Source organism: Nocardia mexicana NBRC 108244, assembly GCF_001613165.1.
Classification (GTDB): Bacteria; Actinomycetota; Actinomycetes; order Mycobacteriales; family Mycobacteriaceae; genus Nocardia; species Nocardia mexicana.
Genome location: NZ_BDBV01000077.1, coordinates 1 through 47,440, shown reverse-complemented (window position 1 = coordinate 47,440; position 47,440 = coordinate 1). Strand labels below are relative to the sequence as shown.

Sequence of the window (47,440 nt, the reverse complement as noted above, 5' to 3'; positions counted from 1 at the left end):
GCTCCTTCGTCGCTTGCGCAGCGGCACCTGAAAACCGAGACGCGCCGAAAACCTCCCAGGTGTAGTCGCTTTGGCTATCGCTCCGCGGCCGGGGTTGGCAAGGTGGGCGAGCCGAGAGGGTGCGGAGACGCTCTGCTCGAGGCGGCTCCTGTTCGACTCGCTCCTGCGTCGCATTGCACTGCGGTGCAGGTTGTTTGCCGTATCGACGGCTTGTTTCCCTTTATCTGCGGAAGAGTTTGTTGCCCAGCCAGACGATCGGGTCGTACTTCTTGTCGACCACTCGCTCCTTCATCGGGATGAGGGCGTTGTCGGTGATCTTGATGTGTTCGGGGCAGACCTCGGTGCAGCACTTGGTGATGTTGCAGTAGCCGAGGCCGAAATCCTCCTGGGCCATTTCGCGGCGGTCGGCCACATCCAGGGGATGCATTTCCAGCTCGGCGACCCGCATCAGGTAGCGCGGGCCGGCGAAGGATTCCTTGTTGTCCTCGTGATCGCGGACCACGTGGCAGGTGTCCTGGCACAGGAAGCATTCGATGCACTTGCGGAATTCCTGCGAGCGCTCGACATCGACCTGCTGCATCCGGTAGTCGCCCGGCTTCAGATCCGCCGGTGGCGTGAACGACGGGATCTCGCGCGCCTTCTGATAGTTGAACGACACGTCGGTCACCAGGTCGCGGATGACCGGGAAGGTGCGCAGCGGCGTCACCGTGATCAGCTCGTCCTGCGTGAATGTCGACATCCGGGTCATGCACAGCAGTTTCGGGCGGCCGTTGACCTCCGCCGAGCAGGACCCGCACTTACCGGCCTTGCAGTTCCAGCGCACCGCCAGATCGGGCGCCTGGGTGGCCTGCAGGCGGTGGATGATGTCGAGCACGACCTCGCCCTCGTTCACCTCGACGGTGAAGTCCTGCAGGCCACCACCGTCGGTGTCGCCGCGCCATACTCGGAACCGGGCGTCGTAACCCATTGCTACGCATCCCCTTTCGCTGAGGAGCCCGATGCCGACGGATGTGCGGCGAGTTCCTCTGAGGTGTAATACTTTTCGAGCTCACTCAGGTCGAACAGGGCGAGTAGTTCGTCGCGCATCGGCACCTGCTCGGCCCGCGTCACCGTCACCGCGGGCACCGTCTGGCCCACCTCGTCCGGATCGGTGCGACACACCAGCAGGGTGTGGCGCCAGGTGGGGTCCATCCCCGGGTGGTCGTCGCGGGTGTGCCCGCCGCGGCTCTCGGTGCGCAGCAGCGCCGCCTGCGCGACGCATTCGCTGACCAGCAGCATGTTGCGCAGATCCACGGCCAGATGCCATCCGGGATTGAACTGCCGGTGGCCCTCCACGGTGACGTTGTCGTAGCGCTCGCGCAGCTCGGCGAGCCGCTCGATCGCCTGCTGCAGCTCGTGCTCCTTGCGGATGATGCCGACCAGGTCGTTCATCGCCTGCTGCATATCGGTGTGCAGGGTGTAGGGGTTCTCGCCCGGACCCTCGCTCGGCGGATCGAACGGGGCCAGCGCGGTTTTCGAGGCCTCGGCGATATCGGCGTCGGCGACGGCCGGTCGGTCGGCGCCGAGTTGCTCGACATAGGTCGCGGCACCGAGCCCCGCCCGCCGCCCGAACACCAGCAGATCCGACAGCGAGTTGCCGCCGAGCCGGTTGGAGCCGTGCATACCGCCGGAACACTCACCGGCCGCGAACAGGCCCGGAACGGTGGCGGCACCGGTATCGGGATCGACCTCCACCCCGCCCATCACGTAGTGACAGGTGGGACCGACCTCCATCGGCTCCTTCGTGATGTCCACGTCCGCAAGCTCTTTGAACTGGTGGTGCATGGACGGCAGCCGCCTCATGATCTCCGCGGCGGGCATCCGGGAGGCGATATCGAGGAAGACGCCGCCGTGCGGAGTGCCGCGGCCCGCCTTGACCTCTTCGTTGATGGCGCGGGCCACCTCGTCGCGCGGCAGCAGATCCGGCGTGCGGCGCGCGGAATCGTTGTCGCGCAACCACTGATCGGCCTCGTCCTCGGTCTCCGCGTACTGTCCCTTGAACACCGGCGGGATGTAGTCGAACATGAACCGCTTGCCGTCGGTGTTCTTCAGCACCCCGCCGTCGCCGCGAACGCCCTCGGTGACGAGGATGCCCTTCACGCTGGGCGGCCAGACCATGCCGGTCGGGTGGAACTGCAGGAACTCCATATTGATCAGCGTCGCCCCGGCCCGCAGCGCCAGCGCGTGCCCGTCGCCGGTGTACTCCCAGGAGTTCGACGTCACCTTGTAGGACTTGCCGATTCCGCCCGTGGCCAGCACCACCGCCGGGGTCTCGAACAGGACGAAACGGCCCGACTCCCGCCAGTATCCGAACGCCCCCGAGATGCGGTCGCCGTCCTTCAGCAGATCGGTGATGGTGCACTCGGCGAACACCTTGATGCGCGACTCGTAGTCGCCGGTCTCCGCGTAGTCCTCCTGCTGCAGCGAGACGATCTTCTGCTGCATGGTGCGGATGATCTCGAGGCCGGTGCGGTCGCCGACGTGCGCCAGCCGCGGATAGGTGTGACCGCCGAAGTTGCGCTGGCTGATCCGGCCGTCGGCGGTTCGATCGAACAGCGCCCCATAGGTTTCCAGCTCCCAGACCCGTTCCGGGGCCTCCTGGGCGTGCAGCTCGGCCATGCGCCAGTTGTTGAGGAACTTGCCGCCACGCATCGTGTCCTTGAAATGCGTTTGCCAGCTGTCCTTTTCGTTGGCGTTGCCCATGGACGCCGCGCAGCCGCCCTCGGCCATCACGGTGTGCGCCTTGCCGAACAGCGACTTGCACACCACCGCCACCGACAGCCCGTGCTCGCGGGCCTCGATGACCGCACGCAATCCGGCGCCGCCGGCACCGATCACGACGACGTCGTACTTGTGCCGTTCGACTTCAGGCATGGAACCGAATACTCCTGGTGGACGGGGTGTTTGGGAATCCGGGGATCAATTGACGAACCGCAGATCGGAGATGGTGTCGCTGGCGACGAGCATGACGTAGAAATCGGTGAGCATCAGCGTGCCCAGCGTCGTCCACGCCAGCGCCATGTGGCGGGTGTTCAACCGCGACACCTGGGTCCAGAACCAGTAGCGGACCGGATGCGCGGAGAAGTGCTTGAGTCGGCCGCCCGCGATGTGCCGGCAGGAATGGCACGACAGCGTGTAGGCCCACAGCAACACCACGTTCACCAGGAGCACGATGTTGCCGAGGCCGAAGCCGAAGCCGCCGGACTTGCCATGGAAGGCGACGATCGCGTCATAGGTGTTGACCACCGAGACGAGGCACGCGACATAGAAGAAGTAGCGGTGCACGTTCTGGATGATCAGCGGAAGCCGGGTCTCCCCGGTGTATTTCGCGTGCGGCTCGGCCACCGCGCAGGCCGGCGGGGAGAACCACACCGCACGGTAGTAGGCCTTGCGGTAGTAGTAGCAGGTCAGCCGGAACAGCAGCAGGAAGGGCAGCACCAGAAAGCCCAGCGGGATCCACATCGGGAGCTCGCCCACCCAGTGCCCGAAATGCGCCGCGCCCTCCACGCACGAGGTGCTGACGCACGGCGAGTAGAACGGCGTCAGATAGTGGTAGTCGGCCACCCAATATGCCGTCCGCACAAAGGCTCTCACGGTTGCGTAGATGATGAACGCGGACAGCCCCAGCACCGTGATGAGCGGCGGTAGCCACCAGCGGTCGGTGCGTAGCGTCCGCGCCGCGATGGCCGCGCGGCCGAGGCCGAATACTCCCGTACCCGAATCGGGCGTGCGTGTAGGTGCGCTCGCAAGCTCGCTCACTGCAGGATGCCTCGCTGATCTACCCCGTGGAACGTCATCGTTACCTCCGGCATCGGATGTGATGGTGAGCACCATACGGCACCCCTGCTATGACAGGTGCCCGGTCCCGGCAATATCAGCCCGCCTCGACAGCTATGATTTGCGCCACATTTTCTGATCATGTGGCGCGGCGGCCTCGACAGTGAACCGTAAGCAAACCTCACGAACTGTGCTGGACCACAGCGCCTTTCGAGCCATGTCCGGAATCGGGTTGTTTCAGACCGCATTCGCGCCGGTCGGGCCGTCACATGCCAGCAACAACGCTGTGGTGCGCTGCTCCCCCGGCGGATGACGCGGTCCCGGCGAATGCCCGAATCCGAGTGTGCCGCGGGAATGCGCGACGGTTGCGCGCCGCGTCATGGGCATGACGTTGCGGCGCCCGAGAGTTCGGGCCGCGACCGGCGGGACGCGGGGTCGGCCGCCGGGATGCGATCAGGGCCGCGGAGCGGTTGGCTGGTGGCACCCGCTGCGGGAGAAGTGAGGAGCGGTGATGAGGAGAGCGGCGATCGTGGCGCCGGTGCGGACACCGGCCGGGGTCGCCGGCGGCGCGCTGGCCGCACTGCCGCCGCAACGGCTGGCCGCCGCGGCGATCACGGGGGCCGTCCGGCAGTCCGGGGTGGACGCCGCCCGGGTCGACGAGGTGGTCCTGGCGGGTGACCACGGATTCGGCCGGTTCGCCGCGGCGGCGGCCGGACTCGAGTCCGACGTGGCCGGTTTCGATATCGAGGGGCACGGCGGCACCGGGTTACCGGCGCTGATCACCGCGGCGATGATGGTGCACACGGGCGCCGCGACGGTGGTGGTCGCGGGTGGCGTGCACACCGCCGCGCCGGTCGAGGCGCTCGTCATGCCGGACGACCCGGCGCACGTCGAGCGGCTGGCCCGCGCCTACCGCATCACGCGCGCGGAGTCCGACGAATTCGCCATGATCAGCCGCCGCCGGGCGGCGCGGGCATGGCGGCAGGGCATCTTCGACCCCGAGACGGTACCCGTCGTCGCGGCGGCGCCGGACGAGCTCCGCCACCGATCCGAAAGTGCCGTACCGCATCTGGTGGATCGCGACGAGCAGCTGCGGGCCGATGTGTCGACCCGCGCGCTGGCCGGCCTGGCCCCGCTGCTGCCCGGCGGCGTGCTCACCGCGGGTGCCGTGTGCGCGCCCGCCGCCGGGGCTGCGGCGTGTCTGGTGGTTGCCGAGGACCGGCTCGTCGATCTCGGGCTCGAGCCGATCGCCTATCTGACCGACTGGGCGGCCGCGGGAACCGACGGCAGCATCCCGGCCGCCGCCCCGGCTATCGCGAAACTGTTGTCGCGCAGCGGCGTATCCCTCGGGGAGGTCGATCTGCTGGAGGTGGCCGAGGGCTCCGCGGTCGAGGTGCTGGCGCTGGCGCGGCATTGCGGCTGGCACGACCTGGACCTGCTGGATGTCAACGGCGGCGCGATCGCACTGGGGGATCCGGGCGCCGCGGCGGGCCCGCGGATGACGACGACACTGCTGCACGAACTCGTGCGCCGCAACGGGACCTACGGCCTGCTCGCCGCCGACTCGGGCCCCGACCGCGGCACCGCCCTGCTGTTCGAATCGGCCGGTGCGGCCCCGACCTCCGTCGCGCCCCGAGGCGCCCGCTTCCACGGCATGCGAACCCGCCGCTCCGGCCGCCACCGCGCCTGACCGAACCTCACCGCCGACCGCGCGACGGCACTGCGGGCAACTCGGGCGCATCCGATTCCGCGGACGGTCACCCGGCCCGAGACGGTCATCGAGTTCGCGTGCGGGTCATCCACACTCGCTGGGCTGTTCGTGTCCATCACGTCCCCGGGCGCGCACGCCGAACCGCGAGCTGGGCGGCCCGGCTCGCGGCGAATAGAGCTGTGGGTTACTTGGTGCGGGGGCGGGAGTGGAAGCCCAGGCCCTCGTCCTGTGCGCCCATCCAGGCGGCCTCGTCGGACTTGCTGTCCGGGACGTAGATGGTGTCCTGCGCGCGGCGCGTGGCGACCTCCGGCGGGGGCGACTTCTCGAACTCGTCGGCGTCGATGGCGAGCCGCTCGAGGTCGTTCTCCAGGCGCCGCACCGAACTGGAGTCGCCGTAGTGGGACCGCAGTGCACCGATGCACTGCCGGAGCTGTCCGACCGCGAAGTGCAACTCCGCAATCTCGCTGCGTGTCATCGAAACCCTCCTCGAGCCCTGTGACTGACCACACATCGTGATCTACAACACAGTACGTGATCTTTCCCGACCTGGCTCGTCCGAATCCGAAAAAGGCACATTTACCTCGAATTCGCGGGGATGCGGAGGCGCACGGGATGCGGGTTCAGCCCGCGACCGCGTACGCTTCTCCGCCGCTCACGGCCGTGACGGCCCGGTCCACCAGCGCGGCGACCGCCGCCGCCACCTCATCGGCGCGTTCGAGGATGACGCTGTGGCCGGCGCCGTCGAGGCGGACCAGTTCGGCCCCGCCGAGCTGGGAGGCCAGCACCACCGAATGCGCGAACGGGATCATGATGTCGGCCGAACCGGCCAGCACCAGGGCGGGCAGATCGGCCAGCAGCCGCAGCGTCGCGGTCTCGTCGAAGCGGATCAGCGAGTCCAGGAAGCTGGCCATGGTCAGCAGCGGCGTGTCGTTGAGCATCGCCGTCGCGACGGCGACCATGCGCGGGCTCACCTTCCGGGTGCCGAAGCCCGCATCACGCACGATCGGTTCGAAGATGCGGCGGCTCAGCTGCTTCGACGCCTGCATCATCCGCGGTGCGCGCCGCACCGCCAGCTGCAGCGAGGACACCGCTCGCCGGTTCAGGAATCGCGCGAGGCCGACGGTGGTCAGGCCGCCGGCCGCACCGGCGAGCAGACCGATCCCGATGATCCGGGCGCCGATCGCCGCCGGGAACAGGCGGGCGTAGGCGAGCACCACCATCGCCCCCATCGAATGCCCCACGAGCACAACGGGACCCGTCGCCGCCACCGCGCGCAGCACGGAGTCGAGATCGTGCCCGAGCTGGTCGATGGTGTAGGTCGCCGGATCGGCGGCGCCCGACTCGCCGTGGCCGCGATGGTCGTAGAACACCATGCGGGTGTCCTCGCCCCACTGCCGATACAGCTGATCGCGCAGGAACGACCAGGATTCGGTGCGCAGGCAGTGGCCGTGCACGAACACCACGGTCAACGGTGCGCTGGGCGAACCGAATACGCGCACGGCAAGGGTGGTGCCGTCGTCGGCGCTGACGGTGACACGGTGGCCGTCGTAGTCGGCGGCGCGAAGTGCGATCGTGGACATAACGTCCCCCTCGGGAGTCCGCTCTTGCCCGGTTGTCGATAGAGATTTCCAGTGCGTTAACCGCTCGAACCTGGCGTTATGGAGGCGTTGCCGAACCGCCTGTCTCTCCGCGATCTTCGGGCGGCACTGGGTGTTCCGAGGTGGTCATCAAAATCTAGGAAAATCTAGTGTCCTATCTAGATGGAGGTATTTATTGGTTTCGAGGATTCTGCTGAGCTTGTTCTATCTAGGACCTGATTGGTCCTAGATGGTTCGTAGGGTTCTGGTCATGAGCTTCGAGAGCACAGAGATTCGTCCCTTCCGCATCGACATTCCGCAGGCCGATCTGGATGACCTGCAGCGGCGGCTGGCCGAGACGCGGTGGGCCCCACAGCTTCCCGGCGAGGGCCGCAGCCGCGGTGTGTCCGTCGCCGAGCTGCGGGAGTTGGTGGAGTACTGGCGGACCGAGTTCGATTGGCGGGCGCAGGAGGCGCGGCTCAACGAGTTTCCGCAGTTCCGCACCGAAATCGACGGTACGGATGTGCATTTCCTGCATGTGCGGTCCGCCGAGCCGGATGCGTTGCCGCTGGTGCTCAACCACGGCTGGCCCAACTCGTTCGTGGAGTTCGCCGAGCTGATCGGCAGGCTGACCGATCCCCGGGCGCACGGCGCCGATCCGGCCCGGGCCTTTCACGTGGTGGTGCCGTCGGTGCCCGGTTACGGCTTCTCCGCGGCGCCGCGCGATACCGACTGGAGCGCCGAACGGGTCGCCCGGATGTGGGTCGAGCTGATGGCCCGGCTCGGCTACGACCGATACGGCGTGCAGGGCGGTGACTTCGGCAGCTATGTCGCCACGGCGATGGCCGAGGCGGCGCCCGATCGCGTGACGGGCCTGTATATCACCGGCGGACTGGGCTTTCCGACGGCGCAGGACCTGCCCGACCTGAACGACGAGGAACGCGCGGCCTACGAGGCGCTCATGTCGGCGGACTGGGTGCACGGTGTCGACCACCACGCGCTGCTGCGTTCGGCGCCGCAGACGTTCTCCTACGGCTGGAACGACTCGCCGGTCTCGGCGCTGGGGTGGATGCTGCAGAAATTTCACGACTTCAGCGCCGCCGCGCCCCTCGACGAGGCGATCGACCGCGATGCGCTGCTGACCAATGTCGGCCTCTACTGGTTCACCGAGACGTTCGGCACCTCGGCGTGGTCCTACTACGCGACCGGCGAATTCGCGTGGCCGACGGGTTCGGCGACGGTGCCGACCGGGGTGTACAGCGGCGACGCCCCCAGTATCCGCCGCCTCGCCGAGCGCACCGCGAAGATCGTGCACTGGCCGCAGGGCAATCCGGCGGGCCATCACTTCATCGCGATGGATCAGCCCGATGCGTACGCCGCCGACCTGCGGACCTTCTTCGATGCGGTCGATGGATAAGCCTTGTGATAGAAATCTACGTCTACCTAGCCACCATGCTAGATAGCCGTAGATTTATATCCAGAGCGCGTGAACCCCGGCCGACCGCGGACCGCCGACCCGCAACACGACGCGCGCTGCACCGAACGGGTGCGCTGAATCGCGCGGACACGGGCCGGCGGCCATCCGGTCGGCGTCCGGAGTCCTACGGTGCCGCCTCCGTGCGGGTCGACGGCAGGAACGGGTTCAGCAGATTCTCCTCGGTCGACGGCCCCACCTGCCATTCGGCGATCCACGGGCCGGTGCCCTCGCTGGGATCGAGCACGCCGGTCTCCAGCCACTGGTACCGGCCGTCGAGCACGCCGCGGGCGACAGCGGTATCGGCGTCGTCGGTGTTGTCCCACAGCGCGTCGAACAGCCGCTGCACCCGCAGGCGGGCCTGCCTGCAGAAGGTGTCGGCCAACTGCTCGGCCGCGGCGCCCTCCGGGCCGCCCTCCACCCGCAGCGCCTGCGCCCGCACGCAGGCCGCCGATATCGCGAACAGTTCGGCGCCGATGTCGACTACTCGGCCCAGGAAGCCCTGCCGGTACTCGAGCTTCGCCTGCCAGCGCCCCATCGCGTACATCAGCGAGCGCGCCTGCTTGCGCGACATCCGCTCGACGAAGCGCAAATGCTTTGCCAGCGGTCCGAATTCGGTATACGTGGCGGGCACCGAGCCGCGACCGACCGCCAGCTGCGGGAACCACTTGGCATAGAACCCGGTGGCCCCGACCGCCGCCTTCGCCTTGTCCTTGAACTCGGCCTTCCGGTCGACCAGGGCGCCCGCGGCCGTCATGTGCGCATCGGCCATTTCGCGCGCGATCAGCAGTCGCATGATCTCGCTGGAGCCCTCGAAGATCCGGTTGATCCGCAGGTCGCGCACCAGCTGTTCGGCGTTGACGGCGCGTTCGCCGCGCGCCTTCAGCGAGGCCGCGGTCTCGTAGCCGCGCCCGCCGCGGATCTGCACCAGCTCGTCGGCGATATCGCAGCTCATCTCGGAGGCCCACAGCTTCGCCAGCGCCGCCTCGATGCGGATGTCGTTGCGGTCCTCATCGCACATGGTGCCGGACAGATCCAGTGCCGCCTCGAGCGCGAAAGTCGTTGCGGCGATGAAGGACAGCTTCGATCCGACGGCCCCGTGCTCGCCGACCGGCCGCCCCCACTGCACGCGGGTGGCGCTCCATTCGCGGCCGATCTTCAACGACCACTTGGCCGCCGCCGTGCACAGCGCGGGAATGGCCAGCCGACCGGCGTTGAGGGTGGTGAGCGCGATCTTCAGGCCGTCGCCCTCACGCCCGATCAGGCTGCTCTTCGGGACCCGCACGTCGTGCATGCGGGTGACGCCGTTCTCGATGCCGCGCAGGCCCATGAACGCGTTGCGCCGCTCCACGGTGATGCCCGGCGAATCCGCCTCCACCACGAAGGCGGAGATGCCGCCGCGGTGCCCCTCGCTGCGCGGCACCCGGGCCATCACGACCAGCAGTTCGGCCACGACACCGTTGGTGGTCCACAGCTTCACGCCGTTGAGCCGGTAGGCCTCGCCGTCCTCGGTCGGGGTCGCGGTGCTGGCCATGCGGGCCGGATCGGAACCCACATCGGGCTCGGTGAGCAGGAACGCGCTGACGGCGCCTTTCGCGCAGCGCGGCAGGAACTCCCGTTTCTGCTCGGGGGTGCCCGCCAGCTTCAGCGGTTCCGGTACGCCGATCGACTGGTGGGCCGACAGCAGCACGCCCAGGCTGGGGTGGGCGGACCCGACGATCATCAGCGCCTTGTTGTATCCGACCTGCGAAAGCCCTTGCCCGCCATACTCTTCGGGGATCTTCAGCCCGAAACAGCCGAGCTCGGCCAGGCCCTTGACGTAATCGGCGGGGATCTTCGAGTCGGCCTCGATGACGGAGCCGTCGATGGTTTCCACATAGGCGCGCAGCCGTTTCAGATAGGCCTCGGTCTTGGCCGTGTCCTCGGCCGACGGCCGCGGATAGGGATGGATCAGATCGAGCCGGAAGCGCCCCAGGAACATCTCCTTCGCGAACGACGGTTTGGCCCAGGTGGTTTCCCGAGATTCTTCGACGAGTGCGCGGGCCTGTTCTTCGGTGGCGTCGACTTTCGCGGTGGTCGTCATGATGTCCTCCATCGGACGTGATCAGAATCACATCCGAGTGTAGGAAACTTTGTTACTCGCCGGTAGGCCTGTAAGGCGACAGATCTGCACCGAAATTCGGATGATCTTGCTGCGCTACGGTTGTCGACTTGACAGCGGCAGTGCCGATGTGGGGTGCTGGCAGGGGCTCGGGTGGAGAGGAACGGGCTCCCTTCGGAGGGATCAGGGATGCTGTTGCGGCCAGGGCAGGTCTTCGCGGGCTACACGATCGTCCGCACGCTCGGAGCGGGCGGGATGGGCGCGGTCTACCTCGCCAACGACCCGGAGCTGCCGAGACAGGTGGCGCTGAAGGTGCTCGACGAGCGGCTGGGCGCGAATCCGCGCTACCGCAGCCTGTTTCGCCGCGAGGCCGAGATCGCCTGCCGCCTCGATCATCCCAACGTGGTCTCGGTGTTCAACCGCGGCGAAGAGGGCGACGCCCTGTGGATCGCGATGCAGTACGTGGCCGGTACCGATGCCGGGGAGCTGGTCCGCGGCACACCGTCGGGTCTGCCGCCGGAGCGGGCCGCCCACATCGTGTGCGAGGCCGCGCGCGGACTGCAGCACGCCCACGACCAGAACATGCTGCATCGCGATGTGAAGCCGTCGAATCTGCTGGTGGCCGCCGGGGACGGTGCGGGCGATCGGGTCCTGGTCGTGGATTTCGGGCTGGCCCGTAACGCCGACGGGGAGGCCACCGTGACCGAAACCGGTTGGCTGGACTGCACACCCGCGTATGCGGCGCCGGAGGTCCTCGCCGGACGCGTCGTCGATCGCCGGGCGGATATCTATTCGCTCGGCGCGACCCTGCTCGCGCTGCTCACCGGTGCGAATCCCGGCGGCCGCTCGCCGCGGCCGGAGGCGGAGCCCACGCAGCCCGACGACGAGACGCTGACGCCCACGCGGACCCAGCCGGAACTTCCGGCGGCCCTCGACGCCGTGATCGCGCGGGCCATGGGCGACCAGCCGGAGCAACGCTTCCAAAGCTGCGCCGAATTCGGGCGGGCCGTCGCGGATGCGGTGCGGGCGGGCGAATCCCCCACGCGCCGTGCGTTTCTGCCCGCCCTGATGCACGCGCGGCCCGCGGCACTTCGCGGTGTGCGTCCGCTCGCCCTCGCCGCCGGAATCGCGGTCGTCGTCGCGGCCGGTGCCGTCGGTGCGGTCACGCTGATCCCGGACGAACCCGAGACCCGCGGCGCGCCACCGCCGCAGCCGAAGCCCCCGGCGACGACCAAGCACTGCTACTGGACGACCCGGGCCCCGGTCGGTAACGGCTACTACGTCGAATTGCCCAGCGGTGCAGCCGATCACGACGAGGCGCAGTGTGTGCTCACGGGCGGCGATCGGGGCGACGCGGTACTGGCGGTGCAGCGAGCGCTGCGGCTGTGCCACCACATCCCGCTGGAGACCGACGGCAGATACGGCGATGCGGTGCGCGGCGCGATCCAGCATCGGCAGACGGAAACCGGTGCCAGGGTGGACGGCCTCTACGGTCCGGAGACCCGCACGAAGAGCCTGGAATGGCCGGTATTCCGGTCCCCGGACAACACGTTCGCCGACCGATGCGCCGCGGTGCCCTGACGCCCGCCCCGGAAGTCACTCGCACTTGGCGGATTTGGCGATCCTGATGCCGTTGAGCGTTCCGTTGCTCAGGTCGAAAACCTGCCCCGGAGGCAGGCACAGCTGCTTGCCGCCCTCGAACCTGAGGTAGGCCACGTCGTCGTTGCGCGTGTTGTAGGCAAGGCGTGCACCGTGACTCGCCGCGCCGGGCGGGATGTTCTGCCACTCGGAGGTGACGTCGTTGAACTCGCCGGTCCGGCGTCCGCTGTCGTCGTAGAAGCAGACGTTGGGATAGGGGCACTCGAGTGCCGCCTGGGCGGGCGCCGCCGCGATCACCGGGGCGCTCGCGACTGCCATGACCGCTGCGGCCGCCGCAAGCAGTCTCCGATTGGCCGGTCGATGCTGAAATATGGTGGTACGCATGTGCGGGACGCTAGAAGCAGGCGCCAATGGTTCCCCAACGGTCCGCTTAAGGCATGCGCTACCGAAGCCGGAAACACGTTGTGGCCCAACCCGTGCGGTGCGAGCGGGTCGCTAGCTCGGAGTGGACCGGAGGTAACGCCCGAAGTGCGGCACCGTGAATCCGATCGTCCCGCGCTCCGCCGAGTAGATCAGCCCCTTCTTGATCAGCCCGTCGCGCGCCGGGGACAGCGATGCGGGCTTGCGGGCCAGCTCCTTGGCGACCGTGGCGGTGGCCACCGGGCCGTCGTCGCCGGCCAGATCGGCCATGGCGCGCATGTACTCTCGCTCGGCCGGGGTGGCGCGCTCGTAGCGGGAGCCGAAGAAGCCGACCGCCAGCTCCTCCTCGGCGGCGGGCGCGGCCAGCTCCACGTCCTCGGCGCCGATCGGGCTCTGCGCCGCGACATCCCAGGTGGCCTTGCCGTAGGCCTGCACGAAGTACGGATAGCCATCGGCCTTGTGGTACAGCACATCCAGCGCGGACTCGGTGAACTCGACCTGCTCGCGCTCGGCCGGTGCGATCAGCGCCAGATCGGCGGAGGCGCGGTCCAGCCGGTCGATGCGGTGGTAGCCGAACAGCCGCTCCGAGTAGCTCTTCTGCGCCGACAGCACCGCGGGCAGATGCGGCAACCCCGCTCCGACCACGATCAAAGGCGTTGCCTCCTGGCTCAATTCGTGGCATGCGCCGCAGATCGCGGAGATGTCGGCGGGGCCCAGATCCTGCATCTCGTCGATGAAGATCGCGATGCCGACGCCGATATCGTGGGCGAGCTGCCCGGCCGCCATCAGCAGCTCGACGAGATCGATCTCGATATCGCCCGAGTCGGCGCGCCCGGTGACGGCCGGGACGTCGATGCCCGGCTGCCAGCGATCGCGCATGCCCTTGTCGGCCGTGGCGCGCAGCGCGAAAGCCTTGAGAATGCCCAGGAAGTCGTCGACCATCTCCGGATTGCGGTGTGCGACAGCGATCTGCCGCACGGCCATGTGCAGCGCCGAGGCGAGCGGGCGGCGCAGCTCCTGATCCGGCCGGGCCTCCATCTTGCCGGTGCCCCAGCCGCGCGAGCGGGCGGTCGAGCGAAGCTGGTTGAGCAGCACGGTCTTTCCCACTCCGCGCAGTCCGGTCAGCATCACGCTGCGCTCCGGTCGGCCGCGCGAGACGCGTTCGAGCACGATGTCGAAGGCGTCGAGCTGCTTGGCACGACCGGCGAGCTCTGGGGGCCGCTGTCCGGCGCCGGGGGCATACGGATTCCGCACGGGGTCCATGCCCGTACACCGTAGCCCGTCGCAATCGGATTATGGGGACATCTATCGAATGCCCTAGAAATAGCTATCGTTCGGCAGCGAGGTTGGGCAGAGTGTCATCCGAGCCGGACGGTCGGAATCCGGGGAATGCGGTCGCCCGATTGCGTCGACGCCGACCACGCGCGATGCCCGACTCTTTACGCTTGTCTTGTTCGCGAACCGGTTCCCCAGCGCAGGGAGAGGGTCATGTCGGAGGAGTCCATTCCCACTGTCGCCGAGGTGGTCGAGTCCTGGGCCGTGCCGGAGAACGCTCCGGTCGCGGCGCAGATCCGCAACAACATCCTGGTGGCGATCGAGCGCGGCTACGACGATCCGCAACTGGTCGCCGATCTCGCGGTCGGCCCGCTGGTGATGGCGCTGGGCGAGCTCGAGATCGGGCTGGCCGACGCGCGGCGGCGAATCAGCGAGCTCGAGCAGGCGCTGGATGCGCGCGGCGGTTCGGAGAACTGAGCCAGTGGCCGGATTGTGCCGTTCAGTCCGGTAACGCCCGCGCTTCTCGGTTCGATAACACCGTTGTCCGAGTCGATACCGTGCCGTTACCAAGTGGCGTGAGCACGCGAAATCGAGAGTCGTCCTGGGGATTTGTGGACGGCGGCTCGAGACACGGCCGTGTGGGGTGGACAACACAGCCGGGTAGTCGTAATCTCTTCGTGACCGATGGAGTCAGTCGCTTCGCAGGCGAGGCGGCCCATCGAGTCGCCGCCTAATCGGAGGTCGGGTGGGCAGCCCGATCGCCGAGCCGGGGACCCATGTTTGTGGGGTGAATCCCCTTCGGCCACACGGCCGGTGGGGTAGGGCCGATCTTCCCGGCCCGAACCCGTCAGCTAACCCGGTCGGCGGTGGGCAGGAAGAAACAGGAGACTCAGCTCGGTGGGTAAACACAGCTTGCAACGGGAATCTCGGCTCCCGAATTCCGTGAAGGGTGCGCTGGTTTTCGGCGCCGTCGCCGCTTCCACCGGCGCCATGCCGGCGGTTTCGGCACAGGCAGCCACTATCAACGTCCCCGGCTTCGGCAACTTCGATGTGCCGATCAGCCCGGAGTTCGATCAGCAGGTCGCTCAGGCGAACCAGGCGCTGGCCGACCATGCCGACCAGATCAAGGGCGCCCAGCAGGCGTTGTCGCCGCAGGCGATGCCCGCGCCGAACGCCGCCCCGGCGATGCCCGGCTTCATGCAGCAGCAGCTCACCCCCGCGGGTGAAGCGCTCGATGCGGCCAAGACCAAGATCGGCGCCCAGTACGTCTGGGGTGGCAACGGCCCGAACGGGTTCGACTGCTCCGGCCTGGTGAAGTGGGCGTACAAGCAGGTCGGCATCGACCTGCCGCGCACCAGCTTCGAGCAGTCGCACGTCGGCAAGCCGGTCGCCTACGAGGACCTGCAGCCCGGCGACCTGGTCATCCAGAACGGCGGCGGCCACGTGGCCATGTACGCCGGCGACGGTCAGATCCTGCACGCGCCCCAGGCCGGCGATCCGGTCGAGTACGCGCACCTGAACCCCGACTCGATCGTCACCGCCCGCCGGGTCAGCTAGGTTCCGTCCCGCTCGGCGCGGCGCGTAACCTTCTGGTCGTATGCGCGGAGAGACGGATCAGCAACGGTCACAGCCCGGTACGGCCCGGGTCGACTCCTGGGTGTGGGCCGTGCGTTTGTTCAAGACCCGATCGGCGGCTGCCACCGCCTGTCGGGGTGGGCATGTCCGCGTCAACGGCGTCGCGGTCAAACCCGCACATCAGATCAAGCCCGGCGACGAGGTTCGCGTCCGTGTCAACGGAGTCGAGCGCATCGTCGTCGTGGCGCGAATCATCCTCAAGCGTGTCGGCGCGGCCATTGCCGCCGAATGCCTGATCGATAAGTCTCCGCCCCCTCCTGCCCCCGAAATTGTCGCGTCCATGCCCCGCCGCGATCGCGGCACCGGGCGCCCCACCAAACGCGAACGTCGCGAAACGGACCGGCTGCTCGGACGCACTCCGGACTGAGCTATTTTCCCGGATCCGTGCTGCCGCCCCGATTCTCGCCCGGCGAGTTACGGCGCGCCGCGATCGCCACGCCCGTGGCCGCCGCCGCGATCGTGACCAGGGCGCCGAGCATCATCGCCGCTCCCTCTCCGGGTTCCAGCACCTGCAACTGCGAGCCGACGGTCACCGCGGCCACCGGCACTCCGATCTGCGCCGCGGCCAGCGTGGTGAGTGTGATCGGCTGGCCGAGCACACGCATCAGTCCGTGCGCCAGCACCGCGGCAACACCCAGCGCCAGTCCCAGCGCGATCAGTCGCGGCTGCTGTTCGAACTCGCGCAGATTCAGCCGGGCGCCGAGCCAGACGAAGAACAGCGGTGCCAGGAAGCCGTCGCTGATCGCGAACAGCTGCCGCGCCACCCGCCGCGGTTCGCCGACCCCGGCCACCGCGAGCCCGGCGGCGAAGCCCGCCAGCATGATCGAGACGTGGGTGCGGGTGGCGAGCGCCGCCAGTCCGAACAGCACCGCGAGGCTGACCCGCAGTTCGAGGGCGAACATGCGGTCCTCGGAGACCCGGTGGATCCGCTTGCGCACACCGGATCGCTCGAGCGCCCGCAGCCCGAACCACAGCGCCGCCGCGGCGACCGCGACCGTCACGGCGCCCAGTGCCGCGCGGCCCGCATTGTCGACATCGATCACCAGCGGCAATGCGACGATGCACGCGGTATCGGCGACCGCCACCTGCGCGGTCAGCTCCAGGATCGATCTGCCCTGCAGCCCTTGCGAATCGATGATCGGCAGCGCCAGGGCCGCCGAGGACGAGGCGATCAGCACCGCGTACAGCGCGCCGTGCCCGGTGTCGAACCAGGCGGCGAGGGCGAAGCCCGCCACGGCGGCGATGAGGCCGACCGCCACCGCCCGCAGTAATCCGACGCCGAGTGCCGCGCGAACCGCCGCCTGCCGCACCGGGACATGCGTGCCCGCGACGAACATGACCAGCGCGAATCCCATGTCGGCCAGGAAGGTGAAGATCGGATCCGAGGCGTGCAGCACCCCGAACCCGGTGGCGCCGAACACGATCCCGGCGAGCAATTCGCCCAGAATGACCGGGAGGTGCCAGGACGCACGCCACGACAGCAGGGGCCCGGCCAAGCCGAGCGCCAGAACCAGGGCGAGCGTCGAGAAGGTCAATTGACCAGCCTCCGCACTAGTGCCGATTTGATTGTGGGTGCAGCGCGCAGCGATGCCTCGCCCGCTCGGGGCAGATGGGGTCATGGGCGCGCTTGGCCGGATAAGGCGTTTGTCGGTGGGTGCAAACCGGCTTGACGCGCTGCGAGTCGACAATAACCCGACATTTGCTATCGAGGGAAGGTTTTCGCCGGAATTGAGCCGACTCGCAGTTGGTTACGCCGCCACCTCGGTGAATCCTTCGATGGCTCGCCACGCTCAGCACCGGGATCGGATTGCTGCCTCGCCCGGGCCGCCGTCGGGTGACCGGCGTGTCGCATGGGCTGTGAGCCGGATCCGCCGTTGTCGTCGGTGGTCCGGTACCGGCCGGAGTTCAGGGTGGATCGTGGTGGCGGGCATGGGGAAAGCCCTCGGTGAGGGCGGTGGCGAGGGTTGCGGCCGTGGGGAAGCCGAGCGGGGTGGTGATTCCGTTCGTTGCCGGAAACGCTCGGCCCGCTCGTTCGGGTAGGAGGCCGCGCAGGCGCTCGGCAAGGGGTGAGGTGTCGTCGGTGGGTGAGTAGTCCACCGCGAGTACGGAAGGCGCACGGTGGCTCAGGACCACGGACAGGGCGGCGATGCCGCGCGCGACATCGAACGGGGTGATGCCCGCGCGAAGGAGGTCTGCGTGATCGGCGGATGCGGTCGGGCCGGATATCCAGTCCCCCCAACCGATGCTGACGATGTGCTCATCGGTTCGGTTGCGCGCCAGGGCATCCAGGGCGGCATGCGCGGCGGCGTCGGCCGCCCGGTCGGAGGCCCCGAGCGCGCCTGTGGCCGAGGAGGAAAGCAGGACGAAATCGATCGGGTCGGTTCCGGTGAGATCGAGGAGATTCGCGGCCGCGGTCACCCTGGGTTCGAACGAGTCGGCGAGCAATCGCGATGTGACGGAGCGGAATTCGGATCTGCGCCGAATGCCCGCCGCGTGGACGACCCCGCGGATCGTCGATCCGCAGGCGCGAATGTCGAACAGCGCGTTGGCCAGATCGGCGCGGTCGGTGACATCGCAGCGGACCACGACGATCCGGTCGTCCACACCCTCGTGGAGCCGGGGCAGCGGGCGCGGTGTGCGGGTGAGCACCACGACGTCCCGGGCCCCGGCGTCGAGTAGCCAGCGGACGGCCACCGAGCCGAGGGCACCCAGGCCGCCGGTCACCACATAGGTGCCGCCCGGGCGAACGGCGATCGGTGCGGTCGCCGCGGGAGCCGGGCGGAAGTGGCGCGTGCGCAACGTGTGGCCGTCGACCAGAACCTCTTCGGGCCCGGTGGGATTCAGGATCAGATCGACGATCGGTGCCGGTTCGTCGCCGGTGGCCCAGACGAGCCGTGTCGGTCGCCGCGACTCCAGCTGCAGCGACCGGGCAAGTCCGGCTACAGCGTTCTGCGTGAGGGAGCCCCGGTCCCTCAGCACCATGCTCAGCGTTGCCGTCGCCGCATTGCCCTGCGCGCGCTGTAGCAGATCGAGCATGCTCGCGATGTCCGGGAGCGGTGAATCGGAGCGGTCCGCATCGGGCCATACCAGGGTGACCGCCGTCGGGGTCGCGTGGTCGGTCAGCATCGAGGAGACGATCGGCCCCGCGTCGGCCGGATCGCGTGCCACGCGCAGCGTGGGCAGCCGCCGATCGAGCTGTCGTTCCAGGGCTGTTGCCAGTGCGGATTCGCCGACGACAAGCACGCGCCGGAACGACGGAATCGATTGTGCGGCTACATGCTCGGGGGCCGTTACCCAGCACTCTTCGCTCAGAATCGACCGCGCCCATTCGGTAGCGGTGGCCACGGTCGGGTCGTAAACGGCTGTGCCGCGGAGCATTTCCGCTGCGGTGTCGTCGTGGCCGTTTGTCGGGTGCACGGCGGTCGGCTTCGTGCTGCCGGAGGGGCCGAGAGTCGCCGGTTGCCCGGAACCGATACGAGGCGGCGCGAAGCCGCCGTCACCCAGGCCGTCGGGTTCCGGATCGCGCTGCGCCGACGGCGATTCGACGGCCTCGGCGTGACCGACGCGGCCTTCGGCATACATCCTGGCCACGGCGGCGAGAAATGCCTCCGCCTCGTTGTTGCGGTCCGCCATCGGGTACGTCGAGTCGCGGAATTTCGCGTAGAAGCGTACGGCGGTTTCCAGGACCGGGTGCGGTGCCAGCTCCACCACGGTCGAGATGCCGCCGGATGCGGCCGTACCCAGGGCGGCCGCTAGATCCACTGGCCCGCAGACACTCTCGGACCAGTAGTCGATGGTCAGCTCGGCTGTGGTGATCACCTGACCGCCGCGAACGGTCGAGTAGATCGGTACGCGGGGGTTCGTGGAAACAACACCTTCGAGCCGGATCATGAAGTCCGGCAATATATCCGACATCGAACGGGGTTGCCGGGCGGGATCGTCGGCGAGGAGACGAACCGGTAGATCGCGCCGACGAGCTCGGCGCACCAGCGTCTCCACATAGCGCGGCACCCCGGATACGACCACCGAGCGAGGACCGTCCACGGCCGTGATCGCGACCGATCCGCGCACCGGCTCCACCAGGCGCCGGACCTCCTCCGGGGTCGCGGTCAGGACGGCCGTCGCACCGGTGGCGCCGGCCTGCATCAGCGCGTGCCCGCGCGCCACCGCGACGCGCGCGCCGTCGGACAGTGCCAGCGCCCCACTCACCACGGCACCCGCGATCTCGCCCACCCCGTGACCGGCCACGGCATCGGCACGAATCCCCCAGGCATTCAGCAGCTTCGCCAAGGCCAGCTGATAGGCGAAGAGCGCCGGTTGGGCGACGTCGGGAGTCTCGAGGCTCTTGGCGAATCCGTGCCGGGGTGTCCACACCCGCCGCCCCCCGGCGCGGACCACCGCATCGGTCGCCGCATCCACCACCCGCGCGAATACCGGATACCGCGCCGCCAGCGCCCGCCCCATCCGGGCATGCTCGCCACCCTGCCCGGAGAACAGGAACAGGACACCGCCCGGTGGATTCGACGACTCCCGGCCCGCCGCCGCGGGCGCGGAAGGATATGCGGGCGGAGGCTCGGTCATGGTGTCGCGCAGTGCTCGATTGTCGTGCGGTGCCCCATGTCGGTGCTCCCTCCCCGCGTTCGGCGGAGATCACCGGCGCTCCGGTGTCCCCCGGCGATTATGCCGAGAACTTGCCCGGCACAGAAGAGGCTTCCGGGTGGCGTCCACCATCGCCTGATGGGCGCAGCCGTCATAAGCCGCGCACGGCTGGAGCGAATGCGGAAGTACGCCTAACGTGGCGTCGTGAGGAATGAACCGTCGACACAGCGTGTCTCGTACACGGTGGCAGCGAGCGTCGGTGAGGTGACGCCGTGAGTGAACCGACCCAGCCGGACCTGGCCGCCGGGCGGCGCGGCGCAGTGAGCGCACTGACCGACTGCTGCGCGGCGCTGGTCGCGACGCCGCGCCGCCTGTTGCGCCCGCGCCGTCCCGACCCGCGGTTCCTCGCGAGCCTGGAGGTGGCCTCGCCGCCGCCGGCGCGCAACACCGTCGCGCTGACCGCCCTGGCGCAGGCCCGGATGTCGGCACCGGCCGCCGTCGTCGCGGAGGGCATGCGCAGCCTGCGATCGCTGCCCATGGCGATGGGCGCGTTCCTGGTGCAGCATCCGCAGGCCCGGTTCCTGGTGGATCCGGCACTCTGCGCGGGCGTGCACAAACGGGTGCTGCCCGGCCTGCCCTTTCCTGTCGGTCTGCTGGTGTCCCCGGAGAAGCCGGTGCTCGGCCTGGAGGACGCGCTGGCGGGACGCGATCTGTCCGGTGACGATATCGACTTCACCTTGGCCACGCATCTGCATTGGGATCACGTCTCGGGACTGCTCGAACTGCCCGAGTCGGTCGAATTGCGTGTCCCCGGAATCGAATACGAGTGGGCGATGAGCGGCGAATACGCTCCCTACGGTGTCGTGCGCGCACCGTTGCGGGATCGCCGCATCGGCACCCTCGAGCTCGACGGCCCACCCGTCCTCACCTTCGCCCGCAGTCATGACCTGTTCGGCGACGGCGCGGTGATCCTGGTCGACATGTCCGGCCACACCCCCGGCAGCCTCGGCGTGCTGCTCGCGGTGGACGACGGCACCCGAGTGCTGCTGGCGGGCGACGCGATCTGGAACACCGTGCAGATCGAGATGATCCGCGAGAAGGCCCCCATGCCCGGGCAACTCTTCGACGACGACCGCGACAAGACCTTCGAAACCATCCAGCGCCTGCATGAACTACCGGCGGGGATCGAGGTCGTCGCGAGCCACGACTACAACGCGGTGCTCGCACGCGCGTGATGTGGTGCGCATCACAGCCGATGGCCTGTCACAAGATCCGGGGTGCCGGCATCTCTTGTTCGTCAGATCGACAGCGACGAGCAAGGACGAAGTCATGGAACCCCGTATCAACCTGATGGACAACGAAATCGGCGCCAAGTTCGCCAAGCGGTTCGGCAATGCCAGCCTGGCGATCATGCAGTCGACGCTGCCGAAGGTCACGCAGGACCTGGTGATGCTGCGCGTCAGCCAGATCAACGGCTGCGGCTACTGCACCGACGCGCACAGCAAGGACCTCGCGCACGCCGGAGAGCCCGCGGTACGCATCAACCTGGTTGCCGCGTGGCGCGAGTCCACCGTGTTCACCGAGGCCGAGCGGGCCGCACTCGCCCTCGGCGAGGAGGGCACCCGCATCGCCGACGGCCACGGCGGCGTGTCGGACGAAACCTGGGCCGAGGTGCGCAAGCACTACGACGACGACCAAACCGCAGCCCTGGTCGCCCTGGTGGCCCAGATCAACGCCGCCAACCGCCTCGGCGTAATCGCCCGCCAACAGGGCGGCTCCTACGAGCCCGGCGCGTTCGCCCAGGCAAGCTGACCCGCACGCCGAACCCGGCCCGGCCCAACGCCATCCGACACGGGCCGGGCCCGCGCCTTCCCACGACAACGAACGCTCATCCGCCGTTAGCGTTCCGAATGTGCCTTGTCGATGCGATATTCGTGCCCAACGTTTCTCATTTCGGCAGCTGCGTTCCCGCAGAAACTGGTTCGACTCTGCGATGGCGTCACGGTTGACGACGGGCACACCTACGCGCGATGGGCAAACGGCGAACTTCCGAAGTTGGACGGAGTCGAGCCCTGACGATCTCGACGGTCTGTCGGACAGTTTCATCGACAGCTGCGAGCCATAGCCGTGCGGGCGTATGTCCTGTTGATCACACTCGCGTGCGCGTGCGTACGCGGCTAGGGTCGTGGGCAGCACGTGGTTGCGTATAGGGTTCCGCGCGTGGGTCGCGGTCGTGGTGAGGGAAAAGGTCACGGCCACAGGCACAATGAGATCTGCGCGGACCGGACCGAGCTACGCCACGGCGGTCCGGCAGCCGGTCGGATGCGCCGACACCTTACGGGATAAAAGCCCTGAGGGCTCCTATCAGCCTGTCCCGCAACGGGACCGATGACAGAGAGCCTGGTTCGACATGGGTGTTCTGGCCGCGTCCACCACGCAATCCCCCTCCGCCGCCGTGCTGGCCGCGACCCTGGTCGCCGCCGTGCTGCATGCGAGCTGGAATGCCATCGCGCACTGGATACCCGACAAGACGGCGTCGCTGACGATCGTGAATCTGGGCGGCCTGCTGTGCGCAATACCGTTGGTGCTCGTCGCCATGGGACCCGACAGAGAATCCTGGCCCTATCTGGCCGCGTCGACGGCGCTGCATGTCGCCTACAACTGCCTGCTGATGGTGTCGTATCGACTCGGCGACCTCAGCCAGACCTATCCGCTCGCCAGAGGTACGTCGCCGCTGGTGGTCACGCTGCTGGCGGCGATATTCCTGGGCGAGATGCCGCGTCCCGGCCAGATCGCCGGGGTGCTGTTGGTCTCGGCGGGCCTTGCCTGCCTGGTGTTCTGGGGTCGCCGCACCCACCCGAGCAGTCCCGCCGCCGTCGGCGCCGCGGTCGCCACCGGGCTCATGATCGCCGCCTACACCACCGTGGACGGCATCGGCGTGCGGCTCGCCGACAGCACCCTCGGCTACGCCGCCTGGCTCATGCTGCTGGAGCAAATGGCCGTTCCCACAGCCGCTTTCGCGCTGCGGGGGCGTAAGTTGTGGTACGAGATCCGTCCGGTCTGGCATATCGGCCTGGCCGGTGGCGCGATGAGCGTGCTCGCCTACGGACTGGTCCTGTGGGCCCAAACCCGAAGCGCCCTGGCCGATGTCGCCGCCCTGCGCGAAACGAGCATCATCGCCGGAGCCTTGATCGGCACGCTGCTGTTCAGGGAGCGCTTCGGCACCGCCCGAGTCGTGGCAACCTGCGCTGTCGCGGGCGGGATCGCGGTCATGTACCTGGTGTGAACCCGATGACCTCCGGCCTGGGCGGACACAATCACCGCGACGGCGGCAATCCTTGCCGTCTCGTCGTCAACTGTGTCCGCCCAGGCCGGTTGGCGCGGATCGGTCCCGCGGGACTCAGGCCACGAACGACCCCAGGCGCGAGTTGATCAGCGATTCCGCCTCCGCGACCATGCGGGAGATCAGCTCGTCGCAGGTGGGGATGTCGTCGATCAGGCCCTGGACCTGCCCGGCGGACCAGATGCCCGCGTCGAGGTCGCCCTCCTCGAAGACCCGGCGGCCGCGGGCGCCCGCGACCAGATCGCGCACGTCCTCGAACTTGCCTCCGGCCGCCTCGATCTCGACGACCTTGCGGCTGATCTCGTTGTCGGCCACGCGGGCGGTATTGCGCATGGTGCGGAAGATGAGCTGGGTATCGCGCTCGGTGTGCGCGACGATCTGCTCCTTGACCTTCTGATGCACCGCCGACTCCTGGGTGCACAGGAAGCGGGTACCCATGTTGACGCCGTCGGCGCCCAGCGCCAGCGCGGCGACCAGGCCGCGGGCGTCGGCGATACCGCCGGAGGCGACGATCGGGATCTGCAGCGCCTTGGCCGCGGCGGGGATCAGGATCAGGCCGGGCACATCGTCCTCGCCCGGATGTCCGGCACATTCGAAGCCGTCGATGGAGACGCCGTCGACGCCGATCTTCTGCGCCTTGAGCGCGTGCCGGACGCTGGTGCACTTGTGCAGCACCTTGATCCCGGCCTCCTTGTAGTAGGGCAGGAAGGGCTCCGGGTTGCTGCCCGCGGTCTCGACGATCTTCACGCCCGACTCGATGATCACCTTCACGTACTCCTCGTACGGCGGCGGGTTGATCGAGGGCAGGATCGTCACGTTCACGCCGAACGGCTTGTCGGTGAGCTCGCGGGTGCGGGCGATCTCGTTCCGCAGATCCTCGGGGGTGGGCTGGGTGAGCGCGGTGATGAACCCGAGGCCACCGGCGTTCGCGACGGCCGCGACGAGCTCGGCCCGGCCGACCCACATCATGCCGCCCTGCACGATCGGATGCTCGATGCCGAATTCCTCGGTGAACCTGGTGCGCAACATCGGTAGTCCTCCTGCTGTGTTCGACGGCGGTGCCCGAGCTGCCGCCGCGCCGGCGGTGCGACCGCCTGAGTGATCACGCAGGCACGCGCGCCCGCGGTTGCGGTCGATAGTCGCACGGGCGCGACGCCCGCGACAACCTCGATGTAAGCCGCAGTTTGCCATCTTCTCGGCGACTGGCCGGAATCGGACATCGCAATAGAAGCTCTCTAGCAGCCGAAATATCGCCGTTGAACTGGAAAATGATGCGATGAGAAGCGGGTTGCCAATTCTTCTCTGTAACCCTTGTCACGATGAAAAGTTAGTTGGTATTCTCGCTGTTGTTCAGCCGTCGGCCTGAGAGGACTACAGCATGACCACCGGTACCCAGTCGCTCGACGAGCCGATCCGGTCGCGCCGCAACCACTGGAACAACCAGATTGCGGCGCACGCGCTCATGCGGCCGGACGCCGTGGCGATCCGGTTCCGGGGGCAGGACACCACCTGGAAGCAGCTGCACGAGCGCTCCCTGAAGTTCGCGGACGCGCTCGCCCGTCGAGGGGTCGGGTTCGGTGATCGGGTGCTCATCCTCGCGTTGAACTACCCGGAGTACCTGGAGGCGGTATTCGGCATCAACGCGCTCGGTGCGATCGCGGTGCCGGTGAACTTCCGGCTGACCCCGCCCGAGGTGGCCTATATCGTCGCCGATTCGGGTGCGAAGGCCATCGTCACCGACACCGTGCTGCAGCCCTTGGCGACCGGTGTCATGGCGCAGTCCCCGTCCCTCGAGACCTGCGTCGTGATCGGCGGCCGCAGCGCGGACGGCGTGCTCGGCTACGACGATGCGCTCGCCGAGGAGGCCACACCCCATGTGCCGCTGGACATTCCGGAGGACACGCCCTGCCTGATCATGTACACCTCGGGCACCACCGGCAGCCCCAAGGGCGCGATCCTGACGCATGCCAACATGACCGCGCAGGCGCTCACCTGTATCCGGGCCATGAACACCACGCCCGAGTCGGTCGGCTTCTGCACCTCGCCGCTGTTCCACATCGCCGGATTGGGCAGTCTCGCACCGGCTTTCCAGCTCGGCAGCAAGACCGTGCTGCATCCGCTGGGCGCCTTCGACGCCAAGGAATTCCTCGATGCCGTCGAGGCCGAGCAGGCCACCACCGCGTTCTGCGTCCCCGCGCAGTGGCAGTTGATCTGCGAGGAGCCGACGGTCAAGCAGCGCAAGCTGGCGCTGGAGATGCTCAGCTGGGGCGCTGCGCCCGCCTCGAACACGGTGCTGCAGGCGATGGCCGACTGTTTCCCCGACGCGCAGAATGTCGCGGTGTTCGGCCAGACCGAGATGTCGCCGATCACCTGCGTGCTGGAGGGCCGCGACGCGCTGCGCAAGCTCGGGTCGGTGGGCAAGCCCATCCCGACGATTCAGGCCCGCATCGTCGACGACGAGATGAACGACGTCGCGCCCGGCGAGATCGGCGAAATCGTCTATCGCGGACCGACTCTCATGCAGGGTTACTGGAACAAGCCGGAGGCCACCGCGGAGGCGTTCGCCGGCGGCTGGTTCCACTCCGGCGATCTGGTCCGCACCGACGAGGAGGGCTTCGTCTATGTGGTGGACCGCAAGAAGGACATGATCATCTCCGGCGGTGAGAACATCTACTGCGCCGAGGTGGAGAACGTGCTGTTCGCGCATCCGAAGATCCACGAGGCCGCGGTCATCGGCCGCGCCCACGAGAAGTGGGGCGAGGTCCCGGTCGCCGTTGTCGCCCTGCTGAATTCGGACGACACCCTCACGCTGGAGGACCTCGCGCCCTTCCTCAACGAGAACCTGGCCCGCTACAAGCACCCCAAGGATCTGGTGATCGTGCCGGAGCTGCCGCGCAATGCCAGCGGCAAGGTCGTGAAAGTCCAGCTGCGCAAGGACTATTCGGGATAATCAGAACCCGCAGGCGGTGTCGACGGCGGCCATGGAGTTCCGGAACTCCGGGCCGTCGAGCAGCGCCTGGCGGTCCGCATCCGGGGCGGCGGCCGCGCGGTTCACCTGTGCGACCGCGCCGCCGAGCGCGGTCTTCACCTTGCCCTCGTCGGCCTTCGCCGCGACGCTGTCGAGGTTTCCGCCGAGTTCGGACCACAGTGCCGGCGAGCCCGCCAGCGCGGCGGGATCGGAGCCGTGGGCCGCATCGTGCTTGGCGCTGAAATCATTGACCGCCGTCTTGACGGCCGCGCAGGTTTCCGGGTCGCTCACCGCGTTGGCCGGTCCGGCCGCCGCGAGACAACCACCGATCACGCCCAGGAATACTGCCGAGACAACCGTTCCGCGCATAGGAAAAATCCCTTCTCACAAGGTGTTTTCGAAATACCGGGACTATCGACGTACTCACCGAGGCGCCGACGCTCCCACGAGTGGTGGCAGCATGTCATCTAACGGGCCGCGGCGCGAATCGTATTGTGCGATCAGCGCTGTACCGGCGCGGGAAGGTCGAGGTCGGTCAGCAGGTCCCGCACGCGCCGGTGGATATCGTCGCGGATCGGCCGCACCTCGGCCACCGGCAGCCCGGCGGGGTCGTCCACGATCCAGTCCTCCTGCCGGATCTCGGGCAGCAGCGGGCATTCGTCGCCGCAGCCCATGGTGACGATGACGTCGGCGGCCAGGATGATCTCGTCGGTCCAGGCCTTGGGGAACTCGTGGGAGATATCGATGCCCACCTCGGCCATGGCCGCGACCGCCGCGGCGTTGAGCGCGCCGCTCGGCTCCGACCCGCCGGACCAGGCCAGCGCCCGGCCCTGGGCGTAGTGCTCGAAGAAGCCCAGCGCCATCTGCGAGCGCCCGGCGTTGAACGTGCACAGGAACAGCACCACCGGCACGGCGTGGTCGATGCGGCCCTCCACCTTGGCGCGGGCGTGCAGTTGCTGCCGGGCGAACCGCTCGGCCAGCAGCGGCAGATAGAGCTGCACCGCGGCCCGCTCCTTGATCTGGGCGTAGGAGTCGTACAGGAAGCGGTGAATCGTATTGGCGTCGAACAGGATCGTGAACTCGCGCTGCAGCCGCCGCTCGGCACGGGCGAGCGCCGTATCGTGCACGATGTCGAGAAGTCGGTAGGCCGGGGTGATTTCGATGAAACCCGCCCGGGTGGTCCGCTCCGGCGTAGACACATCAGTCAGCGTGGCAGCGTGGCTCCCCGGCGACAACAAACTAGGGGTGAACCGGATCGAACCTGCAGGCCACGCCGTGGCGTATCGCCGACGAAACACCTAAGTACGGCACGTGTCGCGAAAACCGTTAGCGCAGAGAACTTTTCGCCCGGCGCGGGAATGGCCACCGGCAATCGCGTACTGGACGGTGGAATTAAAAGTCCCGCAAGGGGATTCGAATGCGTCAAGGGCTGTGGACACGGGTGATCCGACGCCTCCGATCGGCATACACTCGGCACTGTGGCCCGCGATCACTGGGAGACGCCCGAGCAGCGGGCGATTCGCCGCAAGAATCGGCTGCGCTTCGCGATCGTCGCACCCCTTGCCATCCTGCTGGTTGCGTGGGCTGTCGTGGCGTATCTGCGCAGCCCGGAGAGCGAGGATGCGGCGGCACCCATCGCACCGGCCTTCCAGGGGGAATGGCAGGGGGTGGCCGACAACGGCCGCGGCAGCTTCGACGTCGTCCTGAGGATCGGGAGCGAGAACCCGGAGGATGCCGTGACCTCCTCGTACACCGACAAGGCCTCCGGCGCCCGCTGTGATCGGGCCGAACGCGTGGTCCGGAGCACCGAGTCCGAGCTGACCCTGGCCGCCCGGTCGACGAACGGCGCGGGGTGCGACGGCGACGCCGAATCGACGGTTCAGCTCCACACCGACGGATCGCTCGCCTATCGCGTCGGTGCACCGGACGGAGCCCTCACCGGCACCCTGCGCAAGGTGTAGCCGCGTCGTATTGCCAGCGGCGGTTGGACACCACCCGACGGATCCGACACACCTGCGGCAGTATGGATTTCATGCCACTCGATCGAACCCGTACCGCCGTCCTCGCCCTGCACTGGCAGGTGAATGTCATCGAACCCGAGGGATTCTTCGGGCCCATGCTCGCCGAACCGGTTGCGGCGAGCGGAGTGGTCGAGCGCGCGACCGCCTTCCACGCCGCGGCCCGGCAGGCGGGACTGCCGCTGATCTTCACCCGCTTCACCATCCCCGTCGGCGAGGGCGGCCTGGTGCGCAACACCGGATTCATGAGGTCGGTGGCCTCCGCGCAGACCGAGTTCCGACCGGATGCGAAGGGCTCGCCGATCATCGCGGAGATGGCGGAGCAGGCGGCGCAGGGTGCGGTGTTCGACAATCAGAAGCTGTCCGGCCTGGCCGGTAGCGCGCTGCCGGACTGGCTGGCGGCCCGCGGCATCGACACGCTGCTGATCACCGGTGTCGCCACGAATCTCACCGTGGAGCAGACCGCCCGCCACGGCACCGATCTCGGCTTCACCGTGCACCCGATCGCGGACTGCGTGGCCGCTGCCGCGCCGGAGGCGCACGAGGCGTCGCTGGCGAACCTCGACCTGACCACTGCGGGCCGCCTGTCCGCGGAGGAGGCGATCAAAGAGCTGGGCGCATAACGAGCGCCGTGGATTTCAGACCATGTTGTTCGAGGTGAGCCACCGCATGATCGGCCACCCGCAGAACACCGGCAGCCAGCACGTCAGCACCCGGTAGAGCAGCACGGCCGGGACTCCGATCGAGGCGGGCACGCCGAACGCGGCCAAGCCACCGATCAGCGCGGCCTCCACCGCGCCGACGCCGCCCGGTGTCGGCGCGGCCGAGGCCAGCGTCCCGCCGATCATGGTGACCACCGTGACCGTGACGAACGTGGCACTGCCGCCGAAGGCCTCGATGCTGGCCCACAGCGCCCCGGCCATGCCGAGAGTGATTGCGGCGCAGCCGCCCACGATCATCGCCAGCCGGGACGGGCTGTGCGCGAGATCGCGCAGTTCGTGCACCACCTCGGCGAGTTGGGGACGGACCTCGGTGCGCAGCCAGCGCCGCACCGTCGGGACGAACATGGTCGCGCCGAGCAGTCCGAGCAGCGCGCCCGCGACCAGGTACAGCACGGTCGCATCGGGGACGAAATGCGCCAGGTTGGCCGAAACCCCCGCCGCCACACTGAAGAACAGCAGCAGCACCACATGCGTGATCACCTGCACCGACTGCTGTAGCGCCACGGCCGCGGTGGCCCGGACCGTGCCCAGGCCGTTCTGCTGCAGGAACCGCACGTTCAGCGCGAGGCCGCCGACACCGGCGGGCGTGGTGGTGGCGGCGAAGGTGTTGGCCACCTGCGCGAGCAGCAGTCTCGGGAAGTTCACCGACTCGGACGTGCAGCCCCACAGTGCCATGGCCGCACCGAGGTAGGTGCCCATCGACACGGCGAGCCCGAGCAGCGCCCACCACCAGTTGGCCGTGCGCAGTTCGGTGACGAACGTCGGCACCTGGCTGATGTAGGGATAGGCGACATAGACCAGGCCGATGAGCAGCACCAGCTGGATGATCTGGCCGCGTGAGTACCGGGTGATCCGCGCGGCCTCGATGCGGTCCTCGCCGGTCTGCTGCTGTACCTCCGCCCGCACCTTCTTCATCAGGTTGCCGGAGTCGGGAACCGACTTGCGCACCGGTGCCGGAAGCGCCGACTTCGTCAGCCGCCGTGAGGCATTGAGCACCGCCTGCTCGCCGCAGACATGAATCGCGGTGCGCACCACCGGCTCCACCCCGAACAGCGCGCTCGTCGACAGCAGCAGCTGGGCCGTATCGGAGGAGAATCGCGGTTCGTAGGAACCGAATTCGGCGGACATGAAGCCGCCGAACAGCACCCGCCCCTCGACCACGCGAATCTCCTCGGCCCGCAGGTCACCGTGCGAGATCTGGGCGCGATGCATGTTCTGCAGGGCGTGCCACACGTTGGTGAGCACCACCTCGCTGTCCGATGCCGACAGCGCCGTGCCGCGCGGCACCGTGTGCGCGTACAGCGTCCACCCGCGCTCCAATGCCGCCACGGTGAGCGGCTTGTTGCTGGCCAGGCCCACGTCGCCGATCGCGATGCCCATCAGCGCGCGATGCTCGACCGCGCGGCGCAGCGACGCGAAGGCGGGGGCCCGCTCGCTGCTGCGGAAGGTCGCCCAGCGGCGCAGCTGCCGCAGCATGCCCCAGCTGCGCTGGTTCTGGCCGTACAGTTCCACGGTCAGCCGGTGTGACGGGCCGGTGTCCGCCGACAGCAGCAGCGGTCCGGGTCCGGCCGGGCGCAGCACCGTGAATCCGGTGACCGTATAGCCGCGTTTGGCCAGCACCCGCACCGCGGCATCCAGCGGCACCTCGAGCGCGGGCGTGCCGACCAGCAGCACGATCACCGCGCCGACGCACCAGCCGACGGCCAGGCCGAACATCGCCCGCGACGGCACCACCAGACTCACGAACAGGTGCAGCGGCACGAACGCCAGCAGCAGCGCCCACCACCAGCGCCGCCACGACGCCGGCAACCACGGGCTGGCCACGGTCAGCATGGCGGTGAGCATCGCGATCCAGCGCGGGTCGTCGAGGAACTGCGACAGGAAGGTGTTCAGCTGCTTGGGCACGGCCAGATGCCATTGCGGGGCCGAGAGTCCGGTGCCGGTGATCGACAGCAGCACCACCGCTATCAGGCCCGCCGTCAGATAGCCGAACAGCAGTGTCCACTGCCAGCGGAAGATCAGCCGGACCAGGATCGCGAAGGGCAGCGCCACGATGACGATGCCGTAGCACAGATAGACGAGGTTGGACTGGTCCGGCGTGAGGATGCCGACGATATCGGAGACGGAGCGCTCCAGCGCCTCCCAGCGCGACCGGGTGATCAGCGATCCCGCGACGACGAGCGCCACCAGCAGAGCCGACAGCACCACGCGGATGATGTCGCTGGTGCGCCGGATCCGTGGCTGCAGCAGGCTGCCGGAGACGGGAATTTCCCGCCCGTCGACTCGCATGTCGTATCGGATCTTTCGGATCGAGGGAGCGGCGTCGGTCCCGGGGTCGGCTCGCGTGTGAGTATGCAGGAGCGCCGCGAGGCGACCGGTGGCAACACGCCGCTGCCAGCGCGCGGCTGCCGATTGCGTCCGGTTATCGGGCGGCAACCGGCCCGCTTCCGCGTCCTGCCCGTCCACGAGGCTCGGCCCGGCCGGATGGGAGCCGGGATCGCCGTGGCCGACCACCGCGGAATCGCGGCGCCCCCGATCTCGGGAGCGCCGATTGCCGGCGCCGCGCGGGCTCACACCGGCGGCTCGGGCCGGGCATGTCGCCCGCTGCCGGTCGGGGGCGCCGCCGCGGTTCCGGTCATGGCCCGGCCGCCGTGCATCGCGGGAGCCTCCGGCCCCGCCGCGCCGCGCTGTGACATGGGATCGAGCTGCGTCGCCGAATCTTGCGTCGAACCGCGCGGGCCGCCTGCCACAGCACCGTCTATCGATATGCTGTCCGCGATCCCGTTGCCGGAGACCCCCGTGCGCTCGGGCACGCCCACGCTGTAGATTCCGCCGGTCATCGCGCCCGCGTCGAGTTCCGCGATGGACGCGGCGACCTGCTCGGTCGGTACCAGCGCGGGAAAGGAGTTGGGGGCGATGGCATTCGCGCGCACGCCGAATTCGGCGAATTCGGCGGCCAGATGCCGGGTCAGCTGGTTCAGCGCCGCCTTCGAGGCCGAATACATGGCCTGTCCGCCGGGGTAGACCTCGGAACCGGAGATGCTCGAGACGTTGACGATATTGCGGTTGCGTTCCCGGTTCTCGGTATCGCCGTGCATCCAGCACCGCTGTGCGAGGCGCGTCGACAGGCGCAGCGGCACACCGACGTTCAGCGCGAAGTGCGGATCGAACTCGTCCAGCGCGGAGTCGCCGTCGACGAGGCCGTGCGGCTGCATGCGGGTGTGTGCGGCGTTGTTGACCAGCAGATCGACGGTCCCGAATTTCGCCAGCGCCAGGTCGACCACCCGCTCCACCTCACCCTCCCGGGTCAGGTCGGCCCGCACCACGTGGATGCGGGAGGCGTTCTCCGGCAGCGGCGTCGACGGCTCCAGCGGATCGATGAACCACTCGTCCTGCGACGGGGCCGCGGGCACCCGGGTGCGGCACACCGCGACGATGTCGTAGCGGGTGTAGAAGGCGCGGCAGAAGGCGTCACCCAGCCTGCCGCCCGCCCCGGTCAGCAGGCAGACGCGGCGATTGTCACCAGTCGGCAATGCGATCTCCTCCCCAGCGGCGCGCCGCCTCGTCCTTGGGCCGGTGCAGCCACATCACCACGCAGTTGCGGGCGGCGGCGTTGGCACCCACGAAGGTGTGCCACGACCGCGGCGTGCACTCGAATACCACCATCGAATTGTTCAGCGGCGGAACCGATACCGTCGACCCCGGGGCGGCGCCGTCGGGATCGCCCGCATGCGCGAACAACGCGGTCTCCCCGCCGTCGCCCGGCCGCCACTCCTCGTTGTTCAGGTAGAACAGCACCGCGACCGCACGCACCAGCTCGCGCGCGTCCGTCCCCGCGGGGCGCTCACCGGTTCGCAGATCGATCGTGCCGCCGGGCAGCCCGACCTCGCCGGATTCCGGTGGCGCCGCGGGGAACCAGGCCGGGGTCAGGTCGTGGTGCGGCCAGCCTCGCGGGCTGTCCGGCTCGTGATGATGCAGCGACCCCTCCACGTCGCCGCTGGCCCGCACGCCGGTGACCCGCTCGATCAGGTCGTGCCAGGCGCGCGACAGGAACACCTCCATGGGCCCGTTGCGCACCGCGGCCAGGCTCACCCCCGTCGCGCTGTAGCCGTCGGCGACCGGTGTGAACCTGCCCTGTTCCCGGTGCACCCGCTCGAATTCCTCGGCCAGCCGCCGATAGAACGCCGCCACGAACACGTCGCGGACATACACGTGCGGAAACGGCCGAGCCCGGCGGATCCAGCGGCGATGCGCCAGTAGATCGGTGAACCACCGCGGTAGCGGCGCCTCCGTTGCCATGCGTACTCCCTCCCGGACAATCCACCGAGATCCTATTGCGTGCACGTTGTGGGTGGATTCCGGCCTTTGTCCCGACAATGAGCGTTGAGCGTGCAACGATCACTCTGTGGTTCGTGACGTCCGTATCTGCTTCGTGGGGGATTCGCTGGTTGCCGGGCTGGGGGATCGGCAGTGCCTGGGCTGGGCCGGTCGTCTCGCGGCGCGGGCGGCGGGGGCCGGGCAACCGCTGACCTACTACAACCTCGGGGTCCGCGGCCAGACCTCCACCGAGATCGCGGAGCGCTGGGAGGACGAGTGCGCGTTGCGGTTACCGGCCGAAGCCGACGGCCGCGTGGTGTTCTCCTTCGGGGTCAACGACACCATGTCCGAGGACGGCCGGGCGTGGGTGGCGACGGAACAGTCGGTGGCGAACCTCGCCGCGATGCTGCGCCGCACGCGCGAACTCGGTTGGCCGACACTGATGGTCGCGCCGCCCCCGGTCGACGACGACGAACACAACAGCCGCACCGAGAAATTGGATGCGGAGTTCTCCGATGTCTGTGACGCCGAAGGCGTTTCGTACGTGCGGGTGCATCAGCCGTTGCGGCACAGCGGAACCTGGATGCGGGAGGTCGCCGAGGACGACGGGTACCATCCCGGCGCCGCCGGCTACGAGGAGTTCGCCGCGCTCATCGTGCCGCACTGGCTGCTGTGGCTGTCCGAGCCCGGGTCAGGACTGCCCGTCGTCCGGTGACACCCCGTCGCGGTGCGCGGTCTCGTGGCCGCGGGTGGTCGCCGTGCCCTCCGGCAGCAGCTTCTGCACCATCGGCATCAGGTGCGGGCGCTTGGTCGCGACCAGGCCGGAGCCGACCATCACGCCGAGTGCGATGGCCATGATCGTGAGCAGCGTGGTCACGACGACGTGCACGCCGCTGGTATCCCGGCCGGTGACCAACTCGGACACGCCGGTGAGTCCGATGGTGCCCGGCACCAGCATCCAGAACGCCGGGAGGAATGCCACCTGCACGGGTGGCGCGTGCCGGTCGCGCTGGATCAGATAGGCGGCCGGGACGGCGGCCAGTCCACCGAGAAACGCGCCGAACAGATCTCCCCCGGTCAGCTTCCCCAGCTCCTGCGCGCAATAGGTGGCATACAGCACGACCAGCAGCCAGAGGATCGAATCCGGCGGCGCGCTGGAACGCCAGGAATGTCCGAGGCCGATCAGCAGCACCCCCAGCACCGGTGCCCACCAACCGAGCTGCACCACAGTTTCGATCTTGTGCGGGTTGGGCCCGATGATCTGCAGTCCCACCAGAATGCCGAACGCCAGCAGGAACAACATGTTGATGCCGTAGACGAGCCGACTGGACCCCGCCACCATCGATCCGGTCGCGAGTTCGATGGTGCCGTTGGTGAGTACCGCGCCGGGTAGGAGGCTGGCGACCGCCGGGACGATCAGCTGGGTGGGGTAACCCCCGGACAACAATCCGGGGAACCCGAAGGCCAGCAGCGTCACCGTGGCCCCGGCGGCCACCGGCAGCGCCAACTGCAGCAGTCGGAACTGATCGGCCAGCATGATCAGCACCTGCACCACCAGGCCCAGCGCGCAGTAGCCGATCAGCGCCCGGGCCGACGGATTGAGCATCATGCCGAGACCCAGCGTGAGCACCACGTTGCCGAGCAGCTGCAGCCAGATCGCGGTCGGCGGCGGCGCGTCGAGGATGCCCTCGAGTTCGGCGATGGCCTCGGCGGGCGGCGGCAGCGTGCGCTTGATCTTCGCGATCAGCCGGTACAGCTTGTCGATCTGGTCCAGCCGCAGCGTGCCGACGTCGGCGTCGAGCAGGTCGATATAGGTATTGCCGCCGGAGTCCTCGACGCGCACGAAGACGGCGGTGGGCAGCACGAAGAACCGCACCTCGTCGTAGCCGTAGCGATGGGCCAGCTCTTCCAGGATCACCTGCACCCGGTTGGTCGTCTCGACCGAGCCGATGAGTGCGACACCCAAGCGGCGCAGCAGGTCGAGTAGGTCGGTGGGGACCGGCGGCTCGTCCGGGGGCGGCGCGTCCGAATGCGGTCTGTCGCGGCCGCGCACCCATTCCCGCACCGGCCCCGCCAGCCGTGCGGCGGCGGACGACCAGCGGCGAGCCGGATGCATGGGGTCCATGTCAGCGCCGGTGGAGTACCGGATGTTCCCGGGCGTGGATCGGGCCGTGCATCGCCGCCTCCTGGATCGACGAAGGCCACCGGGTGCCCGGTAGCGTACGGAACGTCGGCAACTTGATGGCTATCAGTTGAGGCTAACGCGTCGCGGCGAGGATCGCTGGATTGCGATTCACCGATTAGTTACCGTGAGCCGTCTCGTCTGCATGGAGGAGTACGCACCGACCCACTCCCGGATCGGTGGCAGGCAGGACGGAATCGAGGATCTATCATGGGCAAAGTTGTTGTCGCCGAGTTTGTTTCGCTCGACGGGTTCATTCAGGATCCGACGTGGACCGCCCCGTTCTGGAGCGACGACATCGGTCGCTACAAGGATGCCGAAATGGGCGAGGCCGATGCGCTGCTGCTGGGCCGCTCGTCCTACGAGGTGTTCGCCGCGTCCTGGCCCGAGCACCCGGAAGAGGGCGCCTACAAGGACAAGATGAACAGCATGCCCAAGCATGTGGCGACGACGACCCTGACCGAGCTGGCATGGAACGCCGAGCGGATCGAGGGTGACGTCGCCGAGGGTGTCGCGAAGCTGAAGGCCGACCGCAACCTGCTGCTGATGGGCAGCGGCAGCCTGATCGGCTACCTGCGCGACAACCGGCTCGTCGACGAGTACCGCCTGGTGATCTATCCGGTGCTGCTCGGCAGCGGGCTGCGGCTGTTCGGCGACACCGAGCAGGAGGCGACGCTGGCGCTGGCCGAGACCGAGGTGCTCGACAACGGCGTGATCCTGGCGACCTACCGGGTCACCGAGAACTCCGTGGTGCGGCCGAGTTTCGACTGACTCGCCGCCTGCGGCGTGGCGACAGCGGGAAATATTCGCAGGCCCCGCGGCTGCCCGGTGGATAGCATGGATCGAATGGGCGAGACCGGTGAATCGAGGACGGACGAGGCCGAGTTGCATGCGCGGCGGGCGAGTTCGTTCGGCGCGGAGGCCGCGGCCTATGCCGCCCATCGCCCCGACTATCCACCGGCGGGGATCCGGTGGGCACTGGAACCGCTCCGGGGCGTCGCCGCGCCCGAGGTCGTCGATCTCGGCGCGGGTACGGGAAAGCTCACCGATGGCCTGCTGGACGGCGGCGCGCGGGTGACGGCTGTCGAACCGGACGCGGCCATGCGGGCCGAGTTCGCGCGGCGCCACCCCGGTGTCTCCGTCCTGGCGGGAAGCGCGGAAAGCATTCCGCTGCCGGATAATTCGGTGCACGCCCTGGTGGCCGGGCAGGCCTTCCACTGGTTCGATCTGCCGAAGGCGTTCCCGGAGTTTGCGCGGGTGTTGCGGCCCGGCGGGGTGCTGGCGGCGTTCTGGAACATGCACGACTCGTCGGTCGAATGGGTGGCGGAACTGGATCGGCTGTCCCGGTCGGAGGTGTCGTTCCAGCGCCGGGCCCAGGATTCCGAGCCGTCGCATCCGCTGTTCCGGCCGTTCGAACGGTCCTATTTCCCGCACGCCCACCGGCGTACCGCCCGGAGTCTCGCGGAGACGATCGGAACGCACTCGCACGTTCTCGTCGTCTCGCCGGAGGAGCGTGCCACGATCCTCGGGCGTATCACGGACTATCTGCGCGGGCAGCCGGAGACGCGGGACGGGGAGTTCGACCTTCCGTTGCGCACCTTGGTTATTCGCACCGTGCTCCGCTGAAGCCGAGATCAGCGCGCCGCCAGGACGGCCATGGCCGCGTTGTGCCCGCCGATGCCGCTCACGCCGCCACCGCGCACCGCCCCGGCGCCGCAGAGGAATACGTTGCGATGCGCGGTGCCCACACCCCAGCGGGCGCCCGCGTCGTCGGCGTCGTCCGCGCGGAACGGGAACGCGAGATCGCGATGGAAGATATGCCCGCCGGGCAGGCCCAACTCCCGCTCGAGGTCCGTCGGGCTCTTGGCCTCGAGGCAGGGCCGCCCGTCGCCGTCCACCGCCAGGCAGTCGCGGATCGGTTCGGCCAGCACCGAATCCAGCTGCGCCAGTGTCGATTCGACGAGGCTCGCTTTCGCGGTGTCGGCATCGGTCTCGAAAAGCCTCGCCGGAGTGTGCAACCCGAACAAGGTGAGGGTGTGCGCGCCGCGCTGAGCGAGCTCCTCGCCGAGGATCGAGGGGTCGGTGAGGGTGTGGCAGTAGATCTCCGACGGCGGCGCGGCCGGGAGGTTCCCGTCCGCGGCCTCGCGATAGGCGCGCTCGAGCTGTGCATAGCCCTCGCCGACATGAAAGGTGCCCGCGAACGCGTCGTGGGGATCGACCGATTCGCGCAGCCGGGGCAGCCGGTGCAGGAGCATGTTGATCTTGAGCTGGGATCCCTCGGCCCGATCCGGCGCGGTCGTGCCGAGCAGGTGTGCCAGCTCCTCCGGCGCGGCGTTCACCAGCACGTGCCGCGCGCCGACCGCGCCGCCCGTATGGCGGACTTCGGCTGTGCTGCCGTCGGTTTCGATGGCGGTGACCGCGCGGTCGGTGAGCAGCTCGGCCCCGGCGGCGCGGGCGGCCGCCGCCAGCGCGTCGGTCAGCGCGCCCATGCCGCCGATCGGGACATCCCAGTCGCCGGTGCCGCCGCCGATCACGTGATACAGGAAGCAGCGGTTCTGGAGCAGCGTCGGATCGTGGGCGTGGGTGAAGGTACCGATCAGCGCGTCGGTGAACACGACCCCGCGCACCGTATCGTCGGCGAAGCGAGCCTCGATCGTCTCGCCCAGCGGACGTTCGAAGATCGCCTCCCAGGCGGCGGAATCGTCGACCAGGCGCTGCAATTCGCCCCGCGTCGGCAGCGGATCGGTCAGCGTGGGAAATATCCGCTCGGCGAGGCGCCCGGTCATTCCGTAGAACCGCTCCCACGCCCGATGGTCCGCCTCGCTGCCGGTCAACCGGAGAAAGCTTGCGCGCGTACGGTATTCGTCGGCCGAGTCGATCAGCAGGCCGGTGTCGCCGACCGGCGTGTACGACGAGATCCGGCGGCGCCGCGTCTCGAATCGCAGGTCCAGATCCCGCACGATCGCCCGCGGTAGCAGGCTCACCAGATACGAATACCGCGACAGCCGCGCATCCACGCCCGCGAAGACGCGTTCGGACACCGCCGCACCGCCGGTGTGGCCGCGGCGCTCCAGCACCAGCACGGAGCGCCCGGCCCGGGCCAGGTAGGCGGCCGCCACCAGTCCGTTGTGGCCGCCGCCGACGATGACGACGTCATACGAGGCGCGTGTCGGCTGCATCTGGCCTGGATACCACGAAATCCGGGCCCCGGGGGCGCTCAGCCCGCCGGTGTCGCCGACTTCCTCGCCAGCAGGCACCCGTGCGGGCACCGCCCGTCCGGATCGGGCGCGCGCCGCAGCTGGGCCACGGTCTCGAAGCCGCCACCGGCCAGCACCTCCGCCATCCGCCGCAGCGACCATCGGTACACCGGCGCCACCTTGTGGTCGTACGGCTGGATGTCGTGGAACTCGTCGTCGGCCGCCTGGAAGCCCAGCAGCAGCGGGGCGCCGTCGGTCAGCACCCGGCCGAATTCGGCGACGATGCCCGGCACCCGTTCCGGTGGCGTGTGAATCATGCTGTACCAGGCCAGGATTGCGCCGAGGGAGGCGTCGGGCAGGTCGAGCCGTTCCATCGATCCGATCTCGAATCGCAGGTTCGGATGCGCGGCGCGGGCCAGCCGGATCATCTCCGGCGACAGATCCAGGCCGAAGACATCCAGGCCCAGGCCGTCCAGGTGGATGGTGACCCGTCCCGGTCCGCAACCGATATCGGCGACGGTGCCGCGCCCCTGCGCCAACTCGGCGAATACGCCGAACATGGCGCGATCCAAGGGCTGGGCCGCCATCACTCCCGCACTGATCTCCGCGTACAGCTCGGCCACGCCGTCGTACGCCGCACGGGTCCGCTGCACATCCTCTACTCCCGTCACGGAGGCGAGTCTACGGATCCGATCCGACATCTCCCGGGCCGCTCCGGCCGACGGCCTGCACTATTACGGTGTTATCGGATTCCCGGCCGCGATAGTTCGACGTTCAAGCGAAAAACGTTCTGCTGTAATACAGTTCGCGCCCGCCGAAGATCAGGCATCATGGGCGGATGGGATCGAGAGCAGACCGCTGGGACACCTTCGTCGAGCACCTTCGATCGGCCCCCGCCGCCCTGCCGGCCGATCTCCGGCGCTCGATATTCGAGGCGGCATCGGAGGGTGACGTGTCGACGCTGCCCGAGGATCTGGCGCCGTTCGTCGACACCGTGGCCCGCCACGCGTACCGCGTCACCGACGAACAGGTCGCCACGCTGACGGCCGGGCGATCCCAGGACGAGGTGTTCGAAACCACGGTGGTCGCTGCGGCCGGTGCGGCCGACCACCGTCTGCGGGCCGCCCTGCGCGCGATGGAGGACCAGACATGAGACTCGACGTCGTCGACCACGGACACGACCTTCCGGGCCGGTGTACGCTGCGCGCCATGCGCGTATTCGGCCGCACCGAGGTCCCCGATGTGATCAAGGTGCTGTTCTACCGGCACCGCTATTTCAGCACCCCCTTCAGCGACCTGCTGCAGGATCTGATGCGCGGCCCGTCGGCGTGGAGCATCGGCGAGCGCGAACTGTTCGCCACCTACACCTCCGCCCGCAACCAGTGCGACTTCTGCCGCACCTGCCACCAGACCGTCGCCGAGAGTTACCAGACACCGGAGCTGGTGATTCGCGCGTTGGAGCGGCCCGCCGACTCCGGGCAGCGCATCGAAGTCGTTGTGGTACTGGACTTTCTGGCGAAGCTGGCCGATGCGCCCGACGACGTGAAACCGGCCGACGTCGAGCGGGTGCGCACCGCCGGGGTGACCGATGCGGCGCTGGAGGAGGCCGTGCGGATCAGCGTGGCCTTCCACACCATCAACCGCATCATGGACACGATGGGCGGAGTCCCGCCGGAGGGCCGGGGGCTGACGCTGACCCGGTGGTTCCTGCGCCGGATGGGCTATGCCACGCCGCCGACGGTGAAGTTCCTGTCGTCCGCGGGGTAGCTCGGCGCCCGGCTGCGGCACAATCCGGGGTATGGAGACGCTCGGATCGCAGACTGTCTACAGCAATCGCTGGATGGAGGTGCACGAGGACACCATTCGCCGCTCCGACGGCTCCACCGGCATCTACGGCTTCGTGGACCGGCCGGATTTCGTCCTGGTCGTGCCGCTGGACGGCGATCGGTTCCACCTCGTCGAGCAATTCAGATATCCACTGGGACAACGGTGCTGGGAGTTCCCGGCGGGCACGCTGCCCGATCGCGCGGTCGGCGACCCGGTCGACCTGGCGCACCGCGAGCTGCGCGAGGAGACCGGACTGCGGGCGGGGCGGCTGACCTACCTCGGTCCGGTCGACGCCGCGCCCGCCACGCTGCGTCAGCGCGGGCGCGTCTACCTCGCGACCGAGCTGACACCCGGCGAACCCGAGCGCGAGCCGGAGGAGCAGGACATGCGCTCGGACTGGTTCGACCGCGCGGCACTGGAGCAGATGATCCGCACGGGCGAGATCACCGATTCCGGGACGCTCGCCGCCTACTCGCTGCTGTTGCTGCACGAACGAGCATGAGCCGCCGCGATTTCGGGTGTCGTTGCGCCGGAACGCCTATCCGCTGGCGACGAACGCGGGGACGCCGTGCGGTTTCGCGCGCGCCAGCCGCACGGCCGGGCCGGCGCCGATCCGGACGGTGAGCGGGAATCCGCTGCCGCTCTGCGCAACCGGCTCGAAGGCGATGTGGGCGAATCCGGCCTCGGGGCCGCTCGCCGCGGCGAGCCGATCCAGTTCGGCTTCCACCAGCGCCCACTGATCCCGCGGAACATATTGGCGCATCACCGAATGCCACACGACGGTGAGCGTGCCCGGCACCGGTTCGACCTTCGCCAGGAACTCGGCGGCGCCGACGGCCGCCACCGTCGCGGGAACCCGCGCGGCCACGCGAAGCGCACCGTCCAAGCGCGCGGCCCGCTCGCGCTGATCCGGCCACACGTACGACCGCAGTGCCAGCGCGCCGTGCGGAGCGAGCGGGTCCAGGGGCGCCGGATCGCAGCCGCGGCGTTCGACGACGGTCAGCTCGGGATGGCGTCGCGCGGCCGCCGTCAGCCAGCCGGGTACCGGACCCGCCCAGGCCTTGCCGAGCGAGACCGGAGAGTCCCGCGGCCCCCAGTCGAAATCGTCTGTGTACCAGTGATATCGGTCGGCGCGCAGATTCAGTCCCGCGCTGCTGCCCAGCTCGAGCAGCCGCACCGGGAGCGGGATCGCGTCGACGGCGGCGAGCAGCCCGGCCATCAGCGGTACGGTGCGGCCCACCTCATTGGTCTGGGGCGGCCGGGTCAGCCAGTCCCGAATCCACTCGGGGTGGGCCGCGACGACCTCGCGAAACGCCTCCCAGGCACCGGATTCCGCGCGAGCGGTCGGCGTGACACTCGGGTAATGGACCGACAGTTCGGGCGCCTCACCCGTGAGGACCAGCGCGTGCACGGCTCCCATGAACCGCAGCGGCACGGCGTCGACGAGCGGCGCGTCCGTGTAGTCGGCAAGTGCCCTGGCGCACGGTCCGCCATTCTCGATGTCCCGTGACACTTCGGTCAGCAGTGCGGAATACAGCGGGGAGCCCAGCTTCGCGCAGGCCCGTGCCTGGAACTCGAACTGCGATACCAGCGACATGATTGCACTATGCCCCTGCCCCCAGCGCAGTGTGCGCCCGGTACCGGTCCGCGTAGTTCCCACCCGCACTCTCCGATGGTCCCGCGCTCGGTCCGGACCCGGCTGGCGCGCGAGCAGGCAGGGGTCATCCTCGGGCCAGCATGTCCAGTGCCGCAAGATGGCTGAACAGCACAGAGGCGCCGATCGGGTTGCCGCCGCCCGGGTAGACCGTGCCGCTGACCGCCGCCATCGTGTTGCCCGCCGCGTAGAGGCCGGGGATCGGCGACCCGGACCCGTCGAGGACCCGGGCGGCGGTATCGGTGCGCAGACCGCCCTTGGTGCCGAGGTCGGAGATGCCGAACGCGGCCGCGTGGAACGGCCCCTTCCGGATCGGCACCAGCGGCGACGCTCCCTCGGAGAAGGCCCGATCGTAGGCCTCGTCGCCGCGGCCGAAATCCTCGTCCACGCCGGAGTCCGCGAATTCGTTGAACCGGGCGACCGTGGCGGAGAGCGCGGCGCCCGGCACCCCGATCCGCTCCGCGAGTTCCGGGAGCGAGTCGGCGGTATGCCACAGGCCCGCATCGACATACCGTGCGGCGTCGACCATCGGCACATTGCTGGCCTGCACCGGAGGCACCGGGCCCGCCGAGTCGTCGTAGATCATCCAGTACGGCAGCGTCATCGAGTCGTTCAGCTGCGCGATGATGTCGCGGCCAAGCCGGTCGTAGGGGGCCGACTCGTTGACGAACCGCCTGCCCTCCTGATTCACGAAAATGCCTCCGGTGAACCACAATGCGAACGCGGCGCGCCCGTCCGGATGGATCATCCCGGGCGACCACCAAGCCTGATCCATCAGATCGGTGTCGGCGCCGACCGCCATGCCCGCCTCGTGCGCCCTGCCGACATTGCCCCACGGGCCCATGGTGTCGCGGGCCCGGCCCGGAACCCCGAATCGTTTGCGCAACAATTCGTTTCCCTCGAATCCGCCCGCGGCCAGCAATACACCCCGGCGGGCGCGGATCGCCACCCGCTCACCGTCCCGCTCCACGATGGCACCCGCGACCACGCCGTCGGACATGACGAGCTCGACCAATGCCGTGTTCGGGCGCAGAGAAGCGTCGGGGAACTTGGACAGTGCCATCAGAAAGCGACCGATCAGGGCCCGCCCGCCGGTGAGGGTCCTCGGTTGCGGCGCGCCGTGCCGGTCGGTGGCGAGCGGGCCGCGCACGGACTCGCTCAGCTCGCCGAGCTCGGCGGCCCGCAGCGGGACGGGGACTATGTGCCGCTTGCCGTCGGTCCGTGCCCCGGGTGCCGTACCGAAGTAGTCCGGCCACGGAAACATCTGGAACGCAAAGCATTCGTCCCGTTCCAGGTATTCGATCACGCGGGAACCGCCGCGAATGTAGGCCTCCTGCAACGCGTCCGGAGTCCGATCGCCGACGACGGCGCGGAAGTAGGTGAGCGCCTCGTCGAGGCTGTCGTCCACCCCGGCCCGCCGCAGCACCGGATTACACGGGAACCACATACCGCCCCCGCCCGAATAGGCCGTCGTCCCACCGAATTTGTCGGTCGCCTCGACCACGGCCACCGACAGTCCCTCCCGGGCCGCCGTATACGCCCCGGCCAGGCCCCCGCCCGACCCGGCCACCAGCACATCGACTTCGTCGTTCCAGACCGTCACCGCAACTCCTCGAGGTTCGCCAGGATCCCGACGGTAGGTGCCGTAGCGTCGGTCTGTACACGGATCGTCCCGGTCTTCAGGAGCGCCTCGGCGCTAATCCACTTGACGGCCGGCATATTTGGATGTCATTATTAAAAGGGGAAGGCACCGAGGATTCAGGTGTCTATTTTCTTTGTGCCCTCGACATCGGTCGATTCCGGGTGTAATTTGAGACTTCGCGCCGGGGCGCGTGCTGTCCGACTCTCGAAATGTATTGACTGTAGAAAGCGGTGCTGTCTGTGCACCGCTTTCTACCCGTTGCTGTCGAGTCAAGGTACGGGCGGCGTCCGCCGCGGTGCGCAATGTGAATACAGCCCACAGGACGAACAGATATCGTGACGGCCGCGCGAACACGCGGGCGGCGCGAGGTGCTGGAAGGACGCATCTTGGCAGTCTCGAATCGGACCAACGCCGAATTTTCCGTCGATACCGGGGTCCCTGGCGCACCGCGGCGGGTCTCGTTCGCCAAACTCCGCGAGCCCCTGGATGTTCCGGGCCTGCTGGACATCCAGACCGGTTCCTTCGAGTGGTTGATCACGAGTGGCCTGGCCGAGGTGCTCGAGGAGATCAGCCCCATCGAGGATTTCGCCGGGACCATGTCGCTGTCGCTGTCCGACCCTCGTTTCGAGGAGGTCAAGGCCTCCGTCGAAGAGTGCCGGGACAAGGACATGACCTATGCGGCGCCATTGTTCGTGACCGCGGAGTTCATCAACAACAACACCGGTGAGATCAAGTCTCAGACGGTCTTCATGGGTGATTTCCCGATGATGACCGAAATGGGCACCTTCGTCATCAACGGCACCGAGCGCGTCGTGGTCTCGCAACTCGTGCGTTCGCCGGGCGTGTATTTCGACGAATCGATCGACAAGGGCACGGAGAAGGTGCTGCACAGCGTCCGGGTGATCCCGAGCCGGGGCGCGTGGCTGGAGTTCGATATCGACAAGCGCGACACCGTGGGTGTGCGCATCGACCGCAAGCGCCGGCAGCCCGTGACGGTGCTGCTCAAGGCGCTCGGCTGGACCGGCGAGCGGATCGCCGAGCGCTTCGGCTTCTCCGGGATCATGCTGACGTCGCTGGAGAAGGACAACACCGCCAACACCGATGAGGCGCTGCTCGATATCCATCGCAAGCTGCGTCCGGGTGAGCCGCCGACCAAGGAGTCCGCGCAGGCCCTGCTGGAGAACCTGTTCTTCACCGAGAAGCGCTACGACCTGGCACGGGTGGGGCGCTACAAGGTCGACAAGAAACTGGGCATCCACACCGGCGGCGCGCGGGTGCTCACCGAGGAGGATCTCGTCACGATCATCGAGTACCTGCTGCATCTGCACGCGGGCGATCCGGTGATGACCGCGCCCGGGGGGATCGAAGTGCCGGTCGAGGTCGACGACATCGACCACTTCGGCAATCGCCGGCTGCGCAGTATCGGTGAGCTGATCCAGAACCAGTTCCGGGTGGGGCTGTCGCGCATGGAACGCGTTGTGCGCGAGCGGATGACGACCCAGGACGCCGAGGCCATCACCCCGCAGACGCTGATGAATATCCGTCCCGTCGTCGCCGGGATCAGGGAGTTCTTCGGCACCTCGCAGATGTCGGTGTTCCTGGACCAGCGGAATCCGCTCGCCAGCCTGACCCAGAAGCGCCGCCTGTCGGCGCTCGGGCCGGGCGGCCTGACCCGCGAACGCGCCGGTCTCGACGTTCGCGACGTGCACTACAGCCACTACGGCCGGATGTGCCCGATCGAGACGCCCGAGGGGCCGAACATCGGGCTGATCGGGTACCTGTCGGTCTACGCGCGGGTGAACCCGTTCGGCTTCATCGAGACGCCGTATCGGAAGGTGGTCGACGGCACGGTGACCGACGAGGTCGTCTACCTGACCGCCGACGAGGAAGACCTGCACGTCGTGGCGCAGGCGAACGAGTCGCTCGATGCCGCAGGGCGTTTCGTCGCGTCACGAATCCCGGTGCGCCGCCGGGATTCCGAGGTCGAGCTCGTCGACTCCGCCCGGGTCGACTACATGGATGTGTCGCCGCGCCAGATGGTGTCGGTGGCCACCGCCATGATCCCGTTCCTCGAGCACGACGACGCCAACCGCGCCCTCATGGGTGCGAATATGCAGAAGCAGGCCGTGCCGCTGATCCGCTCGGAATCGCCGCTGGTCGGCACGGGCATGGAGCTGCGCGCGGCGATCGACGCGGGTGATGTCGTGGTGAACGAGAAAGCCGGTGTGGTGGAGGAGGTTTCGGCCGACTACATCACCGTGATGGCCGACGACGGTAGCCGCAAGTCCTATCGGATGCGCAAGTTCTCGCGCACCAACCAGGGCACCTGCGCCAACCAGAGCCCGATCGTGGACGAGGACCAGCGGGTCGAAGCGGGCCAGGTCCTCGCCGACGGGCCCAGTACCGAGAACGGCGAGATGGCTCTCGGTAAGAATCTGCTGGTGGCGGTGATGCCGTGGGAGGGCCACAACTACGAGGACGCGATCATCGTGTCGCAGCGACTGGTCGAGGAGGACGTGCTGACCTCGATCCACATCGAGGAGCACGAGATCGACGCTCGCGACACGAAACTCGGCACGGAGGAGATCACCCGGGATATTCCGAACGTCTCCGACGAGGTGCTCGCGGATCTCGACGAGCGCGGCATCGTGCGCATCGGTGCGGAGGTCCGCGACGGCGACATCCTGGTCGGCAAGGTCACGCCGAAGGGTGAGACCGAGCTGACGCCCGAGGAGCGGCTTTTGCGGGCGATCTTCGGTGAGAAGGCGCGTGAGGTGCGCGATACGTCCATGAAGGTGCCGCACGGTGAGTCCGGCAAGGTCATCGGCATCCGGGTGTTCTCGCGCGAGGACGACGACGATCTGCCGCCGGGTGTGAACGAGCTGGTGCGCGTGTACGTGGCGCAGAAGCGCAAGATCCAGGACGGCGACAAGCTCGCCGGTCGGCACGGCAACAAGGGTGTGATCGGCAAGATCCTGCCGAAGGAGGACATGCCGTTCCTCCCGGACGGCACCCCGGTCGATGTCATCCTGAACACCCACGGTGTGCCCCGTCGTATGAACATCGGCCAGATTCTGGAGACGCATCTCGGCTGGATCGGCAAGGCGGGCTGGAACATTCAGGTCGCCGACGGTACCCGACCGGACTGGGCGCAGCGCCTGCCCGAGGAGCTGCTGTCGGCGGGCCCGGATACGAACCTCGCGACACCGGTCTTCGACGGCGCCCGCGAGGACGAGCTCGCCGGGCTGATGGCGTCGACACTGCCCAACCGCGACGGCGAGGTCATGGTCGGGGCGGACGGTAAGGCGACATTGTTCGACGGCCGCACCGGTGAACCCTTCCCCTACCCCATCGCCGTCGGCT

General features: G+C 68.5%; 41 protein-coding genes and 1 riboswitch. Of the genes, 19 read left to right on the top strand and 22 right to left on the bottom strand.

What is annotated here, in order from left to right; genetic code table 11:
• Window positions 1–220: 220 nt before the first annotated feature.
• The 4 genes from NM1_RS28830 to NM1_RS42565 all read right to left on the bottom strand — a co-directional run bounded on the left by NM1_RS28830 (window position 221) and on the right by NM1_RS42565 (window position 4,197).
• Window positions 221–967, bottom strand: coding sequence for a succinate dehydrogenase/fumarate reductase iron-sulfur subunit (locus NM1_RS28830; RefSeq protein ID WP_068026746.1), 747 nt, complete (start codon window positions 965–967; stop codon window positions 221–223).
• Between the two features lie 2 nt (window positions 968–969).
• On the bottom strand, window positions 970–2,913 hold the full coding sequence (locus NM1_RS28825; RefSeq protein ID WP_068026744.1) for a fumarate reductase/succinate dehydrogenase flavoprotein subunit: 1,944 nt from the start codon (window positions 2,911–2,913) through the stop codon (window positions 970–972).
• 45 nt (window positions 2,914–2,958) lie between these two features.
• A complete protein-coding gene (sdhC, locus tag NM1_RS28820; protein WP_068026742.1) occupies window positions 2,959–3,798 on the bottom strand; it encodes a succinate dehydrogenase subunit SdhC in 840 nt (279 codons plus the stop codon).
• Window positions 3,799–4,053: 255 nt separating this feature from the next.
• Entirely contained in the window at window positions 4,054–4,197 is a 144-nt protein-coding gene (locus NM1_RS42565; protein ID WP_157124019.1) for a hypothetical protein, read from the bottom strand.
• A gap of 130 nt (window positions 4,198–4,327) precedes the next feature.
• Between NM1_RS42565 and NM1_RS28815 the strand changes: the two genes are divergently transcribed.
• Entirely contained in the window at window positions 4,328–5,506 is a 1,179-nt protein-coding gene (locus tag NM1_RS28815; protein WP_084520146.1) for a thiolase family protein, read from the top strand.
• A 205-nt stretch (window positions 5,507–5,711) separates the two neighbouring features.
• On the opposite strand, the gene NM1_RS28810 is transcribed toward NM1_RS28815, so the two are convergent.
• Together NM1_RS28810 and NM1_RS28805 are read right to left on the bottom strand one after the other, a co-directional pair.
• Window positions 5,712–6,002 carry an Rv0250c family protein gene (locus tag NM1_RS28810; RefSeq protein WP_068026739.1) on the bottom strand — a complete coding sequence of 97 codons (291 nt, stop codon included), beginning with the start codon at window positions 6,000–6,002 and terminating at the stop codon, window positions 5,712–5,714.
• A gap of 145 nt (window positions 6,003–6,147) precedes the next feature.
• Window positions 6,148–7,107 carry an alpha/beta fold hydrolase gene (locus NM1_RS28805; protein WP_068026737.1) on the bottom strand — a complete coding sequence of 320 codons (960 nt, stop codon included), beginning with the start codon at window positions 7,105–7,107 and terminating at the stop codon, window positions 6,148–6,150.
• A 268-nt stretch (window positions 7,108–7,375) separates the two neighbouring features.
• On the opposite strand from NM1_RS28805, the gene NM1_RS28800 reads away from it, so the two are divergent.
• Window positions 7,376–8,521 carry an epoxide hydrolase family protein gene (locus NM1_RS28800; protein WP_068026734.1) on the top strand — a complete coding sequence of 382 codons (1,146 nt, stop codon included), beginning with the start codon at window positions 7,376–7,378 and terminating at the stop codon, window positions 8,519–8,521.
• Between the two features lie 184 nt (window positions 8,522–8,705).
• On the opposite strand, the gene NM1_RS28795 is transcribed toward NM1_RS28800, so the two are convergent.
• Window positions 8,706–10,661 (bottom strand): acyl-CoA dehydrogenase family protein, encoded by a 1,956-nt coding sequence (locus NM1_RS28795; protein ID WP_068026770.1) that lies wholly within the window; start codon window positions 10,659–10,661, stop codon window positions 8,706–8,708.
• A gap of 207 nt (window positions 10,662–10,868) precedes the next feature.
• On the opposite strand from NM1_RS28795, the gene NM1_RS28790 reads away from it, so the two are divergent.
• Window positions 10,869–12,260: a serine/threonine-protein kinase gene (locus tag NM1_RS28790; RefSeq protein WP_068026731.1), complete on the top strand. Its 1,392-nt coding sequence runs from the start codon at window positions 10,869–10,871 to the stop codon at window positions 12,258–12,260.
• 15 nt (window positions 12,261–12,275) lie between these two features.
• On the opposite strand, the gene NM1_RS28785 is transcribed toward NM1_RS28790, so the two are convergent.
• Window positions 12,276–12,662, bottom strand: coding sequence for a hypothetical protein (locus tag NM1_RS28785; RefSeq protein WP_068026728.1), 387 nt, complete (start codon window positions 12,660–12,662; stop codon window positions 12,276–12,278).
• Window positions 12,663–12,773: 111 nt separating this feature from the next.
• Window positions 12,774–13,961: an ATP-binding protein gene (locus NM1_RS28780; protein ID WP_068026724.1), complete on the bottom strand. Its 1,188-nt coding sequence runs from the start codon at window positions 13,959–13,961 to the stop codon at window positions 12,774–12,776.
• 225 nt (window positions 13,962–14,186) lie between these two features.
• Here NM1_RS28780 and NM1_RS28775 point away from each other — a divergent pair, with 225 nt between their 5' ends.
• From NM1_RS28775 to NM1_RS28765, 3 genes are all read left to right on the top strand, one after another.
• Entirely contained in the window at window positions 14,187–14,450 is a 264-nt protein-coding gene (locus NM1_RS28775; protein WP_068026721.1) for a hypothetical protein, read from the top strand.
• A gap of 240 nt (window positions 14,451–14,690) precedes the next feature.
• A riboswitch (cyclic di-AMP (ydaO/yuaA leader) is annotated at window positions 14,691–14,854 on the top strand.
• Between the two features lie 16 nt (window positions 14,855–14,870).
• On the top strand, window positions 14,871–15,530 hold the full coding sequence (locus tag NM1_RS28770; protein ID WP_246011466.1) for a C40 family peptidase: 660 nt from the start codon (window positions 14,871–14,873) through the stop codon (window positions 15,528–15,530).
• 40 nt (window positions 15,531–15,570) lie between these two features.
• Window positions 15,571–15,975, top strand: a complete 405-nt coding sequence (locus NM1_RS28765; protein ID WP_068026715.1) for an RNA-binding S4 domain-containing protein — start codon at window positions 15,571–15,573, stop codon at window positions 15,973–15,975.
• Window position 15,976: 1 nt separating this feature from the next.
• Here the strand turns inward: NM1_RS28765 and NM1_RS28760 are convergent, their stop codons facing one another.
• Together NM1_RS28760 and NM1_RS28755 are read right to left on the bottom strand one after the other, a co-directional pair.
• Window positions 15,977–17,143 carry a cation:proton antiporter gene (locus NM1_RS28760; RefSeq protein WP_068026712.1) on the bottom strand — a complete coding sequence of 389 codons (1,167 nt, stop codon included), beginning with the start codon at window positions 17,141–17,143 and terminating at the stop codon, window positions 15,977–15,979.
• Between the two features lie 370 nt (window positions 17,144–17,513).
• A complete protein-coding gene (locus NM1_RS28755; protein WP_068026709.1) occupies window positions 17,514–20,189 on the bottom strand; it encodes an SDR family NAD(P)-dependent oxidoreductase in 2,676 nt (891 codons plus the stop codon).
• 290 nt (window positions 20,190–20,479) lie between these two features.
• Here NM1_RS28755 and NM1_RS28750 point away from each other — a divergent pair, with 290 nt between their 5' ends.
• From NM1_RS28750 to NM1_RS28740, 3 genes are all read left to right on the top strand, one after another.
• Window positions 20,480–21,442: an MBL fold metallo-hydrolase gene (locus NM1_RS28750; protein ID WP_211339436.1), complete on the top strand. Its 963-nt coding sequence runs from the start codon at window positions 20,480–20,482 to the stop codon at window positions 21,440–21,442.
• 94 nt (window positions 21,443–21,536) lie between these two features.
• Entirely contained in the window at window positions 21,537–22,019 is a 483-nt protein-coding gene (locus NM1_RS28745; RefSeq protein ID WP_068026707.1) for a carboxymuconolactone decarboxylase family protein, read from the top strand.
• 598 nt (window positions 22,020–22,617) lie between these two features.
• On the top strand, window positions 22,618–23,493 hold the full coding sequence (locus tag NM1_RS28740; protein WP_068026703.1) for an EamA family transporter: 876 nt from the start codon (window positions 22,618–22,620) through the stop codon (window positions 23,491–23,493).
• Between the two features lie 114 nt (window positions 23,494–23,607).
• Here NM1_RS28740 and NM1_RS28735 read toward each other — a convergent pair whose 3' ends face one another.
• Window positions 23,608–24,579: an NAD(P)H-dependent flavin oxidoreductase gene (locus tag NM1_RS28735; RefSeq protein WP_174556929.1), complete on the bottom strand. Its 972-nt coding sequence runs from the start codon at window positions 24,577–24,579 to the stop codon at window positions 23,608–23,610.
• Between the two features lie 349 nt (window positions 24,580–24,928).
• On the opposite strand from NM1_RS28735, the gene fadD5 reads away from it, so the two are divergent.
• Window positions 24,929–26,500, top strand: a complete 1,572-nt coding sequence (gene fadD5 / locus NM1_RS28730) for a fatty-acid--CoA ligase FadD5 (protein WP_068026699.1) — start codon at window positions 24,929–24,931, stop codon at window positions 26,498–26,500.
• Here the strand turns inward: fadD5 and NM1_RS28725 are convergent, their stop codons facing one another.
• The gene (locus tag NM1_RS28725) at window positions 26,501–26,887 is read right to left on the bottom strand and encodes a hypothetical protein (RefSeq protein ID WP_068026696.1); all 387 of its coding nucleotides are present in this window, start codon (window positions 26,885–26,887) and stop codon (window positions 26,501–26,503) included.
• A 131-nt stretch (window positions 26,888–27,018) separates the two neighbouring features.
• Window positions 27,019–27,681 (bottom strand): arsenate reductase/protein-tyrosine-phosphatase family protein, encoded by a 663-nt coding sequence (locus tag NM1_RS28720; RefSeq protein ID WP_068026762.1) that lies wholly within the window; start codon window positions 27,679–27,681, stop codon window positions 27,019–27,021.
• Between the two features lie 315 nt (window positions 27,682–27,996).
• Here NM1_RS28720 and NM1_RS28715 point away from each other — a divergent pair, with 315 nt between their 5' ends.
• Together NM1_RS28715 and NM1_RS28710 are read left to right on the top strand one after the other, a co-directional pair.
• Window positions 27,997–28,479 (top strand): hypothetical protein, encoded by a 483-nt coding sequence (locus NM1_RS28715; protein ID WP_068026693.1) that lies wholly within the window; start codon window positions 27,997–27,999, stop codon window positions 28,477–28,479.
• 71 nt (window positions 28,480–28,550) lie between these two features.
• Window positions 28,551–29,159, top strand: coding sequence for a cysteine hydrolase family protein (locus NM1_RS28710; RefSeq protein ID WP_068026759.1), 609 nt, complete (start codon window positions 28,551–28,553; stop codon window positions 29,157–29,159).
• A gap of 15 nt (window positions 29,160–29,174) precedes the next feature.
• On the opposite strand, the gene NM1_RS28705 is transcribed toward NM1_RS28710, so the two are convergent.
• The 3 genes from NM1_RS28705 to NM1_RS28695 form a co-directional block, all read right to left on the bottom strand.
• On the bottom strand, window positions 29,175–31,547 hold the full coding sequence (locus NM1_RS28705; protein WP_068026756.1) for a lysylphosphatidylglycerol synthase transmembrane domain-containing protein: 2,373 nt from the start codon (window positions 31,545–31,547) through the stop codon (window positions 29,175–29,177).
• A 281-nt stretch (window positions 31,548–31,828) separates the two neighbouring features.
• Entirely contained in the window at window positions 31,829–32,791 is a 963-nt protein-coding gene (locus NM1_RS28700; protein ID WP_246011465.1) for an SDR family NAD(P)-dependent oxidoreductase, read from the bottom strand.
• Complete coding sequence (locus NM1_RS28695; RefSeq protein WP_068026690.1) at window positions 32,778–33,557, bottom strand: 2OG-Fe(II) oxygenase; 780 nt, start codon at window positions 33,555–33,557, stop codon at window positions 32,778–32,780. The genes NM1_RS28700 and NM1_RS28695 overlap by 14 nt, the downstream gene beginning before the upstream one ends.
• Before the next feature lie 106 nt (window positions 33,558–33,663).
• Here NM1_RS28695 and NM1_RS28690 point away from each other — a divergent pair, with 106 nt between their 5' ends.
• Window positions 33,664–34,290, top strand: coding sequence for a GDSL-type esterase/lipase family protein (locus NM1_RS28690; protein ID WP_068026687.1), 627 nt, complete (start codon window positions 33,664–33,666; stop codon window positions 34,288–34,290).
• Here the strand turns inward: NM1_RS28690 and NM1_RS28685 are convergent.
• Window positions 34,267–35,691 (bottom strand): threonine/serine exporter family protein, encoded by a 1,425-nt coding sequence (locus tag NM1_RS28685; RefSeq protein WP_169814337.1) that lies wholly within the window; start codon window positions 35,689–35,691, stop codon window positions 34,267–34,269. The two genes, NM1_RS28690 and NM1_RS28685, sit on opposite strands and share 24 nt — an antisense overlap.
• Window positions 35,692–35,967: 276 nt before the next feature.
• Between NM1_RS28685 and NM1_RS28680 the strand changes: the two genes are divergently transcribed.
• Together NM1_RS28680 and NM1_RS28675 are read left to right on the top strand one after the other, a co-directional pair.
• Window positions 35,968–36,528: a dihydrofolate reductase family protein gene (locus NM1_RS28680; RefSeq protein WP_068026681.1), complete on the top strand. Its 561-nt coding sequence runs from the start codon at window positions 35,968–35,970 to the stop codon at window positions 36,526–36,528.
• A 75-nt stretch (window positions 36,529–36,603) separates the two neighbouring features.
• Window positions 36,604–37,383, top strand: coding sequence for a class I SAM-dependent methyltransferase (locus NM1_RS28675; RefSeq protein ID WP_068026753.1), 780 nt, complete (start codon window positions 36,604–36,606; stop codon window positions 37,381–37,383).
• Between the two features lie 8 nt (window positions 37,384–37,391).
• On the opposite strand, the gene NM1_RS28670 is transcribed toward NM1_RS28675, so the two are convergent.
• Window positions 37,392–38,936 (bottom strand): phytoene desaturase family protein, encoded by a 1,545-nt coding sequence (locus NM1_RS28670; RefSeq protein ID WP_068026679.1) that lies wholly within the window; start codon window positions 38,934–38,936, stop codon window positions 37,392–37,394.
• A 38-nt stretch (window positions 38,937–38,974) separates the two neighbouring features.
• Window positions 38,975–39,625, bottom strand: coding sequence for a class I SAM-dependent methyltransferase (locus tag NM1_RS28665; RefSeq protein ID WP_246011464.1), 651 nt, complete (start codon window positions 39,623–39,625; stop codon window positions 38,975–38,977).
• A gap of 167 nt (window positions 39,626–39,792) precedes the next feature.
• Here NM1_RS28665 and NM1_RS28660 point away from each other — a divergent pair, with 167 nt between their 5' ends.
• From NM1_RS28660 to NM1_RS28650, 3 genes are read left to right on the top strand one after another with little or no spacing between them, the layout of a single operon-like run.
• The gene (locus tag NM1_RS28660; protein WP_068026673.1) at window positions 39,793–40,107 is read left to right on the top strand and encodes a hypothetical protein; all 315 of its coding nucleotides are present in this window, start codon (window positions 39,793–39,795) and stop codon (window positions 40,105–40,107) included.
• Complete coding sequence (locus NM1_RS28655) at window positions 40,104–40,721, top strand: carboxymuconolactone decarboxylase family protein (RefSeq protein WP_068026670.1); 618 nt, start codon at window positions 40,104–40,106, stop codon at window positions 40,719–40,721. The genes NM1_RS28660 and NM1_RS28655 overlap by 4 nt, the downstream gene beginning before the upstream one ends.
• A gap of 31 nt (window positions 40,722–40,752) precedes the next feature.
• Window positions 40,753–41,283 (top strand): NUDIX domain-containing protein, encoded by a 531-nt coding sequence (locus tag NM1_RS28650; protein WP_068026667.1) that lies wholly within the window; start codon window positions 40,753–40,755, stop codon window positions 41,281–41,283.
• A 36-nt stretch (window positions 41,284–41,319) separates the two neighbouring features.
• Here NM1_RS28650 and NM1_RS28645 read toward each other — a convergent pair whose 3' ends face one another.
• Both NM1_RS28645 and NM1_RS28640 read right to left on the bottom strand, forming a co-directional pair.
• Window positions 41,320–42,378, bottom strand: a complete 1,059-nt coding sequence (locus NM1_RS28645) for a DUF2332 domain-containing protein (RefSeq protein WP_068026664.1) — start codon at window positions 42,376–42,378, stop codon at window positions 41,320–41,322.
• Window positions 42,379–42,502: 124 nt separating this feature from the next.
• On the bottom strand, window positions 42,503–44,038 hold the full coding sequence (locus tag NM1_RS28640; RefSeq protein WP_068026661.1) for an FAD-binding protein: 1,536 nt from the start codon (window positions 44,036–44,038) through the stop codon (window positions 42,503–42,505).
• Between the two features lie 407 nt (window positions 44,039–44,445).
• On the opposite strand from NM1_RS28640, the gene rpoB reads away from it, so the two are divergent.
• A partial coding sequence (gene rpoB / locus NM1_RS28635; RefSeq protein ID WP_068026751.1) for a DNA-directed RNA polymerase subunit beta occupies window positions 44,446–47,440 on the top strand: 2,995 nt, incomplete at its 3' end.

Coding starts and splice junctions, on each gene's coding strand:
- NM1_RS28710 (WP_068026759.1), top strand. CDS start 28,551: ATGCCACTCGATCGAACCCGTACCGCCGTCCTCGCCCTGCACTGGCAG.
- NM1_RS28775 (WP_068026721.1), top strand. CDS start 14,187: ATGTCGGAGGAGTCCATTCCCACTGTCGCCGAGGTGGTCGAGTCCTGG.
- NM1_RS28800 (WP_068026734.1), top strand. CDS start 7,376: ATGAGCTTCGAGAGCACAGAGATTCGTCCCTTCCGCATCGACATTCCG.
- NM1_RS28670 (WP_068026679.1), bottom strand. CDS start 38,936: ATGCAGCCGACACGCGCCTCGTATGACGTCGTCATCGTCGGCGGCGGC.
- NM1_RS28695 (WP_068026690.1), bottom strand. CDS start 33,557: ATGGCAACGGAGGCGCCGCTACCGCGGTGGTTCACCGATCTACTGGCG.
- NM1_RS28765 (WP_068026715.1), top strand. CDS start 15,571: ATGCGCGGAGAGACGGATCAGCAACGGTCACAGCCCGGTACGGCCCGG.
- fadD5 (WP_068026699.1), top strand. CDS start 24,929: ATGACCACCGGTACCCAGTCGCTCGACGAGCCGATCCGGTCGCGCCGC.
- NM1_RS28755 (WP_068026709.1), bottom strand. CDS start 20,189: ATGACCGAGCCTCCGCCCGCATATCCTTCCGCGCCCGCGGCGGCGGGC.
- NM1_RS28805 (WP_068026737.1), bottom strand. CDS start 7,107: ATGTCCACGATCGCACTTCGCGCCGCCGACTACGACGGCCACCGTGTC.
- NM1_RS28680 (WP_068026681.1), top strand. CDS start 35,968: ATGGGCAAAGTTGTTGTCGCCGAGTTTGTTTCGCTCGACGGGTTCATT.
- NM1_RS28660 (WP_068026673.1), top strand. CDS start 39,793: ATGGGATCGAGAGCAGACCGCTGGGACACCTTCGTCGAGCACCTTCGA.
- NM1_RS42565 (WP_157124019.1), bottom strand. CDS start 4,197: ATGACGCGGCGCGCAACCGTCGCGCATTCCCGCGGCACACTCGGATTC.
- NM1_RS28780 (WP_068026724.1), bottom strand. CDS start 13,961: ATGGACCCCGTGCGGAATCCGTATGCCCCCGGCGCCGGACAGCGGCCC.
- NM1_RS28790 (WP_068026731.1), top strand. CDS start 10,869: ATGCTGTTGCGGCCAGGGCAGGTCTTCGCGGGCTACACGATCGTCCGC.
- NM1_RS28675 (WP_068026753.1), top strand. CDS start 36,604: ATGGGCGAGACCGGTGAATCGAGGACGGACGAGGCCGAGTTGCATGCG.
- NM1_RS28645 (WP_068026664.1), bottom strand. CDS start 42,378: ATGTCGCTGGTATCGCAGTTCGAGTTCCAGGCACGGGCCTGCGCGAAG.
- NM1_RS28655 (WP_068026670.1), top strand. CDS start 40,104: ATGAGACTCGACGTCGTCGACCACGGACACGACCTTCCGGGCCGGTGT.
- NM1_RS28810 (WP_068026739.1), bottom strand. CDS start 6,002: ATGACACGCAGCGAGATTGCGGAGTTGCACTTCGCGGTCGGACAGCTC.
- NM1_RS28735 (WP_174556929.1), bottom strand. CDS start 24,579: ATGTTGCGCACCAGGTTCACCGAGGAATTCGGCATCGAGCATCCGATC.
- NM1_RS28705 (WP_068026756.1), bottom strand. CDS start 31,547: ATGCGAGTCGACGGGCGGGAAATTCCCGTCTCCGGCAGCCTGCTGCAG.
- NM1_RS28740 (WP_068026703.1), top strand. CDS start 22,618: ATGGGTGTTCTGGCCGCGTCCACCACGCAATCCCCCTCCGCCGCCGTG.
- NM1_RS28650 (WP_068026667.1), top strand. CDS start 40,753: ATGGAGACGCTCGGATCGCAGACTGTCTACAGCAATCGCTGGATGGAG.
- NM1_RS28685 (WP_169814337.1), bottom strand. CDS start 35,691: ATGCATCCGGCTCGCCGCTGGTCGTCCGCCGCCGCACGGCTGGCGGGG.
- NM1_RS28785 (WP_068026728.1), bottom strand. CDS start 12,662: ATGCGTACCACCATATTTCAGCATCGACCGGCCAATCGGAGACTGCTT.
- NM1_RS28745 (WP_068026707.1), top strand. CDS start 21,537: ATGGAACCCCGTATCAACCTGATGGACAACGAAATCGGCGCCAAGTTC.
- NM1_RS28830 (WP_068026746.1), bottom strand. CDS start 967: ATGGGTTACGACGCCCGGTTCCGAGTATGGCGCGGCGACACCGACGGT.
- NM1_RS28725 (WP_068026696.1), bottom strand. CDS start 26,887: ATGCGCGGAACGGTTGTCTCGGCAGTATTCCTGGGCGTGATCGGTGGT.
- NM1_RS28795 (WP_068026770.1), bottom strand. CDS start 10,661: ATGACGACCACCGCGAAAGTCGACGCCACCGAAGAACAGGCCCGCGCA.
- NM1_RS28815 (WP_084520146.1), top strand. CDS start 4,328: ATGAGGAGAGCGGCGATCGTGGCGCCGGTGCGGACACCGGCCGGGGTC.
- NM1_RS28825 (WP_068026744.1), bottom strand. CDS start 2,913: ATGCCTGAAGTCGAACGGCACAAGTACGACGTCGTCGTGATCGGTGCC.